This is a genomic window from Microbacterium galbinum (genome assembly GCF_023101185.1).
GTDB lineage: Bacteria > Actinomycetota > Actinomycetes > Actinomycetales > Microbacteriaceae > Microbacterium > Microbacterium galbinum.
Map to the genome: position 1 here is coordinate 1,266,783 of NZ_CP078077.1, position 57,671 is coordinate 1,324,453.

52 protein-coding genes and 1 pseudogene (2 of these 53 cut by a window edge) are annotated in these 57,671 nt (G+C 68.0%); 22 read left to right on the forward strand and 31 right to left on the reverse strand.

All coding sequences use genetic code 11. The annotated features are described in order from the left end of the window. The 3 genes from KV396_RS06315 to KV396_RS06330 all read left to right on the forward strand — a co-directional run. Positions 1-794: the 3' portion of a hypothetical protein gene (locus KV396_RS06315; protein ID WP_247957234.1), read on the forward strand. 247 nt of this gene lie to the left of the window's left edge; the window shows 794 of its 1,041 coding nt (coding positions 248-1,041); the start codon falls outside the window, past its left edge; its stop codon occupies positions 792-794. A 107-nt stretch (positions 795-901) separates the two neighbouring features. Next, positions 902-2,812, forward strand: a complete 1,911-nt coding sequence (locus tag KV396_RS16810) for a chaplin family protein (RefSeq protein ID WP_282185376.1) — start codon at positions 902-904, stop codon at positions 2,810-2,812. A gap of 300 nt (positions 2,813-3,112) precedes the next feature. Then, positions 3,113-3,352 carry a hypothetical protein gene (locus KV396_RS06330; RefSeq protein ID WP_247957235.1) on the forward strand — a complete coding sequence of 80 codons (240 nt, stop codon included), beginning with the start codon at positions 3,113-3,115 and terminating at the stop codon, positions 3,350-3,352. Positions 3,353-3,689: 337 nt separating this feature from the next. Here KV396_RS06330 and rplI read toward each other — a convergent pair whose 3' ends face one another. The 4 genes from rplI to rpsF all read right to left on the reverse strand — a co-directional run bounded on the left by rplI (position 3,690) and on the right by rpsF (position 5,364). Continuing rightward, positions 3,690-4,142 carry a 50S ribosomal protein L9 gene (rplI, locus tag KV396_RS06335; RefSeq protein ID WP_247624087.1) on the reverse strand — a complete coding sequence of 151 codons (453 nt, stop codon included), beginning with the start codon at positions 4,140-4,142 and terminating at the stop codon, positions 3,690-3,692. 11 nt (positions 4,143-4,153) lie between these two features. Further along, on the reverse strand, positions 4,154-4,408 hold the full coding sequence (rpsR, locus tag KV396_RS06340; protein ID WP_017829850.1) for a 30S ribosomal protein S18: 255 nt from the start codon (positions 4,406-4,408) through the stop codon (positions 4,154-4,156). A 75-nt stretch (positions 4,409-4,483) separates the two neighbouring features. Next, positions 4,484-4,990, reverse strand: a complete 507-nt coding sequence (locus tag KV396_RS06345) for a single-stranded DNA-binding protein (protein ID WP_050723584.1) — start codon at positions 4,988-4,990, stop codon at positions 4,484-4,486. Positions 4,991-4,995: 5 nt separating this feature from the next. Continuing rightward, entirely contained in the window at positions 4,996-5,364 is a 369-nt protein-coding gene (rpsF, locus tag KV396_RS06350; RefSeq protein WP_029264265.1) for a 30S ribosomal protein S6, read from the reverse strand. A gap of 202 nt (positions 5,365-5,566) precedes the next feature. On the opposite strand from rpsF, the gene KV396_RS06355 reads away from it, so the two are divergent. Continuing rightward, a complete protein-coding gene (locus KV396_RS06355; protein WP_247957236.1) occupies positions 5,567-6,277 on the forward strand; it encodes a hypothetical protein in 711 nt (236 codons plus the stop codon). 57 nt (positions 6,278-6,334) lie between these two features. Here the strand turns inward: KV396_RS06355 and KV396_RS06360 are convergent, their stop codons facing one another. From KV396_RS06360 to KV396_RS06380, 5 genes are read right to left on the reverse strand one after another with little or no spacing between them, the layout of a single operon-like run. Continuing rightward, positions 6,335-7,174 carry an ABC transporter ATP-binding protein gene (locus KV396_RS06360; RefSeq protein WP_247957237.1) on the reverse strand — a complete coding sequence of 280 codons (840 nt, stop codon included), beginning with the start codon at positions 7,172-7,174 and terminating at the stop codon, positions 6,335-6,337. Then, positions 7,167-7,955: an ABC transporter ATP-binding protein gene (locus tag KV396_RS06365; RefSeq protein WP_247957238.1), complete on the reverse strand. Its 789-nt coding sequence runs from the start codon at positions 7,953-7,955 to the stop codon at positions 7,167-7,169. Before KV396_RS06365 ends, KV396_RS06360 begins: the two co-directional genes overlap by 8 nt. Further along, positions 7,952-8,860, reverse strand: coding sequence for an ABC transporter permease (locus KV396_RS06370; RefSeq protein WP_247957239.1), 909 nt, complete (start codon positions 8,858-8,860; stop codon positions 7,952-7,954). Before KV396_RS06370 ends, KV396_RS06365 begins: the two co-directional genes overlap by 4 nt. Then, a complete protein-coding gene (locus KV396_RS06375) occupies positions 8,857-9,918 on the reverse strand; it encodes an ABC transporter permease (RefSeq protein WP_247624082.1) in 1,062 nt (353 codons plus the stop codon). Before KV396_RS06375 ends, KV396_RS06370 begins: the two co-directional genes overlap by 4 nt. 14 nt (positions 9,919-9,932) lie before the next feature. Further along, entirely contained in the window at positions 9,933-11,516 is a 1,584-nt protein-coding gene (locus KV396_RS06380) for an ABC transporter substrate-binding protein (protein ID WP_247957240.1), read from the reverse strand. Positions 11,517-11,753: 237 nt separating this feature from the next. On the opposite strand from KV396_RS06380, the gene KV396_RS06385 reads away from it, so the two are divergent. Next, on the forward strand, positions 11,754-12,257 hold the full coding sequence (locus KV396_RS06385) for an Lrp/AsnC family transcriptional regulator (protein WP_247633442.1): 504 nt from the start codon (positions 11,754-11,756) through the stop codon (positions 12,255-12,257). Positions 12,258-12,262: 5 nt separating this feature from the next. On the opposite strand, the gene KV396_RS06390 is transcribed toward KV396_RS06385, so the two are convergent. Then, positions 12,263-12,619 carry a hypothetical protein gene (locus KV396_RS06390; protein ID WP_247624080.1) on the reverse strand — a complete coding sequence of 119 codons (357 nt, stop codon included), beginning with the start codon at positions 12,617-12,619 and terminating at the stop codon, positions 12,263-12,265. 47 nt (positions 12,620-12,666) lie between these two features. Between KV396_RS06390 and KV396_RS06395 the strand changes: the two genes are divergently transcribed. The 3 genes from KV396_RS06395 (at position 12,667) to KV396_RS06405 (ending at position 15,713) form a co-directional block, all read left to right on the forward strand. Beyond that, the gene (locus KV396_RS06395) at positions 12,667-13,641 is read left to right on the forward strand and encodes a hypothetical protein (RefSeq protein ID WP_247957241.1); all 975 of its coding nucleotides are present in this window, start codon (positions 12,667-12,669) and stop codon (positions 13,639-13,641) included. Beyond that, on the forward strand, positions 13,638-14,765 hold the full coding sequence (locus tag KV396_RS06400) for a DUF3137 domain-containing protein (RefSeq protein ID WP_247957242.1): 1,128 nt from the start codon (positions 13,638-13,640) through the stop codon (positions 14,763-14,765). The genes KV396_RS06395 and KV396_RS06400 overlap by 4 nt, the downstream gene beginning before the upstream one ends. A gap of 306 nt (positions 14,766-15,071) precedes the next feature. Next, positions 15,072-15,713, forward strand: coding sequence for a Pr6Pr family membrane protein (locus tag KV396_RS06405; protein ID WP_247957243.1), 642 nt, complete (start codon positions 15,072-15,074; stop codon positions 15,711-15,713). Between the two features lie 93 nt (positions 15,714-15,806). On the opposite strand, the gene KV396_RS06410 is transcribed toward KV396_RS06405, so the two are convergent. The 5 genes from KV396_RS06410 to KV396_RS06430 form a co-directional block, all read right to left on the reverse strand. Continuing rightward, entirely contained in the window at positions 15,807-16,196 is a 390-nt protein-coding gene (locus KV396_RS06410) for a DUF779 domain-containing protein (protein ID WP_247633436.1), read from the reverse strand. Next, positions 16,196-17,746 (reverse strand): acetaldehyde dehydrogenase ExaC, encoded by a 1,551-nt coding sequence (gene exaC, locus KV396_RS06415; protein WP_247957244.1) that lies wholly within the window; start codon positions 17,744-17,746, stop codon positions 16,196-16,198. Before exaC ends, KV396_RS06410 begins: the two co-directional genes overlap by 1 nt. 108 nt (positions 17,747-17,854) lie before the next feature. Then, entirely contained in the window at positions 17,855-19,177 is a 1,323-nt protein-coding gene (locus tag KV396_RS06420) for a GAF domain-containing protein (protein WP_247957245.1), read from the reverse strand. A 146-nt stretch (positions 19,178-19,323) separates the two neighbouring features. Beyond that, on the reverse strand, positions 19,324-20,751 hold the full coding sequence (locus KV396_RS06425) for a CCA tRNA nucleotidyltransferase (RefSeq protein WP_247957246.1): 1,428 nt from the start codon (positions 20,749-20,751) through the stop codon (positions 19,324-19,326). Between the two features lie 35 nt (positions 20,752-20,786). After that, a complete protein-coding gene (locus tag KV396_RS06430; RefSeq protein ID WP_247624072.1) occupies positions 20,787-21,080 on the reverse strand; it encodes a hypothetical protein in 294 nt (97 codons plus the stop codon). 73 nt (positions 21,081-21,153) lie between these two features. Here KV396_RS06430 and KV396_RS06435 point away from each other — a divergent pair, with 73 nt between their 5' ends. Beyond that, the gene (locus KV396_RS06435; protein ID WP_247957247.1) at positions 21,154-22,950 is read left to right on the forward strand and encodes an alkaline phosphatase family protein; all 1,797 of its coding nucleotides are present in this window, start codon (positions 21,154-21,156) and stop codon (positions 22,948-22,950) included. A gap of 21 nt (positions 22,951-22,971) precedes the next feature. Then, positions 22,972-23,448: an ASCH domain-containing protein gene (locus KV396_RS06440; protein WP_247957248.1), complete on the forward strand. Its 477-nt coding sequence runs from the start codon at positions 22,972-22,974 to the stop codon at positions 23,446-23,448. A 94-nt stretch (positions 23,449-23,542) separates the two neighbouring features. Here KV396_RS06440 and KV396_RS06445 read toward each other — a convergent pair whose 3' ends face one another. The 4 genes from KV396_RS06445 to KV396_RS06460 all read right to left on the reverse strand — a co-directional run bounded on the left by KV396_RS06445 (position 23,543) and on the right by KV396_RS06460 (position 28,990). Next, positions 23,543-25,555, reverse strand: coding sequence for an MSCRAMM family protein (locus tag KV396_RS06445; protein WP_247957249.1), 2,013 nt, complete (start codon positions 25,553-25,555; stop codon positions 23,543-23,545). Positions 25,556-25,615: 60 nt separating this feature from the next. Further along, positions 25,616-26,266: a dihydrofolate reductase family protein gene (locus KV396_RS06450; RefSeq protein ID WP_247957250.1), complete on the reverse strand. Its 651-nt coding sequence runs from the start codon at positions 26,264-26,266 to the stop codon at positions 25,616-25,618. A gap of 154 nt (positions 26,267-26,420) precedes the next feature. Beyond that, positions 26,421-27,479 (reverse strand): LLM class flavin-dependent oxidoreductase, encoded by a 1,059-nt coding sequence (locus KV396_RS06455; RefSeq protein WP_247624067.1) that lies wholly within the window; start codon positions 27,477-27,479, stop codon positions 26,421-26,423. 29 nt (positions 27,480-27,508) lie between these two features. Further along, positions 27,509-28,990, reverse strand: coding sequence for a DUF7059 domain-containing protein (locus tag KV396_RS06460; protein ID WP_247957565.1), 1,482 nt, complete (start codon positions 28,988-28,990; stop codon positions 27,509-27,511). 123 nt (positions 28,991-29,113) lie between these two features. On the opposite strand from KV396_RS06460, the gene KV396_RS06465 reads away from it, so the two are divergent. The 4 genes from KV396_RS06465 to trxA all read left to right on the forward strand — a co-directional run bounded on the left by KV396_RS06465 (position 29,114) and on the right by trxA (position 34,341). Then, entirely contained in the window at positions 29,114-31,270 is a 2,157-nt protein-coding gene (locus KV396_RS06465) for a DUF6049 family protein (RefSeq protein ID WP_247957251.1), read from the forward strand. After that, positions 31,267-32,883 carry a murein biosynthesis integral membrane protein MurJ gene (gene murJ, locus KV396_RS06470; protein WP_247957252.1) on the forward strand — a complete coding sequence of 539 codons (1,617 nt, stop codon included), beginning with the start codon at positions 31,267-31,269 and terminating at the stop codon, positions 32,881-32,883. The genes KV396_RS06465 and murJ overlap by 4 nt, the downstream gene beginning before the upstream one ends. Before the next feature lie 93 nt (positions 32,884-32,976). Continuing rightward, the gene (trxB, locus tag KV396_RS06475; RefSeq protein WP_247633425.1) at positions 32,977-33,951 is read left to right on the forward strand and encodes a thioredoxin-disulfide reductase; all 975 of its coding nucleotides are present in this window, start codon (positions 32,977-32,979) and stop codon (positions 33,949-33,951) included. Between the two features lie 66 nt (positions 33,952-34,017). Next, on the forward strand, positions 34,018-34,341 hold the full coding sequence (trxA, locus tag KV396_RS06480; RefSeq protein WP_247957253.1) for a thioredoxin: 324 nt from the start codon (positions 34,018-34,020) through the stop codon (positions 34,339-34,341). 332 nt (positions 34,342-34,673) lie between these two features. Here trxA and KV396_RS06485 read toward each other — a convergent pair whose 3' ends face one another. The 12 genes from KV396_RS06485 to rpmH form a co-directional block, all read right to left on the reverse strand. Beyond that, positions 34,674-35,192 carry a GrpB family protein gene (locus tag KV396_RS06485; RefSeq protein ID WP_247957254.1) on the reverse strand — a complete coding sequence of 173 codons (519 nt, stop codon included), beginning with the start codon at positions 35,190-35,192 and terminating at the stop codon, positions 34,674-34,676. Between the two features lie 11 nt (positions 35,193-35,203). Beyond that, entirely contained in the window at positions 35,204-35,539 is a 336-nt protein-coding gene (locus KV396_RS06490) for a tryptophan synthase subunit alpha (RefSeq protein WP_247633423.1), read from the reverse strand. Positions 35,540-35,549: 10 nt separating this feature from the next. Then, positions 35,550-36,998, reverse strand: a complete 1,449-nt coding sequence (locus tag KV396_RS06495) for a sugar porter family MFS transporter (protein ID WP_247957255.1) — start codon at positions 36,996-36,998, stop codon at positions 35,550-35,552. A gap of 146 nt (positions 36,999-37,144) precedes the next feature. Further along, positions 37,145-38,122, reverse strand: a complete 978-nt coding sequence (locus tag KV396_RS06500) for a ParB/RepB/Spo0J family partition protein (protein ID WP_247957256.1) — start codon at positions 38,120-38,122, stop codon at positions 37,145-37,147. Beyond that, the gene (locus tag KV396_RS06505; RefSeq protein WP_247624058.1) at positions 38,122-39,045 is read right to left on the reverse strand and encodes a ParA family protein; all 924 of its coding nucleotides are present in this window, start codon (positions 39,043-39,045) and stop codon (positions 38,122-38,124) included. Before KV396_RS06505 ends, KV396_RS06500 begins: the two co-directional genes overlap by 1 nt. A gap of 2,210 nt (positions 39,046-41,255) precedes the next feature. Continuing rightward, positions 41,256-41,813 (reverse strand): GNAT family N-acetyltransferase, encoded by a 558-nt coding sequence (locus KV396_RS06510; RefSeq protein WP_247957257.1) that lies wholly within the window; start codon positions 41,811-41,813, stop codon positions 41,256-41,258. A 15-nt stretch (positions 41,814-41,828) separates the two neighbouring features. Then, positions 41,829-42,455, reverse strand: coding sequence for a 16S rRNA (guanine(527)-N(7))-methyltransferase RsmG (gene rsmG, locus KV396_RS06515; protein ID WP_247634013.1), 627 nt, complete (start codon positions 42,453-42,455; stop codon positions 41,829-41,831). A gap of 31 nt (positions 42,456-42,486) precedes the next feature. Beyond that, positions 42,487-42,978 (reverse strand): Jag family protein, encoded by a 492-nt coding sequence (locus KV396_RS06520; RefSeq protein ID WP_247633419.1) that lies wholly within the window; start codon positions 42,976-42,978, stop codon positions 42,487-42,489. Further along, on the reverse strand, positions 42,978-44,042 hold the full coding sequence (gene yidC, locus KV396_RS06525) for a membrane protein insertase YidC (protein WP_247624056.1): 1,065 nt from the start codon (positions 44,040-44,042) through the stop codon (positions 42,978-42,980). The genes KV396_RS06520 and yidC overlap by 1 nt, the downstream gene beginning before the upstream one ends. A gap of 3 nt (positions 44,043-44,045) precedes the next feature. After that, entirely contained in the window at positions 44,046-44,396 is a 351-nt protein-coding gene (yidD, locus tag KV396_RS06530) for a membrane protein insertion efficiency factor YidD (RefSeq protein ID WP_247624055.1), read from the reverse strand. Beyond that, positions 44,393-44,740: a ribonuclease P protein component gene (gene rnpA / locus KV396_RS06535; protein ID WP_247957258.1), complete on the reverse strand. Its 348-nt coding sequence runs from the start codon at positions 44,738-44,740 to the stop codon at positions 44,393-44,395. Before rnpA ends, yidD begins: the two co-directional genes overlap by 4 nt. Before the next feature lie 6 nt (positions 44,741-44,746). Further along, complete coding sequence (rpmH, locus tag KV396_RS06540) at positions 44,747-44,884, reverse strand: 50S ribosomal protein L34 (protein ID WP_013584598.1); 138 nt, start codon at positions 44,882-44,884, stop codon at positions 44,747-44,749. Positions 44,885-45,321: 437 nt separating this feature from the next. Between rpmH and dnaA the strand changes: the two are divergent. From dnaA to gyrA, 8 genes and pseudogenes are all read left to right on the forward strand, one after another. Further along, positions 45,322-46,596: pseudogene (dnaA, locus tag KV396_RS06545) on the forward strand (chromosomal replication initiator protein DnaA); the annotation flags it as partial. A gap of 515 nt (positions 46,597-47,111) precedes the next feature. Further along, positions 47,112-48,257, forward strand: coding sequence for a DNA polymerase III subunit beta (gene dnaN / locus KV396_RS06550; protein ID WP_247633416.1), 1,146 nt, complete (start codon positions 47,112-47,114; stop codon positions 48,255-48,257). 160 nt (positions 48,258-48,417) lie between these two features. Further along, the gene (locus KV396_RS06555; protein WP_247957259.1) at positions 48,418-49,188 is read left to right on the forward strand and encodes a cohesin domain-containing protein; all 771 of its coding nucleotides are present in this window, start codon (positions 48,418-48,420) and stop codon (positions 49,186-49,188) included. Positions 49,189-49,238: 50 nt separating this feature from the next. Further along, positions 49,239-51,050 (forward strand): amidase family protein, encoded by a 1,812-nt coding sequence (locus tag KV396_RS06560; protein ID WP_247957260.1) that lies wholly within the window; start codon positions 49,239-49,241, stop codon positions 51,048-51,050. A 90-nt stretch (positions 51,051-51,140) separates the two neighbouring features. Beyond that, positions 51,141-52,316 carry a DNA replication/repair protein RecF gene (gene recF / locus KV396_RS06565; protein WP_247957261.1) on the forward strand — a complete coding sequence of 392 codons (1,176 nt, stop codon included), beginning with the start codon at positions 51,141-51,143 and terminating at the stop codon, positions 52,314-52,316. Then, the gene (locus KV396_RS06570; RefSeq protein WP_247633412.1) at positions 52,313-52,840 is read left to right on the forward strand and encodes a DUF721 domain-containing protein; all 528 of its coding nucleotides are present in this window, start codon (positions 52,313-52,315) and stop codon (positions 52,838-52,840) included. Before recF ends, KV396_RS06570 begins: the two co-directional genes overlap by 4 nt. Positions 52,841-52,958: 118 nt before the next feature. Next, complete coding sequence (gyrB, locus tag KV396_RS06575) at positions 52,959-55,043, forward strand: DNA topoisomerase (ATP-hydrolyzing) subunit B (protein WP_247957262.1); 2,085 nt, start codon at positions 52,959-52,961, stop codon at positions 55,041-55,043. 77 nt (positions 55,044-55,120) lie between these two features. Beyond that, on the forward strand, positions 55,121-57,671 hold the 5' portion of the coding sequence (gyrA, locus tag KV396_RS06580) for a DNA gyrase subunit A (protein ID WP_247633410.1). 8 nt of this gene lie beyond the right edge of the window; only the first 2,551 of its 2,559 coding nucleotides appear in the window; the start codon lies at positions 55,121-55,123; its stop codon lies beyond the right edge, outside the window.

Consider the following 57,671-nt stretch of genomic DNA (forward strand, 5'->3'; position numbering starts at 1 on the left):
AGGTCGTCGCCCCGGTCGTGCACGAGGTGGTCGCTCCGGTTCCCGAGACCGTCCCCGCCGTCGTCGAACACGTCACCGACACGGTCGCCGAGGTGCCCGTCGTGGGAGATGTCGCGACCCCTGTCGTCGAGACCGTCACCGACACCGCACAGGCCGTCGTCACACCGGTGGCCGACCTGCTGCAGGATGCTCCGGTGTCGCAGATCGTCGATCCCGTGCAGGATGCCGTCGCCGCACTGCCGGTGGTCGGCGGGCTGCTCCGCGACCTCGGCGTCACGAAGCTCCTCGACGATGTGACCGGTGTCGTGGACGACACCACGGGCATCGTCGGCGAAGTCGTCGAGAACACCGTGCCCCCGGTGCTGGTCGGGCTCGACCCGACCGAGTCGCTCCCGCCCATCGCGCTTCCGCCGGTGGTGGTCCCGGATCCCGGGTTCGCATCCCTTCCGACCGTGGTGCCGGCGGATGCTGCGGGCGCCAGCACCGTGTCGACGCTCACGCCCGCGCCCCGGCATCCGCTCGACGAGTCTGCGCTCTCCGCGCGCGTCGAGAACGCTGTTCCGGCGACGACTGCGTCCGCGTCCGGCCATGCCTCCGGCCCCGCCACGGCCCCTCTCGGCGGGCCGCTCGCACCGTCTTCCTCCGCCACTTCCGGCGGAGCATCCGCTGTCTCTCCCGCCGGTCTGACCGACGCGGGAGTTCCCGTGCTCCGTGCCGAGGAGCGCACCTCCGGCGCATCCGACGACGTCCTGCCGACGTCGCTGGTCGCCGACACCGACGTCTCCCCCGACTGACGGGTCGTCACGTCGTCCCCTCGAGGACGACAGATGCCGTGCTGCGCGCGCACATCTTCGCGCGCACCCACATCAGACACCCCAGTCCAGTCAAGGAGAAAGTCATCATGCGTACTTACCTCAAGCGGGCCCTGTGGGGAACGCTTCTCGCCGGCGGGATCACCCTGCTCGGCGCAACGGCCGCGAACGCGGCAGACACCTCGGGAGACGACAGCGTCCTCTCGGGCACCCAGGTCGAGGCTCCGGTCTCGGTCCCGGTCACGATCGTCGACAACGCGATCTCCCTGCTCGGAGACTCCTCCGCGCAGCAGGCTCCGGCCCCGGCACCCGCACCTGCGCCTGCCCCGGCACCAGCCCCGGCACCGGCACCGGCGCCGGCGGCGGCGCCGGCGCCGGCGGCCACGACGAACGGCGACTCCGGCACGGCATCCGGATCGCAGGCCGTCGTGAACGTCACCGTTCCGGTGACCGTCACCGACAACTCCGTCAGCCTGCTCGGCGACTCATCGAGCGAGCAGACTGCGGCGCCCGCCGAGGCTCCGGCCCCGGCTCCCGCCGCACCGGCCCCGTCGGTCACCACGACCGGCGTCGACGGTCTGCTCTCGGGCACCCAGGCGCTCGTGCACGTCGACGTGCCGGTCACCGTCTCGGGCAACGCGATCTCCCTTCTCGGAGACAGCGAAACCGCAGGTCAGGATGCCGCGGCACCGGCACCCACGACCGCACCGACGGATGCCGTGGCGCCGAGCACGTCAGGTGACGACGCTATCGCCGGCGGCACCCAGGTGATCGCGCCGATCTCGGTTCCGGTCGACATCTCGGGCAACGCGATCTCCCTTCTCGGAGACAGCGAGGTCGCGGGTGGCGACGCGGCACCGGCGGCACCGGCAGCACCGGCGGCACCGGCAGCACCGGGTGAGTTCACGGCGCTTCCGGCACCGTGGACGAGCACGTCCGGCGATGACGGAGTTCTGAGCGGTACCCAGGTCACCGCCCCGATCACCGCACCCATCGGCGTCACCGGCAACGCCATCTCCCTCACCGGAGACAGCGACGTCAGTGGCACGACCGGCACCGGCACCACCCCGGGCGCCCCGACCACCGGCAGCACCACCACCGGTGACGACGGCATCCTCGGCGGCACCCAGGTCACCGCCCCGATCACCGCACCCATCGGCATCACCGGCAACGCCATCTCCCTCACCGGAGACAGCGACGTCAGCGGCACCGAAGGCACCGGCACCACCCCGGGCGCCCCGACCTCCGGCAGCACCACTACCGGTGACGACGGCATCCTCGGCGGCACCCAGATCACCGCCCCCGTCACCGCACCCATCGACGTCACCGGCAACGCCATCTCCCTCACCGGAGACAGCGACGTCAGTGGCACGACCGGCACCGGCACCGGCACGGGCACCCCCGCCACCGGCAGCACCACCACCGGCGACGACGGCATCCTCGGCGGCACCCAGATCACCGCCCCCGTCACCGCACCCATCGACGTCACCGGCAACGCCATCTCTCTCACCGGAGACAGCGACGTCAGTGGCACCGAAGGCACCGGCACCACCCCGGACGCCCCCGCCACCGGCAGCACCACCACCGGAGACGACGGAATCCTCGGCGGCACCCAGATCGGTCTGCCGATCACGCTGCCGGTGACGATCGGCGACAACGCCATCTCGGTGATCGGTGACAGCACGGTGACGACGCCGACCGGCACGGACCCGGGAACCGATCCTGGGACCGACCCCGGCACGGACCCGGGGACGGACCCCGGCACGGATCCGGGAACCGACCCCGGCACGGATCCGGGAACCGACCCCGGTGTGACGCCGGGTACGGACGCCGGAGTCGGACCGAGCTCGGGCGGCACGATGGCCGCGGGCATGGCGACCTCGTCCGGAGGAGCTGACGCCCTCGCCACCACGGGTGGCGCAGCGTCGCTCGCTCCGGTGTTCGTCGCCGTTCTCCTGCTCCTGACGGGAGCGGGCCTGCTGCGCCGCCGCACGGCGTAACGCGGACCCCGGTGGTCCGGCGCCCTGGAGGGAGGAGGCGCCGTACCACCGGCGCGCCGCGTCGCCGAGAGCGCGACGAGTTGCCCCCGGGTCCCCAGCCCGGCGTCGACCTCTGACGCGGCTGCAAGGGCGGATGCCCCGTGCCCCCAGCGCGGGGCATCCGTCGTGCCCGTTCACAACTCCGGAGATCCGCGCTGCATCCGGTCGAGGAGTCCCCGAATTCACCGATTCCACGTGGATTCTCCGGAGTTGTGCACCGCGCCCGATGAGACCGAACCCGTTCATGGGAGCATGTCCCCTGTGAAATCTCCTGCGATCTACCACATCGTTCTGCTCGAGAACACAACCCTTCTGGTCAAGCGAGAAACGGAGGACTGGCGTGACTTGAATGCCGAGTTCGGCGATCTCAAAGCCAGCCTCGGCCCCTGGACGTTCGAGGACGCGTGCGAGTGGATGGTCGAGGAGTGGGGGTCCCGCGCCTTGAGCAACCCGTGGCTTTCGGCCTTCCCTTCGAGCACCGCAACGATCATCAGTGTCTGATCCCGACGACGCGCTCTCCAGTTCTGAGGAGCGACCTCCGTTCGGGTCGCGCCCGTTCACAACTCCGGAGATCTGCGCTGGATCCGGTCGAGGAGGCCCCGAATCCACCGATTCCACGTGGATTCTCCGGAGTTGTGCACCGCACCCGTGCACTAACTCAGGAAATCCCTCACCGAACTCCCCCGAACCAGCCCGAAACCACCCCCAAACCCGCGCTTTTCCTGAGTTGGTGCACACCCCACCCACGCCCCCACCCGAGAAACGCCGAACGCCCCCTGTCCCGAAGGGCAGAGGGCGTTCGCACTTCGACGGGCTCAGTGACCCAGCGAAGACGGAATTACTTCGCGGCGACGACCTGCAGCGTGATGACTGCGGTCACGTCGTCGTGCAGACGAACCGTGGCCTCGTGGTCACCGGTCGACTTGATCGGCGAGGTGATGTGCACCTTGCGCTTGTCGATCGAGCCGAGGCCCGCAGCGGCGACGGCGTCTGCGACGTGCTCGGTCTTGACCGAGCCGAAGAGACGACCAGCGGCGCCGGCCTTGACGGCCAGACGGACCTTGGTGCCCTCGAGGGCGTTCTTCAGTGCGACAGCGTCGTCACGATCGTGGATCGCGCGTGCCTGACGCGCGGCCTGGATCGATGCGACCTGCTTTTCGCCACCACGGGTCCACGCCGTAGCGAAGCCCTGGGGGATGAGGTAGTTACGGGCGTACCCGTTCTTGACCTCGACCACGTCACCGGCGCTACCCAGCCCGGCGACCTCGTTCGTGAGAATCAGCTTTGCCATCTCGATACCCCTTACCGGCCGGCGCCAGCGTAGGGCAGGAGCGCCATTTCGCGCGCGTTCTTGATCGCCGTGGCGATCAGACGCTGCTCCTGCACCGAGACACCGGTGATACGACGGGCACGGATCTTGCCGCGCTCCGAGACGAACTTGCGAAGGGTGGCGACATCCTTGTAATCGATGACTCCGACCCGGATCGACTTCGCGGGAGCGGTGGGCTTGCCACCCTTCCGCGGCTTGCGGCGGTCGCCGCTCGACTTTCCAGCCATGGTTTTTCCTTAGTTATGAGCGGCCCTTCGACAAGCTCAGGGACCCACACGGGTCATGAGCTCAGGGCCAGAGAATTAGAACGGGGTGTCGTCGCCGAAGCTGCCCGGAGTGCTCCAGGCGTCGGCGCTGGTCGACGAGCCGGGGGTAGACCACGGCTCCTCCGACACCTGCTGCTGCTGTGCGGGGCGAGACTGTCCTCCGCCGCCACCGCCGTTCGAGGCCGCACGGGTGACCTGCGCGGTCGCGTAACGGAGCGAGGGGCCGATCTCGTCGACCTCCAGCTCGATCGCGGTGCGCTGGTTGCCCTCGCGGTCCTGGTAGGAGCGCTGACGCAGACGGCCCTGCGCGATGACGCGCATGCCCTTCGTCAGCGAACCTGCCACGTGCTCGGCGAACTCGCGCCAGACGGATGCGCGGAGGAACAGCGCTTCGCCGTCCTTCCACTCATTCGCGGCACGGTCGAAGTTCCGAGGCGTCGATGCGATGGTGAAGTTCGCCACCGGCAGCCCGTTCTGCGTGTACCGCAGCTCGGGGTCGGCCGTGAGGTTTCCCACAACGGTGATGACGGTTTCGCCGGCCATGGGACTTAGGCCTTCGCAGCCTTGGCGGCCTTGCGAGCAGCCTTCTCTTCGGAGCGCTTGGCTTCCGAAGCGACCATCGCCTGAGCCTCTTCCGAGCGGAGGACCTTGGTGCGCATGATCTGCTCGTTCAGCTTGAGCTGACGGTCGAGCTCCTGCGTGGCCTCGCTGGTAGCGGTGAAGTTGACGACGGCGTAGATGCCCTCGTTCTTCTTCTGGATCTCGTAGGCCAGACGGCGCTTACCCCAGATGTCGACCTTGTCAATCGAGCCACCATCGTTGGTGATGACCTTCAGGAACTTGTCGAGCGTAGGTGCGACCTGGCGCTCGTCGATCTCGGGGGTCAGAATGACCATGAGTTCGTACTGGTGCGTCACTTACCCACCTCCTTCGGACTAGAACGGCTTCCGAGGATTTCTCGAAAGCAGGAGGGTGTGTGAACGTGCCTGCCAGAAGGCAGACAACCTCGACAGTCTAGCGGACGCAACCCTGAGCTTCCACCGCGCGTCACCCTGCCCCTTTGGCATGCTTGTCTGCGGTGGCCGGTGACCGTCATCGGCCACGTGAAGGGGGGACGCCATGCGCGTCAACATGTGGAAGGCCGGGGCCGTCGTCGCCGCCGCGATCCTGCTGGCAGGATGCTCGGCACCGAGCGGAAATGGCAACGAGAGCAAGCCCAGCAGCACGAGCAGCTCCTCGTCGTCGGAGGAGACGTCGACGGCATCCGACTGCCCCGAGCTGAAGGAGGGCGAGACGGTCGACATCGCCGACCTCAGCACCTGCTCGGCTGACCGGATGAAGGAATCCGCCGGTTATGCGGCCACGTCGACCACCATGGGAATGGTCTCGACCGCGCGCTACGACTCGGCCAACGACGCCACCGAGGTCATCTCCGACATGGGCTCGATGATCATCATCGGTGACGACACCTGGGTGAAGAGCCCGACCAGCGAATGGCAGGTCGCCGACCCGAACGCCAGTGACCCCGTGATCGCGGCGCTCAGCACGGCCGCGCAGAACGCCGCGTCGCTCGATCCCGCGACGGCGGCCGCCGCTCTCTCGGGCGAGTTCACCGTGACCGGCACCGGCGAGCGCCTCGGCCAGAAGGTCTACCTCGTCACCGGTACCGCTGAGACGCAGGGAGTCGAGGTCGACGCGACCTTCGAGGTCACCGCGGACTACATCATGCTCGCGACCTCGACGAAGACCGAGGTGCAGGGTCAGGCGATCGAGTCGGTCCTCGAGATCACCGACTGGGACGTGAAGCAGGACATCGTCGCCCCGATCTGATCGGCGACGCGGAAGGGCCCGGCATCCACCACGGATGCCGGGCCCTTCTGCGTCGCGTCAGTTCAGGACGGGCGGGATCTCCGACCACACCTCGCGGTCCTCGGTCGACGGGGCATCGGGGATGCGCCCGGCGCCGTCGGGTTCGGGGATCGCCGCGAGCAGGGCCTGCGTGTACGGATGCTGGGGCGCCGCCCAAAGTTGATCGGTCGGACCCGACTCGAGCACCCGACCGGAGTACATGACGAACGTGCGATCGGCGATGCGCCGCACGACGGCCAGGTCGTGCGAGATGAAGAGCATGCCCGCGCCCGACTCGGCGACGAGGTCGCGCATGAGGCCGGCGACACTGGTCTGAGTCGACGCATCCAATGCCGAGATCGGCTCATCGGCGACGAGCAACGATGGCCGCGCCGCGAGTGCGCGGGCGATCGCGAGGCGTTGCTTCTGGCCGCCCGAGAACTGGTGCGGGAAGCGCGAGGCGACCGAGGTCGGCAGCCCGACGCGCTCGAGCCACTCCTCGACGGTGGAACCGGCGGCACCGCGCGCTCGCGCGGTGGCGATGCCGTCGGAGATCTGGTCGCCCACCCGCCGGCGCGGGTTGAGCGAGGTCGACGGGTCCTGGAACACCATCTGGATGCCGGTGAGCGCGGTCGCCCGGCGACGGATGCCGAGGGGCGAGACCGGCGCGCCGTTGAACAGCACCGTTCCCCCCGCGGTCTTCTCGATCCCGACGACGGCGCGAGCGAAGCTCGACTTGCCGCTGCCGGATTCGCCGACGAGCGCGACGGTCTCGCCGGCGGCGACGGTCATCGAGACGCCGTCGACGGCGATCACGGGCGGATGCCCCGGGTAGCGCACGACCATATCCTGCGCGTCGAGGACGGAGACCTCACTCATCAGCGTCCTCCTCGATGCGGGAACCGGGCAGTGCGGCGAGCAGCATCCGCGTGTACTCGTGCTGCGGATCGCGGAACAGGGTCTCCCTGTCGGCCTTCTCGACGATCAGGCCGTCCTTCATGACGGCGACCTCGTCGGCGATCGCGCTCATCACGCCGAGGTCGTGCGTCACGAGCAGCACGGCGAGCCGGCGCTCGACGGCCAGGTCGCGCAACAGCTGCAGGATGCCGGCCTGCACCGTGACGTCGAGCGCGGTGGTCGGCTCGTCGGCGAGCAGCACCTCGGGGTCGCACGCCAGAGCGCAGGCGATCGCGATGCGCTGACGCTGACCGCCCGAGAACTGGTGAGGGTAGCGCTTCAGGGCCTCGGTCGGGTTCGGAACCTGCACGGTCTCGAGCAGCTCGACGGCGCGCGCCCGGGCGGCGGCGCCGCGCAACCCCAGGTGCACGCGCATGTGATCGGTGAGCTGGCGGCCGACCGGCAGCTGCGGGTGCAGCGACGCCGAGGGGTCCTGGAAGACCATCGCGACGCGCTTTCCGCGCACCCGGTTCATGCCGCGGCGCCCCAGACCGAGGATCTCGTCCCCCGCGAGCGCGATCGATCCGCCGGTCTTCGCCTGGCGCGGCAGCAGGCCGAGCACGGCGAGGGAGGTGAGGGTCTTTCCCGAGCCGGATTCACCGGCGAGGCCATGGATGCGACCGGCTTCGAGGTCGAGCGAGACGCCGCGAACCAGCGGGCGCCCGATCTCGATCGTCAGGTCGCGGATGCTCAGCGCGGTCATGCGGGCACCCCCGCGGCATCCGTCTTCTCGGCCTGCTTCTCGTGCGTGACCTCGGCCGTCGGGTCGAGGATGTCGCGCATCGCGTCACCGAGGAAGTTGAACGCCAGCACGACCGTGAGGATCGCGAGACCCGGGAAGACCCCGAGCCACCAGGCGTCGAAGTTCTGCATGGCCGACGAGATCATCGAACCCCATTCCGCCGTGGGCGGCTGCGCGCCGAGGCCGAGGAACGACAGCCCCGACAGCAGCAGGATGGCGGCACCGATGTCGAGCGTCGCGAGCACCAGCACGGGGCCGGCGATGTTCGGCAGGATGTCGACGAACAGCGTGCGCAGCGGCGAGTGGCCGAGCAGGCGTCCGGCGATGACGTAGTTCTGCCCGCGGAGGCCGAGCACGATGCTGCGGGTCACACGCGAGTACTGCGGCCACGAGACGACGATGGCCGCGATCACCGCGTTGAACAGCGACGGTCCGAGGGATGCCGCGACCACCATCGCGAGGATCACCGTCGGGAACGCCATGAAGAGGTCGGTGATGCGCATGAGCGTCTCGTCGACCCAGCCCCCGAAGTATCCGGCGAGCGCACCGATGAGGGTGCCGATGATCATGGCGGCGACGACGAGCATGAGCGCGAGCGGCAGGCTCACGGTCGCACCCGTCATGAGGCGCGAGAAGATGTCGCGGCCGTTGCCGTCGGTGCCGAGCAGGGTCTCGACCCCGGGCTCCTGCAGGCGCGGGAAGATCTGCGCGTTGGGGCCGTAGGGCACCCACCACTGCGCGGTGAAGGCGACGATCACCCAGGCACCGGCGATGACGGTGCCGATGATGCCGAGGGGCGTGCGCCAGGCGCGCGGCCAGCGGAACCGGAACCGGAAGCGACCGGATGCGGCGTCGATGCGGCTCATGCGATCCTCACTCTCGGGTCGAGGACGCCGTAGAGCATGTCGACGACGAAGTTGATGAGGAGATAGATGAACCCGACCACGAGACCGACGCCCATGATGCCGGGCAGGTCGAGGTTCGCGGCGGAGTTGTAGGCGTAGGTGCCCAGGCCCGGCCACGCGAAGACCGACTCGACGAGCACGGTGCCCGAGAGCAGGGTTCCGAAGGCGACGCCGACGACGGTGAGGATCGGGAGGGATGCGCCTCGCAGCACGTAGTCGAGGATGACGCGCATCGCGGGGAGGCCCTTGGCGCGGGCGGCGCGCACGTAGTCGCTGCCGAGCACCTCGAGCACCGAGGTGCGGATGAAGCGGGTGAGCAGACCGATCGTCACGAGCGACAGCACCATGACCGGCAGGGCGAGGTGGGCGAGGGCGTCGAAGTAGCCGACGGCGTCGCCGTTGAGCAGGTAGTCGACCGTGTAGAGCCCGGTCACGCGCGGCGGCGGGGTGATCGACGGCGAGATGCGGCCCGACCCGGGGGCGATGCGCAGCTCGAGGAAGAAGACGTAGAAGCTGACCAGCGCGAGCCAGAAGGTCGGCACGCTGAGGCCGACGAGCGTGACGACGCGGATGACCTGGTCGGTCACGAGTCCGCGACGGTACGCGGCGAGCGTGCCGAGCACGATGCTGACGACGAGACTCAGGATGATCGCGCCGATGGCGATCTCGATCGTCGCCGGCACGGCGGTGGAGAGGTCGCTGGTGACCGCACGGCCGGTCACCAGCGACGTCCCGAGGTCCCCGCGGAGCAGGTTCCCCATATAGATGAAGTACTGCACGATCAACGGCTGATCGAGTCCGTGCTCCCGGATGAACGCTTCTCGCGTCGCCGGGTTCTGCGATGCGCCCTCACCGAGCGCGGCCGAGACCGGGTCTCCCGGCACCAGGTTGGTGAGCAGGAACGTGACGATCGTCACGCCCACCAACAGGAGCAGGGAGGTGCCGGCCCGCCGCAGCAGGTATCCGATCAGGGGAGACCGACGCCTGCGCGCCTGTCTCTGCACCGCCACCGTTGTCATGCGTCGCTATCCGTTCAGCCGGCCGGGGTGATCTCGGCGATGTCCATCTCCCACACCGAGTTGTACACGGCGCCCGAGACGGCGGATGCCGAGGCGATGTTGCGACCCGGAACGATGAGCGGCACGAACGGACCCTCGGCCTGCATGGCCTCGGCGAACTCGGTGAACAGGGCGGTGCGCTCGTCGGCATCCGTCGCACTGGCCGCGTTCGCGGCGATCTCGGCGATCTCCGGGTTCGCCTCGGCTGCCCAGCCGGCACGGAGGCCGACTTTCAGGCCCGGGCCGAACGGCAGGAAGTTCGCGGAGTCCGCGTAGTCCGGACCCCAGAACCACAGGCCGAAGCCCTCGGTGCCGTTGACGTAGGCGTCGAGCTCGGTGGCGAACGGCGCCGGGGCGAGCTCCACCGCGATGCCGGCATCCTCGAGCTGCGCCTGGATGCGCTCGGCGAGCGGGGTGAACTCCACGCCGCCGACCGGGTAGTCGTTCGGGAACTGCAGCTTCAGGGTCTGGCCCGTGTAGCCGGCCTCGGCGAGAGCGGCCTTCGCCGCGTCGAGGTCCTGCGAGACGCCGCCGTCGAGCGAGCCCTCGAATCCGGGCGGGATGACGCCGGTCGCCTGCACCGCGCCGGCACCGGCCAGCTCGAGCAGTGCGTCGTAGTCGAGCGCGTAGCGGATCGCCTCGGCGATCTTGACGTTCGCGAGGTCGCCTCCCGCCTCGCCCTGGTTGAGCAGCAGGAAGATCGTCTGGCCCGAGGGCACGGAGTCGACCGTGAGGTCGTCGCCGAGGCCCGCGACCTGGTCGCCGTTCAGGTCCATCGCGACCATCGAGTCGCCGCCCTTGAGGTTGGCGAGCTGCGTGGCGCTCTCCGAGACGTTGCGCACGACGACGCGGTCGTAGGCCGACTCCTCGTCGCCGTTGTACTCGTCGTTCTTGGTGAGCACGACCTGCGACGAGAGGTCGAGGGTGTCGAGCACGAACGGACCGGAGCCCGCCGACTCGCCGTCGAGGAAGCTCTGCGCACTGTCGGAACCGTCGGTCGCGCCGCCGTTCTCGATCACGACGTCGGAGTTGACGATGCCGAGCGCCGGGTTCGCGAGGATCGCGGGCAGCTGCAGCAGCGGGGTCTCGGACGTGAAGGTGATCGTCTTGTCGTCGACCTCGGTGATCGTGATGCCGGCGAGCAGGAAGTTGGGCTTGGCGTCCTCCATGCCCTGGATGCGCTGCAGCGAGAAGACGACGTCCTTCGCCTCGATCGGGGTGCCGTCGGAGAAGACGCGGTCGCCCTCGAGCGTGAACGTGAACTCGGTCGCGGCGTCGTTCTGCTCCCAGGAGGCGAGTCCGGGAACCGGGGTCGAGACGTCGGAGCCCTCGAAGTCGACGAGGGTCTCGTAGATCGCCTTGGCGATCATGTTGCCGGTCGGGTCGTAGGTGTGACCCGGGTCGGTCGTCTCGATCGAGAACGCGGTGTCGATGACCAGCGAGCCGGAGCCCGACGAGTCATCGCCGTTGTTGGCGGAGTTTCCTCCCGAGCAACCGGCGAGCGCGAGGAGCGCGACCGCTCCGAACGCGAGCGCAGGCAGAGTGCGGCGTGACGACATGTGAGCCTCCAAGGGCGAGGAGTACATTCGGGTGTCGGCCGCCACTGGTGTGGACGACCGTGGATCAGATTCGCATCATATGCGACGATGTGTCCAGCAAGTGTCCGGGATGACCGACACGGTCTGTCCAGATCATCAACCGTGGGGAGCAATATGTCCAGCAAGGATGCCGAAGCATCGAAGCATTCTGGACGAAGTGCCACCGGGTTGGACGAGATCGCGTACAAGATTCTCGAAGTGCTCCGTGATAACGGTCGCATCTCGATCGCCGCACTCGCCGACAGGGTGGGGATCTCCCGCGCCAGCGCTTATTCGCGAGTCGAATCATTGGTGAGCGACGGCGTGATCACGGGCTTCAGCGCCCGGGTCGATCAGGCCAAGGCGGGTCTCTCCATCGGCGCCCTCGTCTTCGTCACGGTGCTGCCGCAGGCCTGGGCGTCGTTCCGTGATCGCGTGAGCGAGATGCCCGACGTCGAGTGGTGCGCGATCACGACCGGCGAGCACGATGCCATGCTGCTCATCCGTGCCGTCGACGTCAGCGGGGTGCACGAGTTCTCGACCGGGGTGATCGCGCAGCTGCCCGAGGTGCGCACCGTCGTCAGCGTCGTGGTGCTCGACGAGGTCATCCGTCGGCCCTACCTGCTGCCCTCCGACATCCCCGAGCGTCACGCCGAGATCCCCCTCGGCATGACGCGCTGGACGCCGGCATCCCCCGGGCGCGACGCGCTACCGCCCCGCTGATCCGGTCAGGCGGGGATCTCCTCGCACACGCTCAGCTGCGGCAGGCCGTGCATCTCGTAGTGCTCGACGAGGCGGATGAGTCCGTCGTCGGTGAGCTCGAGCTCGCTCTCCCCGTCGCCCGTGACGACCTGGCCGTCGGCCACGAGCACGTGCACGAACGACACCCAGATCGTGTCGGCGGTGCGGGTTCCCACGAACTTGCCGAAGGTCACCGTGTCGCCGGTGTACCCGCCCCAGATCGCACCGTCCTTCTCGAAATACTCGAAGATGCTCGGCGCCTCGGGGTCGACCGCCGAGGTCGTGGACGAGATCATCCGGAAGCGGCGGCCATCGAGCGAGGGAAGGGTTGCAGTCGCAGTCACCCTTCGATTATGGCGGGCGCATCACACCTCCCGGGTACCGTGGTCGCATGGAGTGGATCGCGAACCCGACCGTCGGCGACTGGCTGCGGAAGCGGCTCGACACTCGCGCGGGCACCATGCACGCCGCCGTTCCGCAGGGGTTCGAGGCCTATGCGCGCGTGTTCCATCGGGGCTTCACCCGGTCACTCCCCGGTCGCGCGGTCCCCGCTCCCGAGGAGTGGGAACGGATGCCGAACGCCGAGCGCGAGCGCCTGCAGGGGGAGTTCGTCGACGCCGAGGTCACCTGGGCCGAGACCGCTGCGGCGTTCGGCACGACGATGCATGCGCTCGCGCAGTGGCATCGCCTCGTGCGCACCCCGATGGCCGGCGACTGGCGCACGCGCATCGCCCCGGACGGCCGCGAGTTCGACGCCCCGACCGAGGGCGAGCTCGATCCGTCGCTCCTGCCCGTGGTGGCCGACGTGCTCGCCGCGCACACCTCGACCCCGGATGCCGGGTTCGCAGCGCTCTGGGAGGGATGGGGCAATCTCGTGGGCCACCTCGGCATGCCCGCGAATCCGGGCCTGTTCGGTCCGTCCGGAGGCGACGACCCGCACCACCAGGCGATGCTCGGACGCAGCACGCACGATCCGTTCAACAACGTCTTCCGCAAGCCGACCTGGCAGGAGGGTCTGCTGCCCCGCGAGGTCTCCGAAGGACCGCGGCTGGAGTTGCCCGACCGTGCCCACGTGCTCTTCTCCGCCGGGCCGCGCGCGTTCGCCGACCCGGACTGGGTGCTCGGCGCGCCGTGGCGCGACCGCCCGTCCGAACAGGACGGCTTCCCCGCCTACGCGCAGAGTCCGAATCTGATCTGGCCCGAGGATCGGGCCTGGGTGATGGTCACCGAGATCGACGCCGACTCGACCGTCATCGCCGGGTCCGGCGACCTCATCCGCGCGCTGTGCGCCGACGACCGCATCGAGGCCCTCCCGCTGCGTGAGGGTTCTGCGCTGACCTGGGATTCCGACGAGGTGAATCGATGAGTTCGCCGCAGCATCCGGCATCCGCCTTCGACGCCCGCGCACTGACCGGCCCGGTCGATCCGCGGGCGGTCGGGGCGTTCACGGCCGACCTCAAGGCACGACGCGCTCCGGCCTCCGCCGGCACGATCGCCGGAACGGTGATCGGCGTCATCGCGCTCGGATTCGTCGCTCTCGTGGGCGTCGTCGTGCTCGGCGGAGTCGTCACCAGCACCCTGCGCACGGGAGGATCGACGGGCGCCTCGATCTTCGCCGTGCTCCTCGTGCTCGCCCTCGGCGCCGCCGCCGTGATCACGTTCTTCACGGTGCGCGCCAACCGCATCCGCCGCTATCGGATCGGCATGTTCGCTCAGGCGAACGGTATGAGCTACACCGAGCGCATCGCGAACCCGCCGCTGCCGGGCATGATCTTCAGCCTCGGCTCGGGGCGGCTGGCGACCGACCTGGTGCGCGGAACGCAGCCGCGGTTCGTCGAGTTCGGCAACTACCAGTACACGGTCAAGCACGGCAAGAGCTCGACCACGTACCGCTGGGGCTACATCGCCGTGAAACTCGACGTGCCGCTGCCGAACATCGTGCTCGACGCGCTCGGCAACAACGGTTTCGGCTCGAACCTGCCGGCGTCGTTCCAGCGCGCGCAGCGCCTGTCGCTCGAGGGAGACTTCGACCGGCACTTCACGCTGTACTGCCCCGAGGGGTACGAGCAGGACGCGCTCTACCTCTTCACACCCGACATCATGGCGCGGTTCATCGACCATGCCGCCCAGCTCGATGTCGAGATCGTCGACGACTGGATGTTCCTCTACACGAGGCGCCAGGCGTCGACGCTCGACCCGGCGACGTGGGCCTGGTTGTTCGGCGTCGTCGGTGCGCTGATGACGAAGTTCGACCAGTGGGCGCGCTGGCGCGACGACCGCCTGCGTGCGCAGCATCGGCAGATATCGGATGCCGTCGCGCCGGGTGCCGCGGCATCCGCACCCCTGCCGTTCGCGCCGCCGGCCGGGCTGCTCACTCCCCCACCGGGCGTCGCCCCGCAGGGCCGACGACTGAAGCGCCGGGTGACGTGGATCCCGCTCGTCATCGTGATCCTCATCGGCGTCGCGTACGCGTTCATGTCGATGCGCTGACCCGGTCCGGCGGTGCCGGTATCGAGTGTGGGGGTGGGTGCCGTTCTGGGGACCAGCGCCCACCCCATCCCCCCTCGGGATCAGAAGAAGTTCGACTCTCCCTCTGCAGACGGCCTCTGCCGTCAACGCCTTCGCCTGCTGGGGACAAGCGGTATATCGGCGCTTGTGAAAATGGTATGCCGGGCCACGTTGCATTTCGTTGCACAGTTATTCAGTCTTCACGAACAGTCGGTCGCGTCCGCGCTCCACGCGGTTCCTGAGCGAGCGCAGCGAGACGAAGGGCCCACCCTCACTAGGGTGAACGTCATGCCCGACGCACCCGCACCCGTCCCCTCGCGCGCCGTCGGCCTCACCCGAATCGTCGTCGGGCTCTCCGTCATCACCGTGCTCGTGCACACCTATCTGCTGGGCATCAGCGCCGGGCGCACGAGCCTGATCGACTACTTCGGATACTTCACGAACCTCACGAGCCTGCTCACGAGCGCCCTGCTCCTCGTGTCCGGAGCGATCGCGCTGCGCGGTCGACGGCATCCCCTCTGGTTGTCGTACGGGCGCGGCGTCGCCGTCACCTGCATGCTGCTCGTGGCCGTGATCTACAACCTGATCGTGCCGGGAACCGGGTCGGCGCCGGCGTGGGTGAGCGCGGTGCTGCACGCCGTCTTCCCGCTGCTCGTCGCGCTCGACTGGCCGCTGATCCGCGACCGCCCGCCGCTGGCCTGGCGACACCTGTGGGTCGTTACGGTCTACCCGCTCGTGTGGATCGTCGTCGTGCTCATCCGCGGCGCGACCGACGGCTGGGTGCCGTACGGATTCCTCCTGCCGTCGCACGGCCCGGCCGTGCTCGCGGCGCACGTCGCCGGGCTCCTCGCCGCCCTGCTCGCCCTCGGCGCACTGGTCTGGCTCGCGAGTCGCTACCGTCTCGTCCGTCGCAAGCAACTGGGTCCCTGAGCCCGTCGAAGGCCCTTCGTCTCGCTTCGCTCGCTCAGGAACCGGTTCCTGAGCGAGGAGCGCAGCGACGAGACGAAGGGACGTCCGCGAGCCTCACGCCAACCCGAAGTACTCCAGCTCCTGGTCGTCGAGCATCCGCGACCGGATCAGGAACCGCATGCCCGTCGGCCCCTCGACCGAGAACCCGGCACCGCGCCCCGGGACGACGTCGATGGTGAGGTGCGTGTACTTCCAGTACTCGAACTGCGACTCCGACATGAAGACCTCGACCTCTGCGTCCAGCCCGACGTCGAGACCCCCGAGCTGCACGTCGCCCGGCCCGGTGAGGAACATCCCCACCGGGTAGCACATGGGCGACGAGCCGTCGCAGCATCCGCCCGACTGATGGAACATGAGCGGGCCGTGCTGCGCCGTGAGGTCGCGGATGAGGGATGCCGCAGCATCCGTCACCGCGACCCGCTGGTAGGTGCCGATGTCGACCATCAGAAGAAGCCCATCGGGCCCTCCGCGTACGAGACGAGGAGGTTCTTCGTCTGCTGGTAGTGGTCGAGCATCATCTTGTGGTTCTCGCGACCGACGCCCGACTGCTTGTACCCGCCGAACGCGGCGTGCGCCGGGTACTGGTGGTAGGTGTTGGTCCACACGCGCCCGGCCTCGATCGCCCGGCCCGCGCGGTAGGCGGTGTCGCCGCTGCGGCTCCACACCCCCGCGCCCAGCCCGTAGAGGGTGTCGTTGGCGATGTCGATCGCGTTGTCGAAGTCGTCGAACGAGGTGACCGACAGCACCGGGCCGAAGATCTCCTCCTGAAAGATGCGCATGTCGTTGGTGCCCTCGAACACGGTCGGCGCGACGTAGTAGCCCTCGCTGAGATCGCCGCCGAGGTCGACCCGCTCGCCGCCCGTGAGCAGCCGCGCACCGCCCTGCTTTCCGATGTCGATGTAGCTCAGGATCTTCTCCAGCTGATCGTTGGATGCCTGGGCGCCGATCATCGTCGCGGGATCGAGCGGATTGCCCTGCACGACCTTCCCGACCCTCTCGAGCCCGTCGGCGAGGAATCCGTCGTAGATGGATCGCTGGATGAGCGCCCGCGACGGGCAGGTGCAGACCTCGCCCTGGTTCAGCGCGAACATCGTGAAGCCCTCGAGCGCCTTGTCGTAGAACGGGTCGCTGGTCGAGCGTGCGACGTCTTCGAAGAACACGTTCGGGCTCTTGCCCCCGAGCTCGAGCGTCACCGGGATGAGGTTCTGCGAGGCGTACTGCATGATGAGCCGGCCGGTCGTCGTCTCGCCCGTGAAAGCGACCTTGCGGATGCGCTTGTGTTGCGCGAGCGGGGCGCCGGCCTCGATGCCGAAGCCGCTGACGATGTTCACGACGCCTGCGGGCAGCAGGTCGCCGATGATCTCGAACAGGAACAGGAGGGATGCCGGTGTCTGCTCGGCCGGCTTGATGACGACGCAGTTGCCCGCGGCGAGCGCCGGAGCGAGCTTCCACACGGCCATCAGGATCGGGAAGTTCCACGGGATGATCTGCCCGACCACACCCAGCGGTTCGTGGAAGTGGTACGCGACGGTGTTCTCGTCGAGCTGGCTGATGCCGCCCTCCTGCGCCCGCAGCACACCCGCGAAGTAACGGAAGTGGTCGACCGCGAGGGGGATGTCGGCGGCTAGCGTCTCGCGCACCGGCTTGCCGTTCTCCCACGTCTCGGCGACGGCGATGCGCTCGAGGTTCTGCTCGATGCGGTCGGCGATCCTGTTCAGGACGACCGAGCGCTCGGCGGGACTCGTCTTGCCCCAGGAGGCGAAGGCCTTCCAGGCGACGTCGACCGCGCGGTCGATGTCTTCGCCGGTGCCCCGGGCGACCTCGGTGAATGGCTTGCCGTTGACGGGGCTGACGTTCTCGAAGTACTGGCCCTTCGCGGGCTCGACGAACTCGCCGCCGATGTAATGGCCGTAGCGGGGGCGGTAGTCGGCCAGGGATCCCGGCTGACCCGGGGCGGCGTAGGCAGTGGACACGTCTTCTTCGACGATGGTCATCGTGACTCCTCGGGCTGGGCCGCGCCTCGGTGCGCGGCTGTCCTTCGACGGTAGGTCGCGCGACGTTGCACCCGGGTGCGCAACGTTGCGCCCGGTTGCGGATGCTCCTCAGGCCTGCGCGCGCTCGAGTCGCTCGATCCGGGCGACCAGTCCGGGCCGCTTCGGCGAGCGCGCCGGCAGCATCTCGAGCGCGAGGCGCAGCGCCTCGGCATCCGACTGTCCCTCGGGGATCTCGGCGTACGAGAGCAGCACGTCGAGGCTCGCCTCCGACAGCATCGCCTCCCGCAGCGCAGCTCGCGCCGTGTCACGGAACTCCTCGACTCCGGGCGAGGTCGACTCGGGCAGCACCGGACCCCGGTAGGCGGTGAGCGCGACGCGGTGCGCGCCGCGGTCGAGCAGCGACATCACGTCCTGTGCGTCGGTGTCGAGGGTCACCGGCAAACGGTACGGTCTCGACTCGGGAACCAGCTCCGGCATCCGCTGTTCGAGCACCTTGCGCAGCCGCACCATCTCGGGGCGCAGCGTGTCGGGCGAAACGTCGGCTCCGTAGACGAGCTCGGTGAGGCGCTCGGCCGACAGTCCCTGCCGATGGACGGCGAGCATCAGCAGGATGGCCGCGTGGCGGGCGCTGAGCTCGATGACGGATTCCTCATGATCGGATGCCGTCTCGAGCCGCGCCCTGTCGCGACCGAGCACGTGCAGGGTCGCGCGCGCCGCGGCGCGGGTGCGCGTCGGCGCAGGGTGCACCCGGGGCGCCACCTCGGCCCGGGCGCGCAGGCGGGTGATCAGCAGTTCGGACTCGACGGCACGGGCGGTCGCATCCACGAGCAGTCGTGCCTGCGGGGTCACGACCTCCGGCCCGCCCGTGATGTCGATCACTCCGAGCACGCGCTGCGTCTCGGGGTCGCGCACCGGTGCCGCCGTGCACGACCACGGGTGCACCAGGCGGTTGTAGTGCTCGGCGCCGCGGATCTGCACAGGCTGTCCGAGGGCGAGCGCGGTGCCCGGGGCGGTCGTGCCGACGGCATCCTCCGCCCAGTTCGCACCCGCGACGAAACCCATGTCGTCGGTGAGGCTCTGCAGCTGGCGGTCTCCCTCGATCCACAGCAGTCGACCGGCCTGGTCGCCGATCGCGATCACCACTCCCGCGTCTTCCGGAGTGCCCGGCAGCAGCAGGCCGCGGATCGTGTCCATGACGGCGGCGAGCGGGTGCGCACGCCGATACTCCTCGAGCTCGTCGAGGCCGAGTTCGAGCGCGGGCGGGCTCTCGGGGCCGACGCGTCCGCGCCATGACCGCTCCCATGACGCCCGCACGAGCGGACGCACCTGCTGCAGGCGCTGGTCGTCGAGGTTGCCGGCGAGCAGCTCTTCGTGCGCACGCTCGATGATCAGGCGAGAGGCCTCAGGCGAAGACTGCCACTGCGACGGCACAGGGACTCCGTTCCTCGGGGGTGGAGCGTGCTCCCAGTGTAGAAGCGGAGGTCGCCCGTGGGAACCCTCCCACGGGCGAGCGAGGAGGTTCTGGCGCGAGGCGAAAGATCCGTGCGTCCGCCGTCATCTCCGCCCGCGTCGGTGCCTCAGGCGCGCGCCGCCCACCAGGCGCGCAGACGCTCCTCGGCGACGTCCGTCCCGAGCACGCCCTCGTCGAGGCGCAGGTCGAGCAGGAACTTGTAGGCCTCGCCGACCTCGCGACCAGGACGGATGCCGAGCACCTCCTGGATGCGATTGCCGTCGAGTTCCGGACGCATCGCGTCGAGTTGCTCCTGTTCGGCGAGCGCCGCGATGCGCGACTCGATGTCGTCGTACGCCGACGACAGTCGCGCCGCCTTGCGCTTGTTGCGCGTGGTCACATCCGCACGGGTGAGGATGTGCAGGCGTTCGAGCAGGGGGCCCGCATCGCGCACGTAACGGCGCACCGCGGCATCCGTCCAGGCGCCCTCGGCGTAGCCGAAGAACCTCAGGTGCAGCTCGATAAGGGTGGCGACGGCATCCGTCGTGGCGGTGTCGAACCGCAGGGCCTGCAGGCGCTTGCGCGCCATGCGGGCGCCGACGATGTCGTGGTGGTGGAACGTGACCGCTCCGCCGTCTTCGAGCTTGCGTGTGCGGGGCTTGCCGATGTCATGCAGCAGAGCCGCGATGCGCAGCGCCACGTCGGGCTCGGCACCCGGATGCCGGGAGTGCTCGAGCGAGATCGCCTGGCGCAGCACCGTCAGGGAGTGCTCGTAGACGTCTTTGTGGTGGTGGTGCTCGTCGACCTCGAGCTTGAGGGCGCTCACCTCGGGCAGGAATTCGTCGATCAGTCCGGTCTCGACGAGAGCGCGGATGCCGCGCACCGGGTCGTCGGTCTGCATGAGGCGCACGAGCTCGGACTGGATGCGCTCGGGGCTGACGATCTCGAGCGTCGCCCGCAGCCGCGTGATCGCGTCGGCGGTGTCGTCGTCGATGCGGAAGCCGAGCTGTGCGCTGAACCGGGCGGCCCGCAGCATGCGCAGCGGGTCGTCACCGAACGAGACGTCGGGGTCGGTCGGGGTGCGGAGCAACCCCGCGATGAGGTCTTCGACCCCGCCGGTCGGGTCGACGAGCTTCACCGAGGGCACCTGCAGCGCCATCGCGTTGACCGTGAAGTCGCGACGCACCAGATCGGCGTCGATCGTGTCGCCGAACTCGACGGTGGGCTTGCGCGTCACCCCGTCGTAGCTGTCGGCGCGGTAGGTCGTGATCTCGACCTGCTCCTTCTGCACGCGCGCACCGATCGTGCCGAACGCACGGCCGATGTCCCACTGCGCGGTCGAGATCGGGGTGACGATGCGCAGGATGTCGTCGGGCCGAGCATCGGTCGTGAAGTCGAGGTCGTGGGTCGGACGCCCCAGCAGCGCATCGCGCACGGGACCGCCGACGACGGCCAGGTCGAACCCGGCATCCGCGAACGCCGTGGCGAGGGTGCGCACCACCGGATGCGCGGCGAGCGCGCCGAGACGGTCGAGGCCTTCGGCCATGTTGAGCATGGGTTCCAGCGTAGTCGGGCGGTGTGGTCGTGCCCTCAGAACAGCGGGTTCTCTCCCCGGGCCCTGTCGATCGCCTGCACCCGGCCCTGGATGAGGCGCAGCAGCATCATGCTCAGCACGCCGCCGCCGATCACGGCCACCGCGACGAGGAACCAGATGCCGACCTCGGGGTCGATGAGCTCGAACCCGTAGATGAGCACGGCTCCGAGCAGCAGCACCGGCCCCTCGATCAGCGCGAACGTGATGAAGAGGCGGGTCTGGCGCGAGAGGTAATCCTTCTCGACGGCTCTGACACGTGCATCGACCGAGGAGTCTCCCGCGTGGCTCATGCATCCACGGTACCGATGCGACGGGATGCGTTCCAGCATTCCGCCACCGTGCTCCCCGCCATAGGATCACCCCATGGCCGACGACAGCACCCCTCCCCCGGCATCCGATCCGGCATCCGACCGGAATCCCGACGCTGCCCGCACCCCGTCGCGGCGCGGGTTCCTCAAGATGGGCGGGGCCGCGTTCGCCGGCGCCGTCGTCGGCGGTGCGGCGGGAGCGGCCATCGGCGCATCCGTCGCCGCGCAGAATTCCCGCAACGGCTTCGCGTCCGAACCCGACCCCTTCGCCGCCCTCACCCCGCGCAGCGAGCCCGGGTTCGACCACCTCGTGGTCGTCATGGGCGAGAACCGCTCCTTCGACAACCTGCTCGGCTACCTGTACTCGCCGCAGACGCTGCCAGCCGGCGAGACGTTCGAGGGGCTCGCGTTCGGCAAGCACAGCAACACGGCATCCGATGGCACCATCGTCGACGCCCACGTGTACACCGGCGACACCGATCGCATCATGAGCCTGCCCGATCCCGACCCGGGCGAGGAGTACCCGCACGTCAACACGCAGATCTTCGGCACGGTCGACCCGAAGGGAAACGCCGATCTGTTCGTCGACGAGATGACCGCCCCGTTCAACGCTCCGACGCACGGCGAGAAGGCCACGATGTCGGGGTTCCTCGAGGACTACATCATCAACTTCCGTCGCCTGCGCAAGGGCACGGAGCCGAAGCCCGAAGAGGCCGCGCACATCATGGGCTCGTTCTCGCCCGAGATGCTCCCGGTGCTCTCGACACTCGCGAGCGAGTTCGCGGTCTTCGACCACTGGTACGCCGGCGTGCCCTCGCAGACCTTCTGCAATCGCTCCTTCTTCCACGCGTCGACCTCGCATGGCTTCGTCACCAACCAGGCCGGCGGCGGCTACAAGAAGTGGCTCGACGCTCCCGCCGCCCCGACCGTCTTCAACCGGCTCGAAGAGAAGAAGGTGAGCTGGAAGATCTACATCGACAAGCTGCAGCTCGTCTCGTTCACCGGGATGCTGCACGCCGCCGTGCTCGAGAAGTACTGGCGCACCGACCACTTCGGCACCATGGAGGACTTCTACGCCGACACGAAGAACGGCACCCTCCCCGCCTACGCGTTCATCGAGCCGCGCATGGTCTACGACCACAACGACTTCCACCCGCCGTTCGGCTCGCCCCGCGAGAGCACGGTCGACGGAGAGCCGGTCTACGACAGTGCGATCTCCGACGTGCGCGCCGGCGACCGACTCATCCACGACATCTACGAGGCCGTGCGCACGAGCGCCTCACCGAAGGGGTCGAACGCGGTCAACACCCTGCTGCTCATCACCTTCGACGAGCACGGCGGATGCTACGACCACGTGCCGCCGCCCGCCGCGACCAAGCCGACCGCCGACACCGGTGCCGGCGAGATGGGGTTCACCTTCGACCGCCTCGGATGCCGCGTTCCCGCGATCGCCGTGTCGGCGTACACGAAGCGCGGCACGATCGTGCACGACGAGATGCATCATGGCACCGTCACCGCCACGCTCTCGCGGCTCCACGGATTGAAGCCTCTCAACGACCGCGACGCCTCGGCGAACACGCTGTTCGAGGCCATCAACCTCGATCAGCCGCGGCATCCGTCGGACTGGCCCGTCACGACTCCCGCCTACACGCCGCCGAACCCCGAGGAACTCGAGCCGAAGCCGGGAGACCCCTCCGGCATGAAGCCCCTCACACCGCCCGCGCGGGGACTCCTCGGCCTGCTGCTGTCGCGCTATGGGAAGCCCGGAGAGCCCGACCCCGAGACGTTCGCCGACGCCTACCGCCTGCTGCACGAGCACGGCGAGGAGCTGTTCGGGCCGCCCGCCTCCTGATCGGATGCCTAGGCTGAGGTCATGATCACCGCCGACCCCACCGCCCTCGCCTCGTTCTGGGAAGGGGTGCGGTCGGAGCATCCGGAGCTTCCCGCCGCCGTGCCCCTGGCCTGGGCCTTCGGCGCGACCCCCGCGCACGCGGATGACCTGCTGGCTCTGGTGCTCGACGGCATCAAGACGGGCACCGCCTCATCGGTCTGGGACTACGACGCAGCAAGCGATCCAATCCCCGTCGAGGGCGAGCTGAGCATCATCCTCGACGGCACCGGAGCACCGCGCGCGGTGATCGAGACGACGAGCATCCGCATCGTCCCCTTCGACGAGGTCGAGGCCGCGCACGCCCACGCCGAGGGTGAGGGCGACCGCACGCTCGAGTACTGGCGCGCCGCGCACGAGCGGTACTGGCGCGCGCACTCCGAGAATCCGCGGGGTTTCGCGCCGGATATGCCGATCCTGTGCGAGCTGTTCCGGCTGGTGCACCCGGCCGGGCGTCCCTAATTCCGGAGAAAACTGCTTCAGCACTCCGAACACAATCGAATCCGGCCGTGAACGCCCAGATTCTCAGGAGTTGTGAACGCGAAGAACGGATGCCTCACCCCTCGTCGCGACCACGTGCCCGCCGACGCGACACGATGAGCAGCGTCGCGCCGAGCAGCAGCACGACCGCTCCGCCGGCCGCCCACGCGAAGGTCTCGGGGCCGAGGCCCGTACCGGGGAGCGTTCCGGTGCCCGCACCACCCGTGCCCGGCGCCGGCGGTGCGACGGGCGTCGTCGGCGGGTCAGGATCCGGCGACGGGCTGGGCTCGACCACGACCGCGGCGAGCACGAAGTCCTGGGCGATGACGGTGCCGCCGCCCTGTGGCAGGAAACCGAACGAGCGGCGCGCGAAGTCGACCGCCTGCGTGCCCTCGGGCGGGACGACGGTCAGGACGTAGTCTCCCGGCGCGAGACCGCCCAGGCTGTAGGAGCCGTCTTCCGCCGACACGAGCTGCCGCGTTCCGCCCGGACCCTCGAGCGTGAGGGCGACCCCGGCGACCGGGGCACCCGATGCATCCCGCACAGTTCCCGAGAAGCTCCCCAGCAGGGCGAGCTCGAAGTTCACGTCGGTCAGGGACTCACTGCCGAGCTCGACCGTCGCGCTGGTGGGTCCGAGTGGCGCGTAGCCGCTCGGCGGCGTGATCGTGACCGTGTAGTCGCCCGGCGGAAGGCGCGGGATCGTGTACTCGCCGAGCGGGCGGGTAACGGTCGTCGCGACGATGTTCCCGTCGGGGTCGGTGACGGTCACCACCGCCCCGCTCACGCCGATACCCGTCGCCGGCGATGTGACGACGCCACTCAGATCGGCGTTCGTCAGCAGGACGAAGTCCTCTTCCGGCGGGATCGTGATCGGATCCTCGCTGTCGTCCGGCACCGTGATCGAACGCGTGTCGTCGGCGGTCGAGAAGCCGCCCGGCGGGGTGACGCGCACGAGGTGGTCGCCGACGGGCACGGTGTCGAAGAGGTATCGCCCGTCCGATCCGGTGATGGCGGTGAGCTCGGTGCCGTCGATCGTCACGGTGACCCCGCCGACGCCGTCGCCGTTCTCGTCGACCACCCGTCCGGAGACCGCGACGGGCACGATGTCGCGCACGACGAAGTCGACGCCGACGGCATCCGTCTCACTGAGGTCGACGGGTCGGGTCGAGGGGCCTTCCGCGATCTTTCCCTCGGGTGCGCTCACTCGCACGGTGTACCCGCCGCTGCCTTGGATGCCGGGGAAGGAATAGGTGCCATCGGCGCCGGTCGTCGTCGAGGCGACGACCCGACCGTTCGCATCGGTCAGTATGAGATCCACATCCGCTTGCGGTGCATCGGCGTCGTCGACGACGGTTCCGCTGACGTCGCGCGCGAGCGAGGCGAACCACGTCTGGTACACCGGCAGACCCGAGCGGCGGGTGAAGACGAAGCTCAGGGTCGTGATGGGGGCGGAGGGTTCGAACCAGGCCGCCGCACCCGAGGTGTCGACCGCACCGGCGTTGCCGGTGAGCGTGAGGGTCGTGTCGTCCCAGGTGGGCACATCGGTGGCCGATCCGGTGCAGGACGGCTTGCCGACCACGCCGGGAGCGCAGTAGTTGAAACCGCCGCGGAACCCGAGCTCGTCGGCGGTGAGCGCCTGTCCGTCGGGACCGGTGGCCTGGATGCGCACGGCGTCGGCGTCGATGTCACCGAGCACGAAGGTCCAGCCTGCGGTGGGTGTCGGGTCGAGGAAGGAGTACGTCGTCGTCGACGATCCGGTCGGGGTGTCGGCCTGCGGGCGCAGGTTCAGATAGGGCTGGTCCCGGCTGGATCCGTACTTCGCGCCGACGGGGGTGCCCTGCGAGAGCCAGGTCGATGCGCCCGAGATCACGCCGACCTGGCCGGAGCGCGAGGTGCTGGTCACGATCGCGACCATGGACGGGTCGGGAGTGATCTGCACCGAGGTCGAATACGCACCGCTCGTGCCTGTCAATGGCTGCCAGGTCGCCCACTGCGTCGTGGTCGCGGCCGACGCGGGGCTCGCGACCACCGCGACAGCAGCCACCAGGGCCAGGACTCCGATGACGATGCTGCTTCGCTTCGCGCGCATGGCGCCAGGCTACATCGGTATACCAACGAGGCGGAGAAAAACTTCCGCCCCGGCCGGCCGTCAGTTCGCGCGCGAGAACGTGATGTGCACGACGCCGGACTCGGCCGTCTCCGACGCAACGGAGTATCCGGACTCGAGTCCGCGCAGGTCGTCCCACAAGCGGATGCCGCTGCCGATGAGGATCGGGGTGATGCCGACGTGCAGCTCGTCGACGAGACCCGCGCGCAGGTACTCGCGCACGGTCGTCGCTCCGCCGCCCACCCGCACGTCTGCGCCCTCCGCAGCCTCGACCGCGCGTCGCAACGCCTCTTCGGGCGCCGCGTCGATGAACTCGAACGACGTGCCGTTCGCGAACTCGATGCGCTCGCGCGGGGTGTGCGTGAGCACGAACACCGGCGCGTGGAAGGGCGGCTCGTCGCCCCACCAGCCGCGCCAGTCGGGGTCATCGGGGTTCGCGTGCAGACCGAACATCCCGGCGCCCATGATCTCGGCGCCGATGTTCTCGAAGTAGCGTGCGGCGTACTTCTCGTCGACCCCGGTCGTGCCCGCACCGCTCGTGTCGTGGAACACCCGCTCACGGAACGTGCGCGTCGCGGCATACGCCGCCGTGAGACGACCCCAGTCCTCGCCGAACGGGTTCTCCGGGGTCTGGTCGGTGGTCGTGGCGAAGCCGTCGAGAGAGATGTTGAGATCGACGCGAACGCGGGTCATGGGGTCTCCGATGTCCGAGGAGCGGATGCCGCGGCATCCGACACGGCGAACCCACTGTCGACCATCCCGCGCGCGGTGTCAACGGCCGGCCGGTCCCGGCGAGCGCCCACTCCCGAGACGCCGAGCCGGGAACGGATGCCGCGCCCGACGCGTCTCAGACGACCGGGTCGCCCTGCACCGGCCCCTCGGTGTTCGGCTTCCAGCCGAGCGCCGGCGCGACGTGCTTCGCGAACGACTCGAGCACGTGCAGGTTGTATGCGGGGCCGAGCTGGTTCGGGATCGTGAGCAGCAGCGTGTCGGCGGCCATGACGGCCGAGTCGTTCTTCAGCTGCTCGATGAGCACGTCGGGTTCGGCGGCGTAGGTCTTTCCGAACGTCGAGCGGTAACCGTCGATGATGCCGATCTGGTCGCCGCTGTCCTCGCTGCGCAGACCGAAGTACGCCCGGTCCATGTCGGTGATCAGCGGGAAGACGCTGCGGCTCACCGAGACGCGCGGCGAGCCGGTGTGACCGGCCTCCTTGTAGGCCGCGCGGAACAGCGCGATCTGCTCGCTCTGGAGTTCGTGGAACGGCACGCCCGTGGCCTCGGTGAGCAGCGTCGAGCTCATCATGTTGAGGCCCTTGCGCCCGGTCTCCTCGGCGGTGGCTCGGGATCCCGAGCCCCACCAGATGTGGTCGCGGAGCGTGGGCGACTGCGGCTCGATCTGCAGGTAGCGTCCGGCGCCGACCATCCGCGGGTCGCCGGGGGCGAGGCCCTCGCCGTCGATCGCGCGCAGGAACAGGTCGAACTTCTCACGAGCCATCACGCCGCCGCGCTCGGGATCCTCCTCATCGTGGAAGCCGAACGTCTCGTAGCCGCGCAGAGCCGTCTCGGGTGACCCACGGCTCACGCCGAGCGCGATGCGTCCGTCGGCGATCAGGTCGAGCGCGGCCGCCTCTTCGGCGAACTGGAACGGGTTCTCGTACCGCATGTCGATCACGCCGGTGCCGACCTCGATGCGCTTCGTGCGTGCGGCCATCGCCGACAGCAGCGGCATGGGCGAGGCGGCCTGGCGGGCCCAGTGGTGCACGCGCACGTAGGCGCCGTTCACCCCGATCTCATCGGCGCCCTCGGCGATCTCGATGGTCTGCTTCAGCATGTCGCCCGCGGTGCGGGTCGCCGAACCCTGGACATCGGCGTAGTGACCGAAAGAGAGGAATCCGAAAGCCTTCATGGTGTATTCGAACGCATGAATACCGCGGGTTATTCCGCCGCAAGGAACCCGTCGATCAGCAGCGCCCGGATCCGCGGCTCCAGCTCGGCCCACAGATCGGCGAGCGGCACGTCGAAGAGGTCGGCGAGGGCCGCGGCGATCTGTCCGACCGTCAGCTCGCCGTCGCAGGCGCCCACGAATGCGGCGAGCGCCGGGTCGACGTTCACCGTGCGTCCGAAGCCGCCGCCCTGACGCAGTTCGATCACGCTGGGGTCGTCGTTGCCGGGCAGCAGGTGCCGGGCCTCGGTGACATCGGATGCCGTGACGAGGGTCGCGGGGATCCCGCTCGCGAGCAGGTCGTGCGCCACGAGTCCGCGGCCCAGCGCCTCGCCCACACCCGACACGGCCTGGCCGACGTGCTCGCTGCGACGCAGCACGGGGGCGTCTCCGCGACGGATGAGCACGTACCCGAAGCCGATCGCGGTCACTCCGCGTGCGGCGAAGTCGTCGAGCCAGGCGGTGAGCAGCGGCGTGAACTCCGCATCGCGCGGGGTGGTGCCGCCGTCGCGGATCCACAGCTCGGCGTAGGCGAGGGGCGAGAGCTCCTCGCGCTCGACGACCCAGAGGTCGAGGTCGCCCGGCACCCAGGCGTCCAAACGCGCCAGGCCCTTCACCCCGTCGCGTGACTCCCAGTTGCCGAGCAGCTGGGCGCTTCCGCCCGCGGTGAGGAAGGCGGGTGCGGTGCGCACGAACTGTTCGACGAGCGCGTCTCCGATGAGTCCACCGTCGCGGTACTCGTACTCGGGCACGCCCTCGGTGCGCGGCGTGATGACGAAGGGCGGGTTCGAGACGATCAGGTCGAACGCCTCCCCCGCGACGGGCTCGAACATGCTGCCCAGACGGAACTCGATGTTGCCGATCCCGTTCAGGCGTGCGTTGAGCTCGGCGTAGGCCAGGGCCCGAGAGGAGATGTCGGTCGCGACGACCCGTCCGGCACGGCGCGATACGAGCAGCGCCTGGATGCCGCATCCGGTGCCGAGGTCGAGCGCGCGCTCCACCTCGATCGGCACGACGATCTCGGCGAGGGTGCGCGAGGCGCCGCCGACTCCGAGCACGTGGTCGGCGGGCAGTGCGGTGCCGAGCGCGACCTCATCGAGGTCGCTCGCGATCCACCACTCCCCGACCCCGTCCGCGTCGACGAACGACTGCGGGCGCAGGAGCGCGGTGGGCGTGACGACGGTGTCGGATGCCGTGGCGAGACCGAGAGCCGTCAGCCCGTCGACGCCGAGACGCGGAAGCGCCTCCTCGACGGAGCGTCGCGGCTGCGGCATCCCGAGCACGAAGAAGCGCCCCAGGGTCGCGAGAGTTCCCTCGTCACCCTCGATCGCGCGCAGGATGGGCTCGCGCATGCCGCGGGCCAGGGCGTCGTCGGCCTCTTCGCCCCACAGGCGGCGCAACGGCGCGGAGCGCAGGTCGGCGGCGTCGAGGTCGGCGGCGAGCGAAGCGCATCCGAGCGGGTCGGGAACGGGCATTGCAGAGGCGGACACGGCCGTCACTCTACGCGTCTTCAGGGTTCTCCTCCGGCGCGCCTTCTAGAATCACAAGGTCAGTACTCACGATTCCGCCCTCTTCCCGGGCGTTCGAGGAAGACCTTCATGACCGCGAGCACCCCCGACAGACGCCTCCGTGCGCGTCTTCGGCGACTCACGAGCGCGGCCGCCGCGTTCGCCCTCGCGGCCGGTCTCGGCGCGGTCGCGTCTCCGGCGATGGCGGCCGACGGCGACGACGAGACGACGGATGCCGGCATCGTCGAGCTCTCCGTCGCGATAGGCTCGCACGGCAGGATCACCCCCGGTGCGTCGGCCACGGCATCCCTCTCGCTGCAGAACGACACCGATGCCCGCCTGTCGACCGGCACCGTCACGGTCGAGATCAACCGCACTCCGCTCTCCGACGGCACGGCCGTCTCGACCTGGCTCGACGAGACGTCGGCGCCCGGAGAGTTCGAGACGCTCGGATCGAAGGCGACGGATGCCGTCGAAGCCGGCGGCTCCGATCGCGTCTCGGTCGACATCCCACCGGAGTCCCTCGCCGAGCTCGCCCCCGGTGTCTATCCGATCCGGGCGGAACTGAGCGGAGCGAGCACCGGCACGGTCGGCAGCGATGACTTCGTGTCGCGCAACGTCTCGGCCGACAGCGTGCTCGTCGTGACCGCCGATGCCGTGCAGGTCGGCGTGATCGTGCCCATCACCGCGACTCCTGCCGACGGCGTGCTGCTCACGGCCGACGAGCTCGCCGAGCTCACGGCGGCCGACGGGGCACTCACGGCCGCTCTCGACGGCGTCTCGGGCACGGCGGCCGTGATCGCCATCGACCCCGCGATCGTCGCGGCGATCCGGGTGCTCGGCACCTCGGCGCCGGCGAACGCGACCGATTGGCTCGAGCGCTTCGACGATCTCCCCAACGAGCGCTTCGCCCTGCAGTTCGGCGACGCCGATGCGACGGTGCAGGCGCAGGCGCAGCTGCCGGAGCTGCTGCAGCCCACGACCCTCGCGCCCTTCGTGAACCCCCTGAGCTTCCCGAGCACCCCGGCGACTGCCACGCCGACCCCCGGCACCTCCACGCCATCTCCGACGCCCTCCGCGACCGACGCGCCCGTGCTGCCGGACGACGAGACGCTCACGGCCATCGACGACGCCATCGAGGGAATCGTCTGGCCGCTGGCCGGCGCCCGCTCCGAAGACCTCGCGACGTTCACCTCTTACTTCGGCGGCGAGGTCACGACGATCGTCTCGTCGTCGGCGACGGATGCCGTCGACACCGCGCACGCGACCACCGACGGGCACGACCTGCTCGTCGTCGACGAGGCGATCTCCGCCGCGATCTCCGGTGCCGCGAGCGAATCGGCCTCGGGCGCCCGGCAGCGCTGGCTCGCCGCAGCGAGTGCACAGCTCTACTTCGCCGGACAGGCGGCGCCGCAGGGCCCGCTCCTGGTCGGCCTCGACCGCGACGAGACCCGAGACGCCGCAGCCCTTCGTGAGGCGATCGCCGCGGTCGACTCCCCCGGCTTCGACCTGTCGTCGGTGCGCTCGGCTCCTGCCGCGGGCGTCGCTCTCACCGGCGCCGTCGACGACCTCCGCGTCAGCGCTCTCCAGAACATGCTGGTCGACGAGGGCACACTCGCCACCTTCGCGACGATCCTCGACGACCCGCAGGTGCTGCTCAGCCGAGAGCGCATCCGCGTGCTGCGCGAGATCGCGGTCGGCGTGCCCGAGACGAAGTTCAGCACCAACGTCGCCGTGCACCGTGCGGCGACGAACGACACGCTCCACGCCGTCAGCATCCCCCCGTCGAGCACGATCCAGCTGCTCAGCGCCAATGCCGACCTCCCGTTCAGCGTGCGCAACGACCTGCCGTGGCCGGTCAATCTGCGCCTGACGGTGGCGCCCACCGACCCCCGCCTCGAGGTGCAGGGCAGCAACGACGTCGTCGTGCAGGCCAACTCCAGTGCCCGGGTGAAGGTTCCCGTCTCTGCGCGCGTCGGCAGCGGCGAGCTCGATCTGCGCCTGAACCTCTACAGCCCCACCGGCGCACTGATCGACGGCCCGCAGACGGTACGCGTCGCGGTGCGCGCCGAGTGGGAGACGATCGGTCTCGTCATCTTCGGCGGTCTCGCCGTGCTGCTGATCGTCGGCGGTGTGATCCGCACGGTGCTCCGTCGACGTCGGGAGTCCGCGGTCGAGGGTGGCGAAGCGGATGCCGCGGCGGATGCTGACGCCCTCGACGAATCCGGAGAGAAAGAAACCACGTGAGCAGTCTCGGGCGCGCGAGCGCGATCATCGGCGCCGGCACCCTCGTCTCCCGCATCACGGGGCTGCTCCGCAGCATCGTGCTCGTCGGGGTGCTGGGGTCGGTCGCCTCCGAGGCGGCGGACGCCTTCACCTACGCGAACCAGCTGCCGAACAGCGTCTTCTCCCTGATCTCAGTCGGCATCCTCACCGCGGTGATCGTCCCTCAGATCGTGAAGGCCACCGCGGATGCCGACGGCGGCAACGCCTTCATCTCGAAGCTGTTCACCCTGGGCACCGTCGTGCTCGTGGTCGTGACCGCGATCGCGACCGCGGCCGCGCCCTGGCTCGTGCACCTCGTGGCCGGCAAGGCGAGCGATGATGCGCTGGCGCTGGCCACCGCCCTCGCCTACTGGTGCCTGCCGCAGATCCTGCTCTACGGCCTGTACGCGATGCTGGGCGAGGCGCTCAACGCCCGCAAGATCTTCGGCCCCTTCACGTGGGCCCCCGTCGTCAACAACATCGTCTCAATCGCCGGCTTCCTCGCGCTCGGCGCCCTCTTCGGCCCGGTCTCCACCCGGGCCGCCGACTGGACGCCCGAGATGATCACCGTGCTCGGCGGCACCGCCACGCTCGGCATCGCGCTGCAGGCCCTCGTGCTGCTCGTGTTCTGGCGCCGCACGGGACTCGCCCTCAAGCCCGACTTCCGCTGGCGCGGTGTCGGTCTCGGCAACGTCGGTCGGCTCGCCGGATGGACGTTCCTCATGGCGTTCGCGAGCCTCGCGGCGGGCATGTACCAGGGCTATCTCGTGAGCGAGGTGTCGGGCCTCGGGGCCTCGGCCACCGTGACCGCCAACGCCTGGCTCATCTTCATGCTCCCCTACTCGGTGATCGTGCTCTCGATCGGCACCCCGTACTTCACGCAGATCAGCGCGCACGCGGCGGCCGGACGAGACGACGAGGTGCGCGCGGACATCGCGCAGAGCATCCGCACCCTGCTGTTCTTCATCGTCGCCGCCACCGCCGCCGTCGCCGCGGCCGCGATCCCCGCCTCCCGCGTCTTCACCGACAACGCCGACGACGCCCAGGCGGCCGCCCTCGTGCTGATCGCCTACCTGTTCGGCCTCATCCCGCTCACGATCCTGTTCATCGTGCAGCGCACCTTCTACGCCTACGACGACACCCGCACGCCGTTCTGGTTCACGATCTTCCAGTGCGTGCTCATCGTCGGCACGGCCCTCGGGGCTCTCGGCCTGCGTGAGGCGGGCATCATCCCGCTGACCTCGCTCGCCGCCGCCGTCGCCCTCGGCCAGTCGATCGCGAGCATCGTGCAGACGATCCTCGCCACCTGGCTGCTGCACCGCAAGATCGGCGGCCTGCAGATCCGCTCCTGGATGGCCGCGATCGGCCGCTTCGCCCTCGCCGGCATCCCCGCGGGCTTCGCCGGATGGGGCGCCTTCGTGCTGCTGGGTGGCGTCGACGGCTGGACGATGGCCGACAAGTTCCAGGGCGCCCTCGGTACCGCGATCGTCGGACTCGTCGTCGTGGTCGTCTACCTCGGCATCCTCGCCCTGCTCCGCGCTCCCGAACTGAAGGCCGCCGGAGCCCTCGCCCGGCGCTTCCTGCCCGGTCGCTGAGCGTCTCCCGTCGCGGGAATGCCGCGCGGTTACCATGGGTTGAAGCTGTCGGACATCATTCGATGGCATTGCAGTTCTCACAGGGAGCATTTCATGCGTCAGGTCGTCATCATCGGCTCCGGCCCCGCCGGTTTCACCGCCGCCATCTACGCGGCGCGCGCGAACCTCGAGCCGCTGCTCATCGCGAGCTCGGTCGAGGTCGGCGGTGAGCTGATGAACACCACCGAGGTCGAGAACTACCCCGGCTTCCCCGATGGCATCCAGGGCCCCGAGCTCATGGCCAAGTTCCAGGAACAGGCCGAGAAGTTCGGCACCGAGGTCGTCTACGACGACGTCGCGTCGCTCGAGCTCGACGGACCGGTCAAGAAGGTCACCCTCGGCAGCGGCACGGTGCACGAGACCCAGACCCTCATCTACGCGACGGGCTCGGCGTACCGCAAGCTCGGCATCGAGGGCGAAGAGCGCCTCTCCGGCTACGGCGTCTCGTGGTGCGCCACCTGCGACGGCTTCTTCTTCCGCGAGAAGACGATCGCGGTCGTCGGCGGCGGCGACTCGGCGATGGAAGAGGCCACGTTCCTCACCCGCTTCGCCGACAAGGTCTACGTGATCCACCGCAAGGACACCCTCCGCGCGTCGAAGATCATGCAGGAGCGCGCCTTCGCGAACGAGAAGATCGAGTTCATCTGGAACAGCGAAGTCGCCGAGATCCTCGGCAAGGACTCGGTCGAGGGCGTGCAGCTGCGCTCCACCGAAGACGGCACGCTACGCGACCTGCCCCTCGACGGTCTCTTCGTCGCCATCGGCAACGACCCGCGCACGCACCTCGTGCACGACAAGCTGAAGCTCACCGCCGAGGGCACGATCTGGGTCGACGGCCGCTCCTCGGTCACCTCGGTTCCCGGTGTCTTCGCCGCCGGCGACGTGATCGACCCCACCTACCGTCAGGCCATCACGGCTGCCGGTTCCGGAACGGTCGCCGCCCTCGACGCCGAGCACTTCCTCGCCGACCTCGAAGACGCCTCCGTCGAGTTCCCCGCGGCTGAAGCGGCCGAGATCATCACCGCCTGACCTGCGGGAACACTTTCCCCCGGTCGGCTGTTGTATCCGACGAACCTCGAACAAGGAGAAACTCTGATGAGTGCACAGGCTACGAGCCAGGCGACCTGGGAGCAGGACGTACTGCAGGCCGAAGGTCCCGTTCTCGTGGACTTCTGGGCCGAATGGTGCGGACCGTGTCGTATGGTCGCCCCGGTCCTGGACCAGATCCAGGCCGACAACCCCGACAAGATCACCATCCTCAAGCTCAACGTCGACGAGAACCCCGAGCTGGCGATGAAGTACCAGATCACGTCGATCCCGGCGATGAAGGTGTTCCAGGGCGGTGAGGTCAAGACGACCATCATCGGCGCGAAGCCGAAGCCGGCCCTCGAGAAGGACCTCGCGGCCTTCATCGGCTGAGTCTGAGAACTTTCGGGCCGTCGTCTCCTTCGGGAGGCGGCGGCCTTCTCTGTTCTACGGATGCTTTCGGTGACGGGCTCCGGGATGTTCCCCTCTCTCGCAGAACGGGGACCCTCCCGCTTCGCGGGCCCCTCCCGATGCTCGTTCGGGGAACATCTCTGCGCCCGCGGACACGGACGATGGGGTGTTTCGTAGCTGGTCGCAGCGTCTCGCTTCGCTCGACGGACTGCGCCCGATCAACGCCCCCGGTCCCTGAGCGAGGAGCGCAGCGACGAGACGAAGGGCCCACCACGCAGCAGCTGGGTCCCTGAGCCCGTCGAAGGGCCCGGCGGCTACTTGTCCGACACCTCGACCCGCGGCAACCCCCGGGCCGTGCGCGCGCGATCCACGATCTCCTGGATCACCGGGGTCTTCGCGGCGCTGTAGCTCGACGTGCCACGGGCAGCGGCGGCCACGGCATCGCACTTCGCGTGCCGGTAGCGATCGGCATCCGCGGGGTGCTCGAGCAGCCAGTCCCGCAGGATCCTCTGGTTCACGGCATCCCAGTCCGCCGCGGTGAAGAAGTGCGCGATGTGCGTGCGCACGCCGTCCCTCTCGCGGAGCATCACCGGGTGACTGCGCACCGCGCTCCCCCGCCGCCAGCCCGACCTCTCGAGCGCACTCCGGTGCATCTCGAAGTCCGCGGCATCCGCGACGCGCACCGCGAGGTCGATGATGGGCTTCGAGCGCATACTGGGGATCGCGGTCGAACCGATGTGCTCGATGACCCAGTCCGGGTCGCCGTGCGAACGCAGCTGAGCGGCGGCAGCCGCGAACTGCTCGGGCCATGACGGATCGTAGGCGACGAGCATCCGTGGCATCGTCAGGAGGCGTCCGCGACCGTCGGGTCCCACCGGCGGTAGCGCTGCTTGTCGTCGAGCAGGCCCCACACGGCCGGCGTCAGCTCCGGGTACTCGAGGGCGATCTGCCGCAGCACCCGGTAGTGCCGGGCTTCGTTCGGCCGCACCCCGTCGTTCGCGCTGATGTTGTCGGCGCGCAGCAGGTAGACGACGAGCTCATCGATGCTGGGGAGCTCCTCCATGAACTCCCACGGGTCCTCCCCGCCCAGCAACCGCTCCTGCACGATCACGGCGAGTTCGTCGGATGCCTCGGCACGCAGTACTTCCAGGCTGGCGCGACGGGGGACGGACTCGCTCATGCCTTCCAGCCTACGCGCGTGCGCGACGGGGTCGGCGCTCGACCTTCACATCCTCGCTCATGTCCTCGAGCTCCTTGCCCTTGGTCTCGGCGACCTTGAAGTACACGAAGAAGAACGACAGCAGTGCGAAGAACGCGTAGAAACCGTAGGCGAACGGCAGGCCGATGTTGGCGAACGCGGGGAACGTGGTCGAGATGAAGAAGTTCGCCGCCCACTGCGCCGCCGCCGCGACCGCGAGGGCCCCCGCGCGGATCGAGTTCGGGAACATCTCGCCCAGCAGCACCCACACGAGCGGGCCCCAGGTGGCCCCGAAGAACACGACGAACGCGTTGGCGCAGATCAGCGCCACTGTCGACCAGGGCTCGGGCAGCGTGACGGCACCGGCGGAATCGAGGGTGCCGAACGAGAACGCGAGAGCCATGAGGCCGAGAGAGATCGTCATGCCCACCGATCCGACGAGCAGCATGATGCGCCGGCCGACCTTGTCGACGAGCAGGATAGCGACGATCGTCACCACGATGTTCGTCACGGAGGTGATCACCGTGATCAGCAGCGCCTCGGATTCACCGAAGCCGACCGACTGCCACAGCGTCGTCGAGTAGTAGAAGATGACGTTGATGCCGACGAACTGCTGGAAGACCGAGAGCAGGATGCCGACCCAGACGATCGGCTTGAGGCCGAAGCGGTTGCCGCGCAGGTCGCGCAGGGATTCCTTCTTCTCCGTGTCGATCGTGCCGGTGATCTCGGAGATCTTGGCCTTCACATCGACCGTGCCCGTGACGGTCGTGAGCACCTCGGATGCCTTCTCGATGTCGCCCTTGCGCACGAGATAGCGCGGGGATTCGGGGAGATTCAGCGCCATGATTCCGTAGACGATCGCCGGGATCGCCTCCGCGATGAACATCCATCGCCAGGCGTACAGGCCCCAGAGCGACTCGGCAGCCCCGCCGGCGACCTCGGCGAGCAGGGCGTCCGACAACAGGGCGACGAAGATACCGCTCACGATCGCGAGCTGCTGCAGCGAGCCGAGTCGACCGCGCATGCTGGCGGGAGAGACCTCGGCGATGTACGCCGGCGCGATGACGGATGCCGCGCCGACACCGAGGCCACCGACGATGCGCCAGATGATCAGGTCGACGACGCTGAAGGCCAGACCGGAACCAATCGACGACACCAGGAAGAGGACCGCAGCCGCGACCATGATGGGGATGCGTCCGTACCGGTTCGCCAGCGGACCGGCGAACCACGCGCCGACCGCACAACCGATGAGGGCCGACGAGACGGCGAAGCCCTTGAGGCCGGCGCCGAGGTCGAAGCCCGACTGGTTGCCGGCGAGAGCATCCACCGCGCCGTTGATGACCGCTGTGTCGAATCCGAAGAGGAATCCACCGAGGGCCGCGGCGATGCTGATCGCGATCACCTTCCCCTTGATGCCGGATCCGGATGCTGTCGCTGACATGTTGCCCTCCCATGGGTCGTCCTCAGCGAGTCTAGAACTCCGGAGAATCTCGCGGGGGTGCTTGACATCGAGGGCCGTCAACGAGAAATGCGCCCGACTCCCCGTGATTCAGGGGGTCGGACGCGATTCTCTGCAGTGGATCCGGCTCAGTTGCCGTAGCTCTCCTCGCCGAGCTCACTGAGGATGCGGTTGAGATCCTGGATCGAAGCGAAATCGATCGTGACCTGGCCTTTGCGCGAACCGAGGGAGATCTTGACCCGCGTGTTGAGGCGATCCCCGAGCTTGCCGGCGACCTCATCGAGGTAGGCGCGGCGCGCTCCCGGCGTCGCCTTCGTCGTCTTGGTGCCACTGCTCCACTGCGTCTTCGCGGCCTCCTCGGTCGCACGCACCGAGAGGTCTTCGTTCACGACCTTGTCGGCGAGGCGCTGCATCGATTCGGGCGTCTCGAGGCTGAGGATCGCGCGAGCGTGGCCCGCGGTCAGCACGCCGGCCGCGACACGCTGCTGCACGGGCACCGGCAGCTTGAGCAGACGGATCGTGTTGCTGATCTGAGGACGGGAACGACCGATGCGCGTCGCGAGTTCCTCCTGCGTGATGCCGAAGTCCTCGAGCAGCTGCTGGTAAGCGGACGCCTCTTCCAGAGGGTTGAGCTCGGAACGGTGGAGGTTCTCGAGCAACGCGTCGCGCAGGAGATCCTCATCGGCGGTCTCGCGCACGATCGCGGGGATGGCGGTGAGGCCGGCCTCCCGAGCGGCGCGCGTGCGCCGCTCCCCCATGATCAGCTCGTAGTCGCCCTCGGAGTTGGTGCGCACGACGACCGGCTGCAGCACGCCGAACTCCCGCACGCTGTGCACCAGCTCGGCGAGATCATCGGCATCGAAGTGGGTGCGCGGCTGGCGCGGGTTGGCGACGATCTTGTTCGGGTCGACCTGCACGAGGTGGATTCCCGGCACGACGGTGAGGTCGACGGCATCCGCATCCTCGGCGGATGCCTCGGCCGTGGTCGTCGACTCCGACGGACGGATGCTCGCGCCGGGGAAGAACACGTCGACCGGACGCTCCGTCTGGTCGGCCGTGGGGATGAGTGCGCCGATTCCGCGGCCCAGACCAGTGCGCTTCGCCATCATTTCTCCTTGCTCTGCGCCGCACGCGACGCGATTTCGACAGCGGCCTCACGGTATGCGATCGCGCCGGCGGACTGACCGTCGTAGGCGATCACCGTCTGGCCGAAGCTCGGGGCCTCCGACACGCGCACCGACCGCGGGATCATCGTCTCGAGCACCTGCTCGGGGAAATGACCGCGCACCTCTTCGGCCACCTGCTGCGCCAGGCGGGTACGGCCGTCGTACATCGTCAACAGGATGGTCGAGAGGTGCAGACCCGGGTTCAGGTGCTTCTGGATCATCTGGATGCTGCCGAGCAGTTGGCTCAGACCCTCCAGCGCGTAGTACTCGCACTGAATGGGAATGAACACCTCGGATGCCGCGGTGAACGCGTTGATCGTGAGGAGACCGAGCGACGGCGGGCAGTCTATGATCACGAAGTCCATCGGCGTGCTCTTGAGGTACTCGTCGAGTGCTGTGCGCAGTCGATGCTCGCGCGCCACCTGCGCCACGAGCTCGATCTCGGCGCCGGCGAGGTGAATCGTGCTCGGCGCGCAGAAGAGGTTCTCGTCCTCGGGGCTCTGCTGAACGATCTCAGCGAGGGGCGTTCCCTCGATCAGGACGTCGTAGATGCTCGCGGTCTCCGCATTGTGCGGGACTCCGAGCGCCGTCGACGCATTTCCCTGCGGATCGAGGTCGATCACGAGGACCTTCGCCCCCAGCCCGGCGAGGGCCGAAGCCACGTTCACCGCGGTCGTGGTCTTACCGACCCCGCCCTTCTGGTTGGAGACCGTCATCACCCGCGTCTCTCCGGAGAACTCCACCTTCGTGGACTCCAGAGCACGACGTCGAGCTGACAGGTCGGCGAGCTCCCGCGCGAGCGGTGTATCCATCCCGAATGATTCACTCGGGGATGCCTTTTCGGACTGTTTCACGTGAAACATCCACTCCTTTCGGGGCCGCGTTCCACTCTAATCGCTTGGACCGACGTCGGAACGCCGAGGGTGCGGTTCCTCGGGCTGTCGAGAGCTGTATCTCGGGTTTCCTCGGCACTCTTCGGGGTGTGGGGGTGCAGTACTCCTTGGGGTGTGGAGGTGCAGTAGTCCTTGGAGGTGTGGAGGTGAAGCGCTCCCTTCGTTCGCAGAACGGGGACCCTCCCGCTTCGCGGGCCCCTCCCGATGCTCACTCCCGGGAGTACTTCACCTCCACACGGCTTCTTTGCGTCAGTCAGTCGAGGTTGGTGTCGGCATCTCTACGACGTTTCACGTGAAACACGGCTACTCGACGGGAGGAGCATCGGTCGCCAGGGGTCCGGCGGAACCACCGCAAACTTCGCGATCTACCGGACTGGCGCCTGTCGGAGTGGGTGCCCTCAATCCTGAGTCGCCCTCATCGACATGCACCTCTTGCAGCTGACGTGCCGGACCTCCGCCCCAAGGTGCGGGTGCGCTCCTCTGGGGCCATAGTTGGGACTCGCTTGGCGGACCAGTCGGTTGGTTGCCTACTGCTCGGAGTCGCACAGGCCCAGTTTTCGCCGCCGCGGCTGCATACACGTTTCACGTGAAACACAGGGGGATGAGTGTTTAGCGGGCCCGCGGTGAGAGACACTCACGGTCCCTGAGCGAGCGAAGCGAAACGAAGGGCCGCCAGCGAGGAACAGTCAGCTACGCTCCCCCGCGCAGTACCTCCGTCGTCACTCTCCATCCCCCGTTCCCCACTCCCCTCTCCCCTCTCCCCTCGCCACGCTCCCCGCTTCTCTCGCCACGTGCTCCGCACTCCTCGCCACGTTCCCCGCGCTCCTCGCCAGTCCCCGGCCACCGTCTCGGCGATGAGGACTCCTATGTTTCACGTGAAACAAGTTCAGATGGGCCCAAGCTGCGGCGCTCCGAGCCTTTGATCATCACCGATTGCTTCCGCCGAACGGAAGTGGGGTACTTCCCCAACCGGCAGCGGTAGCCCGCAACGCGGCGCCCGCCCCACCCCGCCCCGCCCCGTCCCGTCCGCCCGTGCCGTACAGCCGCCCCGCCGCCTCCCGCCGTACCCTTCCCCGCGTCCCCCGCGCCCCCCCCCCCCCCCCCCCCCCCGCCCCCCCCCCCCCCCCCCCCCCCCCCCCCCCCCCCCCCCGGCGTCCCCCGCGTCCCGCTTCGCCTCGCTGCGTCTTGCTTTGAGCGATCCCGCTTCGCGTCATCCCGCTTTGCCTCGCTTCGCATCCCCATGCCTCGTTTCGTGCCAGCTTGCCGCGTTTCGTTCCGGTTCACCGAGCTCTCCTACGGGGGGAGGGGCGGAAGGCGCGAAGTGGCGAAGCGCAATGCGAGGGGAAGCAAGGCGAGGGGAGGCAAGGCGAAGGTCTGAAACGAGCGCCACCGGTCCCCACACCTCCCCCACACTCCGTTCACTGTTCGTCGCTATCCCGGCCGCAACACCACATGTTTCACGTGGAACATCGCCCCAAGAGTCCCGACAACGGCGCAGCGCGCAACGACAGGTGATATGGACTGCAGAGGCAACTAGGTGCGCCAGGGCCTAACGTCGCCCGACCCGCGGGGCGGCGGGCCCCCGGCTCTACTGAGCGAGCGGACCACAAGAAACAATAAGAAGCGAACGAAGTCACAAGCGAAGGGAACACTACCGCTGCGCACCAGCTACCTCGAACCCTCTGATCGGGCTCTCTAACCAGATGTTTCACGTGAAACAGAGCCAGCCGACACCAGCAGCCCCTCAACGCACTCGCCCTCCGCGCGCTGCTGCATCAGATTGAGCGAGCTTAGTGCGCTCCCTCACCTGAGCATCGGCACGAACTCGCGAGGTAGTAACGCCTCAGGCGCTCCTCACACGAGCGAGAAGTACTCGAGAGCCGCAACCCAACCGACCAACCCTGCCGCTCCCGACGTCTTCGCACTGGAGATGACGAGCTTCATCGGGAACGATGTTTCACGTGAAACACAGATATGCAGAGGCCGTCACCGCCCGGTCCCCCCTGCTCGCACAGGCCTACAAGCCACTGTGTGGAGGTGGCGTACTCCCGGGAGTGAGGATCGGGAGGGGCCCGCGAAGCGGGAGGGTCCCCGCTCTGCGAACGAAGGGAGTACGCCGCCTCCACACCCACAAGAAACGCACGAAAGCAGTCACCGGTGTTTCACGTGAAACACCAGAACTACGAGGACTCCACTCCCCCACGAACCATGAAGACGTCCACGGCATCCTCACTCTCGAGCCTGAATCCATGACGCTCGTAGAGACGCCGAGCGGCACTCCCCTGCAGTACGTTCAGGCGGAAGGGGAGCCCGGTGCCATGCTTCTCGAGAAGGTGAGTGAGCACCGCAGTCCCCACACCCTTGCCCTGCACGTTCGGGTCCAGATAGAAGTGCTCGATCCATACGGCATCCGGCTCGTCGCGAACGGCAACAGATCCCACGTCGCGCCCATCGAGGACGATGACCCAGGTGTTCTCCGGCACGAAAGCCCTCAGGAAGCGTTCACGCACCCAGGTCGGGTCGTACCTGTCGAGGCGCTCGAGATCCGGACGCATCACCACGGCGCGCAGCTCGGCTATCCAGGCCGCATCACTCGGCGTGCTCGTGCGCAACGTCCAGTCCATGTCCATACCCTCCCGACCGCGAACACTCTGATCTGAAGCGAATCCGGGCAACGTTTCACGTGAAACATCGTCGACCTCGGGCCAGAGCCCTCCCTCGGCGATGTGATGTTTCACGTGAAACATCGCCGCTCAGGCGCGCACGAAGGCCCGGATCACGCGGGTGATCTCCGGGAGAACGCCCTCACCGAGCACCTCGACCCGCACGTCGCTGAGCTTGTACTTCTTGATCTGCTTCTGCGCGGCGTCGATCTCGTTCGCCGCGTTCATCCCCTTGAGGAGAGTCACCTCTCCACCATCGCGCGCGAGCGGCGCGGTGAGAGGAAGCAGTGTGCGCAGAGCGCTGACGGCACGCGCGGTGACCACGTCGAAGGCGCCGGGTCGGCCCACATCCTCGGCACGAGCGCGCAGGATCTCGACGTTCTCGAGGCCGAGCGCGTCGACCTGCTCGGTCAACCACGTCACGCGTCGTTCCATGGGCTCGATGAGGGTCCAGTGCACATCCGGTCGGGCGATCGCCAGCACCAGCCCCGGAAGTCCCGCTCCAGAGCCGATGTCGGCAACACGGCCGTGGAAGAGAGGTGCCGCGATCGCACTGTTCAGAATGTGACGCGTCCACAGTCGCGGCAGTTCCAATGGGCCGATCAGACCACGCTGCTCTCCCTCACGGGCGAGCGCATCGGTGAAGGCACGCGCGGTGTCGATCCGATCACCGAAGAGCGTGGCCGCAACGGCCGGTTCCGCCTCGAGCCCACTCATGCCGAGTACATCCGACATCGATCGTTCGATGTCAGCGACGGCGCAGAACCGTGTGACGGTCCGCGCCCTCACCGTACGACTCGGAAACGAGTCCGCGTTCCGCCGCGATGTCGTGCACGAGCTTCCGCTCGTAGCTGGACATCGAGGGCAGCGACGCCTGAGACGCACCCTCATCGAGCTTCGCTGCAGCGGCATCCACCAGCGTCTCGAGCTGACGACGACGCGTGTCGCGCGAACCGCCGATGTCGAGGATCAGGCGGGAGAACGAGCCGGTCTTGCTCTGCACGGCGAGGCGCGTGAGCTCCTGCAGCGCCTGAACCGTATCGGGAGCCGACAGGAGGCTGAGCCCGTCGCCCTCCGCCTCGACCGAGACGTACGCACGTCCCTGACGAACATCGAGATTCAGGTCGCCGTCGATGTCGGCGATGTCGAGCAACTCTTCGAGGTAGTCCGCGGCGATGTCGCCCTCGTTCTCGAGCTCGGCCACCGTGGGCTCGACGTTCTCGGTCACGCTCTCGCTCATCAGGAGCCCTTCTTCTTCGCGCGCTTCTTGCCCACCGGCTGCTGACGCTTCGGTGCTTCGGCCTTCGCCTTCTCCGCCTCGTCGAACAGACGCTTCTGCTCGGCCTCGTACGCGGCCATCGGAACGACCTTGCCCGAGGAGTCGATCGCCTTGCCCTTGCGAGCGAGGCGCTCCTCGCGGGCCTTGGCTGCTTCGGATCCGGGGGTCGGCATCTCGCGGATGACGAGGAACTGCTGCCCCATCGTCCACAGGTTCGAGATGAACCAGTACACGACGACGCCGAGCGGGAAGAAGATACCCGAGAAGATGAAGCCCAGCGGCAGAACGTAGAGCATGATCTTCTGCATCTGGTACGCCTGGCCGGTCTTGGCCTCGGGCGACAGGTTCTTCGAGATGATCTGCAGCTGGGTGAAGAACTGCGAACCGATCATCAGCACGACGAGCGTGACCAGGATGATGATCGCCGTGGTGTTGCCGGCGTCGACCGCGTTGCCGAGCGTCTCGTGCAGCGAGGCGACACCGAAGAGCTTCGCGTCGTAGAACTGCTCGGTGAGCTCGGCGTTGAGGAGGCCCACACCGCCGATGCCGGCCGCGTGGTGCTTGGTGACATCGCTGAGCACGCTGAAGAGCGAGAAGAAGACCGGCATCTGCACGAGGAGCGGGAGACAGCTCGACATCGGCGTCGTGCCGTGCTTCTTGTAGAGGGCCATCGTCTCGCGACTCATGGCCTCACGGCTGAGCTGGTCGCGCTTGCCCTTGTACTTCTCCTGGACTTTCCGCAGTTCAGGAGCGATTTCCATCATCTTTCGCTGGCTCTTGATCTGCTTCACGAAGAGCGGGATCAGAGCAGCACGCACCACGATGACGAGACCGACGATCGACAGGACCCAGGTGATGCCCGACGCTGCCGGCAGGCCGACGGCGGTCAGCAGCCAGTGCCAGGCGACGAGCACCAGCTCGACCAGCCACTTGAGCGGCCAGAGGATGGTTCCGATCAGATCGAAACCTCCGGAGGAGGGAGCCGGCGACGGTGAGACGCTGGCGAGCAGAAGGTCGAGACCCACCGGTCAGTCCTTTCGAGCGGGAACGACGAAACCATGGGCGGTCAGGTCGTGGCGGAAGTGTTCGTGCGGTTTCACGTCGTCGACGCCCCCGCGGGTCCAGGGATTGCAACGGAGGATGCGCCATGCCGAGAGCAGTGTTCCCCGCACGGCACCGTGCTGTTGCACCGCACCTACAGCGTAAGCCGAACAGGACGGGTAGTACGCACAGACATCTCCATACATCGGGGAGATCACCTTGCGGTACCCGGTGAGGAACCCGAGCACGAGATTGCGCGGGATCAACGGGATGCTGCGCATCAGATCACCCGTGTGCAGGTGTCCCGTCCCGATGGAGGATGCCGGCAGCGCGGTCATCGCGCGTCCGTCGGTGCGAGTCGGGAGAAGCAGCGCTCGACATCGGCCTGGAGCTCGGCATAGGTCGCGGTCGCGGACGAAGGAAGGGCACGGATGACGACATCCGTGCCCTGGGGTACGCGAGACAGCGCTTCGGCGCACACAGCTTTCAGTCGACGCCGGATGGTGTTTCGAACCACCGCCCCGCCGACCTGCTTGCTGATGATGAAGCCGAAACGCGCGGCCCTGCTCTCATCCGTCGTCATCATCGAGGTGATGACGCGCGCCCCGCCACAGCGTGAACCGCGACGAACGACCAACCGGTAGTCGCTCCCGCGGGTCAGCCGATAGGCGCGGGCGAGCACAGCGGATTACGCGGAGAGCTCGGTGCGGCCCTTCGCACGACGCGCGGCGAGGATGCCACGACCCGCACGGGTACGCATACGGGCGCGGAAGCCGTGCTTCTTGGCGCGACGACGGTTGTTGGGCTGGAAGGTGCGCTTGCTCATAAGATCACTCCGGGAATGCTGCCACCGGATTCACTGCGACCGGAGACAATTTTGGGAACTGCCGAAAAGGCATAAGTCAACCGACTAAGGGTACGTCGCGGCGGCGCACAGAGCAAATCTGCGCGCTTCGCCGCGGTGGATCGGTGAGTACCGCACAGCCATTATCCACAACCTCGAACGCCGGGCGTGGCACAACACGCGCGTTGATTTTCCAGGGCAGGTTGCCGTTCCCGGCTGCGATGACTACCGTTGGCATCCGTAGTTATCCACAGGGGCGACCCGCGTCTCGCAGCCCCTCACCGATCCCCGCCCGGAGCGTCATGTCCTCACCTGCCCAGCCCGACGTCCCGATCTGGACCACGGTGCAGGAGTTGCTTGTCGATGACGATCGGGTCACGCCGCAGCTGCAGGGCTTCCTGAGTCTCGCCGTCCCGGCAGGGGTCATGTCGGCCACCCTCTATCTCGAGGTGCCCAACGACCTCACCGCGGCACAGATCAACAAGCGTCTGCGGCTGCCGATCATGGAGGCCCTCACCCATATCGGTGAAGAGGTCACCTCTTTCCGCGTCGTGGTCAACCACGAGCTCGCCGAGCAGCCCACCGCCCCCATCGCCGTCGCCGACTTCGGGCGACAGGAGAACGTTCGGGTCGAGTCGCCGATGGAGCAGCCCACCCCGCTGCGCCACGAGTCGCGCCTCAACCCCAAGTACACGTTCGACAATTTCGTCATCGGTCAGTCCAACCGTTTCGCGCACGCGGCGGCGGTCGCCGTGGCCGAGGCGCCGGCCAAGGCGTACAACCCCCTCTTCATCTACGGCGACTCGGGGCTGGGCAAGACCCACCTCCTCCACGCGATCGGCGACTACGCACAGTCCCTCTATGCGGGGGTCAAGGTGCGCTACGTCTCGAGCGAGGAGTTCACGAACGACTTCATCAACTCGATCGCGAACAACCGCGGCGCCGCGTTCCAGGCGCGCTACCGCGAGGTCGACATCCTGCTCATCGACGACATCCAGTTCCTGCAGGGTCGCGCCGAGACGCAGGAAGCGTTCTTCCACACCTTCAACACCCTCCACGACCACAACAAGCAGGTCGTGATCACGAGCGATGTCGCACCGAAGCACCTCACCGGCTTCGAGGACCGCATGCGCAGCCGCTTCGAGTGGGGTCTGATCACCGACGTGCAGGCGCCCGACCTCGAGACGCGTATCGCCATCCTGCGCAAGAAGGCGCAGAGCGAGGCCCTCCACATCCCCGACGAGGTGCTCGAGTACATCGCGACCGTGGTGTCGTCGAACATCCGCGAACTCGAGGGCGCACTCATCCGTGTCTCGGCCTTCGCGAGCCTGAACCGCTCGGCGCTCGACATCTCCCTCGCCCAGACAGTGCTGCGAGACATCGTCGACACGGCGGAGGACAACATCATCTCGCCGACCGACATCATCACGGCGACCGCTCAGTACTTCAAGCTCACGGTCGACGACCTCTACGGATCGAGCCGCTCGCAGCAGATCGCGACCGCGCGTCAGATCGCCATGTACCTCTGCCGGGAGCGCACGAGTCTCTCGCTGCCGAAGATCGGTCAACTGTTCGGCAACCGCGACCACACCACGGTGATGTACGCGTACAAGAAGATCAGCGACCTCATGAAAGAGCGTCGCTCCATCTACAACCAGGTGACCGAGATCACCACACAGCTCGGTCGACGCTGACCGCTCGAACCGCAGTCAGCGCCTCGACACGGGGGACACGGCATCCGTTCACGGGTCGTGTCCCCCTTTTTTCGGACTTGACGACGATCCGCGGCATCCGATAAATGCCTCTATGCACATGTGGATAACTTGTGGATGGTTGTGAATCACATCGGGATGAATGAGGTCCGAAGACCCAAACCTGTGGATAACTTGGGGGGACCGATCGGACGGTCGGATGCCTCGAACCCGCGGTTTCCTCAGGGATTCCACAACTGACAAGCGTGTAGTTCCCTACTCGCGACTACTATCCACCGAGTTATCCACAGTATCCACAGCTGTTAACACCGTTAAGGAGTTAACCCGGTTAAGGCGCGATCCGATCACCAGACGGTGGGGAGAACCACCCCGAACGACAGATTCCCGTCGGCGTAGGGATCCGAAGGACTGTGGGGCTAGCATGGGAAGCCCTGCGGTGGGCTCACCTCGCAGCAGTACCGACGACACCGTCCTAGATCGACGACAAGGGAGCACCCGTGAGGTTTCAGGTCAACCGCGATGTCTTCAGCGAGGCAGTGTCGTTCGTCGTCAAGCTGCTGCCGCAGCGCAACCCGCAGCCGATCCTCGCCGGAGTGCTGATCGAGGCGGACGGTTCAGGTCTGACCCTCTCGGCCTTCGACTACGAGGCATCCGCCCGCACCACGATCGAGGCCACCGTCGACACCCCCGGCACGATCCTCGTGCACGGCCGTCTGCTCTCCGACATCGCCAGCCGTCTGCCGAACGCTCCGATCGAGATCGCGGTCGAGGAAGACGGCGGCATCACGGTCACCTGCGGATCCGCCCGATTCACCCTCGCGGCCATGCCCGTCGAGGAGTACCCGTCGATCCCCGAGGTCGCCGGCTCCTCCGGTGTCGTCCCGGCCGACGACTTCGGCACGGCGATCGCCCAGGTCGGCTTCGCCGCTTCGCGTGACGACGTCACCCCGGTTCTCACGGGTGTGCAGCTCGAGGTATCGGGCCAGAGTCTGAGTCTCGTCGCGACCGACCGCTACCGCGTATCGCTCCGAGACGTGCCGTGGGACGGCGAATCCGCTGCGGATCAGACCGCACTCGTCCCCGCCCGCACGCTCGTCGAGGTTGGAAAGACCTTCGGTCACGCCGGAACCATCCAGATCGCGTTCTCGGGTGCCGGCGATCGCGAGATCATCGCGTTCACCGCGGGGAACAAGACCGTGACCTCGTTGCTGATCAAGGGCAACTTCCCGCCCGTGCGCCGCCTGTTCCCCGAGCAGACCGACCACTACGCGGTCGTCAACACCGCCGACCTCATCGAGGCCGTGCGTCGTGTCGCCCTCGTGCTCGATCGCGCGGCTCCGCTGCGGTTCACGTTCTCCAGCGACAGCGTGACGATGGATGCCTCGGGCAGCGAGCACGCTCGCGCCTCCGAGTCGGTCGACGCGATCCTCTCCGGTGGCGAAGAGGTCGTGCTCGGCCTCAACCCCCAGTACCTGATCGAGGCGCTCGGTGCCGTGAAGAGCGAGTTCGTGCGCGTCACGTTCACCTCGAGCGACAACGCCAACAAGCTCAGCCCCGTGCTGATCACGAGCCAGACCTCGGTCGACCAGGCGGGTCTCGACTCGTTCAAGTACCTCCTGCAGCCGAACCTCCTGCTGCGCTGAGCCCCCTGCGCTGAGCCCCGGATCCGGCCGTTACGCGCCGGAAACCGCAGCGCTCAGAATGCGAAACACCCGACTGCGAGAGTCAGCCGTACCCCCTGAGCACGGCTGCTCCGCGTAGCCGTGCAGCCGAGCTCGTCTCTCCAGACGAAAGACGCTCCGCATGCCCGAGATCCCCCCTGCCCGATTCCGCCGGTTGCGAGCGCTCGCATCCGGCGTCGCATTCACGGCCGCGACTCTGCTCGCGTTCGGTGCGACATCACCCGCCTCGGCCGTGGTCGTGCCCGACTCGTACGAAACCGCCACCTTGACCGCCGCTCCGACGTCGGTGTCCGTCGGTGACACGATCACCGTCAGCGCGGTGTTCACCGGTCTGGTCGACGCCTACGCGTACGAGCTCGACATCGCCTACGACCCCGACCTGCTCGCGTTCGTCGCGGACAGCGAGATCCTCCCGACCGGCGGCTTCGGATCGGCGACCGACTCGGGCAGTGAGATCGCGGTCGCCGCGACCCGGCTCGGCACCTCCCCCGGTCTGACCGGCACGCAGACCCTGGTCACACTCACCTTCACCGCACTCGAGGCGGGCGACGCCTCGCTCGACATCGCGAACGGACGCATCGTCGACTCGAGCACCGCATCGTCGACGGTCGATTCCGATGCGCCGGGCACGTCGACGACGGTGGAGATCACCGCCGATGAGGACACCGAGCCGGGGCCCGGTGACGGAGGCTCCGATGGTGGCTCCGATGGCGGCGATCCCGACACCGGATCGGGTTCGGATTCGGGCTCGGGTTCCGGATCGGGCACGACGACGGACGGCTCGCTCGCCGTCACGGGCGCGGATGCCGCACCCTGGCTGATCCTCGGTGCGGGAGCCATCGCCGCCATCGCGGCGGGCACCGTCATCGCCGTTCGACGGAGGACCCGATGACCGCGCACGACACCCGAGCAGAGAAGCCGAGAACCAGGAGAGACACCACTGTGAAGAAGACCACACTGCGGATCGTCGCCGCCGTCTCGGTCGTGGGTTCCACGATCGTCGCGGCGGGGATGGCGAGCGGAGCAGCGACGGCGGCGGCACCGGCCACCGTCAGCCTCCCCCCGTACTACAGCGAGCTCGACGTGACCGGTGACGAGATGGTGACGGCCGCGGATCTGTCCGTCGCCGCCGAATCCCTCGGTCTCACGGAGTCGTCGCCGGACTGGTCCCGAGTTGCCGTTTTCGATACCGATGCCGACGGCGAGCTCACGATCCTCGATCTCGCCGATCTCTCGCAGCGGATCATCTACGACGACGGTCCCTTCGAGCTCGTCGAAGCATCCGTGATCGACATGCAGGCCGCGATGAATGCGGGAGTCGCGACCTCCCAGAGCATCACCCAGGAATACCTCGACCGGATCGCCGCGTACGACCGCACGGTCGTGCCCGGCGGAAGCCGTCCGCTCAACTCGATCATCACGGTGAACCAGAAGGCCCTCGCGGATGCGGCTGCGGCCGACGAGATCCGTGCATCCGACGGCATGACGAGCATGCTGCTGGGCGTGCCGATCGCGCTGAAGGACAACTACGACACGGTCGACATGGTCACCACCGGTGGATGCGCCTGCTGGAACGAGAACCAGACCGCGACCGACGCGTCGATGGTCAGCGGACTCCGCAGCGACGGCGCCGTGATCCTCGCGAAGGCCAGCCTCGACGAGTTCGCCTACGGATTCGTCTCGGAGTTCTCCTCGTTCCAGGAGCCGGGAGCGACGTCACTCGTGGCGAGCCCGTACGACACCACCCGGACGGCCGGCGGATCCAGCGGTGGCACGGGAGCCGCGATCTCCGCGAACCTCGCGGGCATCGGCTTCGGCACCGACACGGGCGGGTCGATCCGTGTCCCGTCGTCGTACAACCAGCTCGTGGGTGTCCGCCCCACGGTGGGTCTGGCCAGCCGCGACGGCATCATCCCGCTGGCCCTCTCGCAGGACACCGGTGGGCCGATGGCTCGTTCCGTCATCGATGCCGCCGTCGCTCTCGACGCGGTGGTGGGAGTCGATGACGCCGATCCCGTCACCGCACGACAGGAGGGCCTCGTGCCCGAGTCGTACACCTCGTTCCTCGACGCGGATGCGCTCCAGGGCGCGCGGATCGGCTATGTCTCGTCGATGGTGGGAACCAACGCCGGCACCGTGCGGCTCTTCTCCGAGGCGACCGCAGCGCTGACCGCGCAGGGCGCGACCGTGGTGCCGATCACTCCTCCGTCCGGGTTCTCCGCCGTTCTGAACGAGGGCTCCGGGTCGACGAACGAGTTCGTCCACGATCTCGATGAGTACATCGCCACGCATCTCGGCCCCGATGTCGAGGCGCGCACTCTCACCGACATCCTCGCGACGAACAGCTTCGTCACCTCCCGGCGGTCGATCTACGTGGCGCGCAATGCGGTCACGGACGCGACCTACGAGGGCTGGGCGGGCGAGACCGGTACGCACACCGTGCAGCTCGCGGCCGGCAAGACGCTCGTGACGCAGATGATGGAGGATCTCGACCTCGACGCGATCGTCTATCCGAGCACGAACGCCTACGGGACCCAGGGGACCAACATGCGGCTGAGCCCGAACACCGGGATGCCGTCGGTCACCGTGCCGATGGGGCAGACGATCGCGGGTGAGACGCTGCCCGGCAGCGGCGTGAACCTCGAGTTCCTCGGACGCGACTTCGACGAGGGAACCCTCCTCGGTCTGGCGTACGCGTTCGAGCAGGCGACGGATGCCCGCACGGCGCCGTCGCTCTACGGCCCGCTGCCGTGATCCACGACCGGCGACTGCTCTAACAGCTCGGGCAGTCGCCGGTTCGGCTCCGCCGGGGAAGATGTCGGACCCCGAAGGTAGGCTGACTCCGTGATCGTGGAGCATCTGAGTCTGGTGGATTTCCGCAATTACGCGACCGCCGAACTCGCTCTGCACCGCGGACCGAACGTCCTGGTCGGCCGGAACGGGCAGGGAAAGACGAATCTCGCCGAAGCCGTGGTCTTCCTCGCCACCCTGGGCTCGCACCGGGTCTCGTCCGACGCCCCCATGGTGCGCGACGGACAGGAGTTCGCGATCATCCGCGCGCGACTCTCGCACGGGGAGCGCAAGGTGCTCGCCGAAGTCCAGGTGAATCGACAGGGCTCGAACAAGGCGCGCATCAACGGCTCCCCGTCGAAGACCAACGAGCTGCCGCGTTACGCGCACGTCGTGCTCTTCGCCCCGGAGGATCTTCAGATCGTGCGTGGCGACCCGTCGTCGCGCCGCCGTTTCGTCGACCAGTTGCTCATCCAGCGCACGCCTCGCCTCGCCGCCGTGCTCGCGGACTACGACCGTGTGCTCAAGCAGCGCAACGCGCTGCTGAAGTCGGCCCGGGCCCGCGGCATCCGGGGTGAGGGACTGAGCACTCTCGACGTCTGGGACGACAAGCTGGTCGCACTCGGCTCCGAGATCATCGTCGCGCGCCAGCGCCTGGCCAACGACCTGCAGCAGCCGGTCGCCGATGCGTACGCCGCGATCGCGGGTGCCGATCATCGACCCCAGCTCGAGTGGGCGCTGTCGATCCGCGGCGGGGACCCCGAAGAAGACGAAGACACAGCCACCGCGCCCGAGGATGCCGTGACGCCGGCAGCCGTCGCCGAGCAGTTCCGCGCGTCGCTCGCGTCGAAGCGCTCGAACGAGCTCGATCGGGGTCTGACGCTGACGGGTCCGCATCGAGACGATCTGGTGCTGCGCGTCCGCTCGCTCCCGGTGAAGGGCTACGCCTCGCACGGCGAATCCTGGTCCGTCGCGCTCGCGCTGCGTCTCGCCTCGGCCGAGCTCCTGCGCAGCGAATCCCCGGCCGGCGACCCGGTGCTGATCCTCGACGACGTCTTCGCCGAGCTCGACGCCGATCGTCGTCAGCGGCTCGCTGCGCTCACCGCGGGCTACGAGCAGGTGGTGGTGACCGCGGCCGTGGAGGAGGATATCCCCGAGGTGCTGCATGCGCACGTCGTGCGGATCACCGCGGGAACCATCAGCGACGAGCGGTCGGGGGGCGACGAATGAACGACATCGTGAATCCGGCATCCGTTCCGGCATCCGAGACCTCCGCCCCCGAAGCGCCCGAGACGGTGGCGACCTATCTGCGTCTGCGGGGACTCAAGCCCAGCGCCAAGAACTGGCGCAAGAAGAAGCGCGTCTCGATCGACGACGAGAACGCCCCGTTCGCTCCCGGCCGCGACCCCGGTGCCCTCGGTGCCGTGCTCGACAAGCTCAGCCGCGACTCCGGTTGGCAGATCACGCTCGCCCGGGAGGACCTCGTGCGTCAGTGGGCCGATCTCGCCGGCGCCGACACCGCGAAGCACTCGGAACCGGTCTCGCTCGAACGCGGGCTGCTAACGGTGAAGTGCGATTCCACCGCGTGGGCGAAGAACCTGCAGTACATGCGGGCGACCATCCTCACCGAGATCGGACGACGGTATCCGGATGCCGGCGTCGAGAACCTCCGCTTCATCGGACCGGACGTCCCCTCCTGGAAATGGGGTCCCAGAGTCGTTCCAGGGCGGGGCCCGCGCGATACCTACGGGTAGGGCACCATGCAAGGGGGTAAAACCTCTCAGAGGCCCACACGCGGCCGTTGAGCGATATTTCGAGAGAAAACCCGGCTAGACTGGGAGTTCGCAATATCGATGTGGAGAATGTCTTCTGATGACGCCTGAATCCCCCGCCGACGAGTCCGAATCGACCACCGGGGGAACCCCCGACCCTTCGACGGGTGCGACCGGAGGAACATCGAACGCACCCGCGGGCGACCTCCCCGAATACGGGGCCGACTCGATCCAGATCCTCGAGGGCCTCGAGGCCGTGCGCAAGCGCCCCGGCATGTACATCGGGTCCACCGGTCCGCGCGGTCTGCACCACCTGGTCTACGAGATCGTCGACAACTCGGTCGATGAGGCGCTGGCCGGCTACGCCGACACGATCCTGGTGACCCTCCTCGCCGACGGCGGCGTGCGCGTGGTCGACAACGGCCGCGGCATTCCCGTCGATCCGCACTCCTCCGACCCGACCAAGTCGACCGTCGAGGTCGTGCTCACGATCCTGCACGCCGGTGGCAAGTTCGGCGGCGGCGCCTACGCCGTCTCGGGCGGTCTGCACGGCGTCGGCTCCTCGGTCGTGAACGCGCTGTCGACGCGCTTCGAGGTCGAGGTCAAGCAGAAGGGCTTCGTCTGGCGGCACAGCTTCGCCGACGGCGGTGCCCCGCAGCAGCAGCTCGAGAAGGGTGAGGCGACCGACGAGACCGGAACCGCGATCACCTTCTGGGCCGACGGATCGATCTTCACCGAGACGACCGAGTACGACTACGACACCCTGCGCACGCGCTTCCAGCAGATGGCGTTCCTCAACAAGGGACTCCGCATCGAGCTGAGCGACGAGCGTCCGTCCTCGACCTACGAGATCGAGGAGAACGGGCAGACGATCGAGAAGCAGCCCGGCGACGTCTTCTTCTACGAGCGCGGACTCGTCGACTACGTCGAGTACCTCAACAAGGTGCGTCACGCCGAGGTCGTCACCGAGGAGATCATCGCGTTCGAGTCCGAGGACACCGAGCGCAAGATCTCGCTCGAGGTCGCGATGCAGTGGACCACCTCGTACACCGAGAACGTCTTCACCTACGCGAACACCATCAACACGCACGAGGGTGGAACGCACGAAGAGGGCTTCCGCGCCGCACTGACCACCCTGGTCAACAAGTACGCGCGCGCGAACAACCTGCTCAAGGAGAAGGACGACAACCTCTCGGGCGACGACGTGCGCGAGGGGCTCACCGCCGTCATCTCGATCAAGCTCGGCGAGCCGCAGTTCGAGGGACAGACCAAGACCAAGCTCGGCAACACCGAGGCGAAGGCGTTCGTGCAGAAGGTCGTCGGCGATCAGCTCGGCGACTGGTTCGAGCGCAACCCGAGCCAGGCGAAGAACGTCATCCGCAAGGCGATCGATGCGGCGACCGCGCGCCTGGCGGCTCGAAAGGCGCGGGAGACCGCGCGTCGCAAGAGCGTCTTCGAGTCGGCCGCGATGCCCGACAAGCTCAAGGACTGCACGAGCAAGGACCCGTCGATCAGCGAGATCTTCCTCGTCGAGGGTGACTCGGCCGGCGGTTCCGCGGTGCAGGGTCGCGACCCGCACACGCAGGCGATCCTGGCGCTCCGCGGCAAGATCCTGAACGTCGAGCGCGCGCGCCTCGACAAGGCCCTCGGCAACAAAGAGGTCCAGGCGATGATCCAGGCCTTCGGCACGGGCATCGGCGAGGACTTCGACATCGAGAAGGCCCGCTATCACAAGATCGTCCTGATGGCGGATGCCGACGTCGATGGCCAGCACATCACGACGCTGCTGCTCACCCTGCTGTTCCGCTACATGCGCGGACTCATCGAGGCCGGCTTCGTGTACCTCGCGATGCCGCCGCTGTACCGCCTGAAGTGGTCGAACTCGCCGCACGAGTACGTGTTCAGCGATGACGAGCGCGACGCGCTGCTCAAGTACGGCCTCGACAACGGCAAGCGCATCCCGAAGGATGCAGGCATCCAGCGCTACAAGGGTCTCGGCGAGATGAACGCCAAGGAGCTGTGGGAGACCACGATGGATCACTCCACCCGCACCCTCCGTCAGGTGACGATCGAGGATGCCGCGGCCGCCGATGAGATCTTCAGCGTGCTGATGGGTGAGGACGTCGAATCGCGCCGTACCTTCATCCAGCGCAACGCCAAGGACGTCCGCTTCCTCGACATCTGACGCCACCCTGGGTCCCTGAGCTTGTCGAAGGGTCCCGGATGCTTCGACAAGACTGAACGACCGGAATCGAAAACCACATGACTGACGAAGAACGCCCCGTCCCCGAGCACGACCACGGCCGGATCGACCAGGTCGACCTGCAGTCGGAGATGCAGCGCAGCTACCTCGACTACGCGATGGCCGTGATCGTCGGCCGCGCGCTGCCGGATGTGCGCGACGGCCTCAAGCCGGTGCACCGCCGCGTGATCTACGGCATGTACGACGGCGGGTTCCGCCCCGACAAGTCGTTCTCGAAGTGCGCCCGTGTCGTCGGCGAGGTCATGGGTCAGTACCACCCGCACGGCGACTCGGCGATCTACGACGCCCTCGTCCGTCTCGTGCAGCCGTGGTCGCTGCGGTACCCGCTGGCACTCGGCCAGGGCAACTTCGGGTCGCCCGGCAACATGGGAGCCGCCGCCCCTCGATACACCGAGACCAAGATGGCCCCACTCGCGCTCGAGATGGTGCGCGACATCGAAGAGGACACGGTCGACTTCACCGACAACTACGACGGTCAGACCCAGGAGCCGACGGTCCTCCCGGCCCGGTTCCCGAACCTCCTCGTCAACGGCTCGGTCGGTATCGCGGTCGGTATGGCGACGAACATCCCGCCGCACAACCTGCGCGAGGTGTCGGAGGCCGCGCTCTGGGCCCTCGACAACCCCGACATCACCCGCGAAGAACTGCTCGACGGCCTGATCCAGCGCGTTCCCGGCCCGGACTTCCCGACCGGCGCGCAGATCCTCGGCACCAAGGGCATCCACGAGGCGTACCGCACCGGCCGCGGATCGATCACGATGCGCGCCGTCGTCAACGTCGAGGAGATCCAGGGTCGTACGTGCCTGGTCATCACCGAGCTGCCGTATCAGGTGAACCCCGACAACGTCGCGGTCAAGATCGGCGACCTCGCCCGCGACGGCAAGATCACGGGCATCGCCGACATCCGCGACGAGTCCTCCGACCGCACGGGTCAGCGACTGGTCGTCGTGCTCAAGCGCGATGCCGTCGCCAAGGTCGTGCTCAACAACCTGTACAAGCACACGCAGCTGCAGGAGAACTTCGGCGCGAACATGCTCGCGATCGTCGACGGTGTGCCCCGCACCCTCGCGATCGACGGGTTCATCAGCCACTGGATCGCGCACCAGATCGAAGTGATCGTGCGTCGCACGCAGTTCCGCCTCAACGAGGCCGAGAAGCGGATGCACATCCTGCGCGGATATCTGAAGGCGCTCGACGCTCTCGACGAGGTCATCGCGCTCATCCGCCGGTCGCAGACCACGCAGGAGGCGAACGAGGGACTCCAGAAGCTCCTCGACATCGACGAGATCCAGGCCGAGGCGATCCTGCAGATGCAGCTCCGTCGCCTCGCCGCCCTCGAGCGTCAGAAGATCATCGATCAGGCGAACGAGCTCGAAGCGCTCATCACCGACTACAAGGCGATCCTCGCCGACGAGGGCCGCCAGCGCACGATCATCCGCGAAGAGCTCACCGGCATCGTCGACAAGTTCGGTGACGAGCGCCGCACGCACATCCTGCACGGCTACGACGGCGACGTCTCGATGGAAGACCTCATCGCCGAGGAGGAGATGGTCGTCACCGTCACGCGCGACGGCTACATCAAGCGCACGCGCAGCGACAACTACCGCTCCCAGCACCGCGGCGGCAAGGGCATCAAGGGTGCCCAGCTGCGAGCGGATGACATCGTCGAGCACTTCTTCGTCACGACGACGCACCACTGGCTGCTGTTCTTCACGGACAAGGGTCGCGTGTACCGCGCCAAGACCTACGAGGTGCCCGAGGCCGGCCGCGACGCGAAGGGCACGCACGTCGCGAACCTGCTGGCGATGCAGCCCGACGAGAGCATCGCTCAGATCCTCGACATCCGCGACTACGCGGTCGCCGAGTATCTGGTGCTCGCCACGCACAACGGTCTCGTCAAGAAGACCCGCCTCGAGGCGTACGACACCAACCGTCAGGGCGGCGTCATCGCGATCCGCCTGAACGACGACGATGCACTGGTCGGCGCTCTGCTGGTCGATGCCGAGGACGACATCCTCCTCATCAGCCGCAAGGGCATGTCGGTGCGCTTCCAGGCCACCGATGAGGCACTGCGTCCCATGGGTCGAGCGACCGCGGGTGTGAAGGGCATGAAGTTCCGCGAGGGTGACAGTCTGCTCTCGGCATCCGTCGCCGCCCCCGGCCGATTCGTGTTCGTCGTCACCGACGGCGGGTACGCGAAGCGCACGGCCGTCGAGGAATACCGCGTCCAGGGACGCGGCGGATTCGGCATCAAGGTGGCCAAGCTGCACGACGATCGGGGCACTCTCGCGGGTGGTCTGATCGTCTCCGCAGACGACGAGGTCCTTGTGGTTCTGTCCAGCGGCAAGGTGGTACGCTCTGCCGTGGCCGAGGTGCCCGCCAAGGGCCGAGACACCATGGGAGTGGTGTTCGCCCGGACGACGGAAGCCGACCGGATCCTCGCGATCGCCCGCAACGGCGAACGTGGCCTCTCCGACGAAGACGACACGGATGAGGCGGATGCCGCAGCAGACGTCACCGAGACGACAGAGACCCCCGAGGAGAGCACGG

Bases quoted from the DNA above. Each gene is read 5' to 3' on its own strand.
- KV396_RS06490 (WP_247633423.1), bottom strand. From the start codon at position 35,539: ATGAGCGAGTCCGTCCCCCGTCGCGCCAGCCTGGAAGTACTGCGTGCC.
- KV396_RS06465 (WP_247957251.1), top strand. From the start codon at position 29,114: ATGACCGCGAGCACCCCCGACAGACGCCTCCGTGCGCGTCTTCGGCGA.
- KV396_RS06380 (WP_247957240.1), bottom strand. From the start codon at position 11,516: ATGTCGTCACGCCGCACTCTGCCTGCGCTCGCGTTCGGAGCGGTCGCG.
- KV396_RS06430 (WP_247624072.1), bottom strand. From the start codon at position 21,080: ATGAGCCACGCGGGAGACTCCTCGGTCGATGCACGTGTCAGAGCCGTC.
- KV396_RS06440 (WP_247957248.1), top strand. From the start codon at position 22,972: ATGATCACCGCCGACCCCACCGCCCTCGCCTCGTTCTGGGAAGGGGTG.
- rpsR (WP_017829850.1), bottom strand. From the start codon at position 4,408: ATGGCTGGAAAGTCGAGCGGCGACCGCCGCAAGCCGCGGAAGGGTGGC.
- rplI (WP_247624087.1), bottom strand. From the start codon at position 4,142: ATGGCAAAGCTGATTCTCACGAACGAGGTCGCCGGGCTGGGTAGCGCC.
- rpmH (WP_013584598.1), bottom strand. From the start codon at position 44,884: ATGAGCAAGCGCACCTTCCAGCCCAACAACCGTCGTCGCGCCAAGAAG.
- KV396_RS06355 (WP_247957236.1), top strand. From the start codon at position 5,567: ATGCGCGTCAACATGTGGAAGGCCGGGGCCGTCGTCGCCGCCGCGATC.
- KV396_RS06505 (WP_247624058.1), bottom strand. From the start codon at position 39,045: ATGTTTCACGTGAAACAGTCCGAAAAGGCATCCCCGAGTGAATCATTC.
- KV396_RS06405 (WP_247957243.1), top strand. From the start codon at position 15,072: ATGCCCGACGCACCCGCACCCGTCCCCTCGCGCGCCGTCGGCCTCACC.
- trxB (WP_247633425.1), top strand. From the start codon at position 32,977: ATGCGTCAGGTCGTCATCATCGGCTCCGGCCCCGCCGGTTTCACCGCC.
- KV396_RS16810 (WP_282185376.1), top strand. From the start codon at position 902: ATGCGTACTTACCTCAAGCGGGCCCTGTGGGGAACGCTTCTCGCCGGC.
- KV396_RS06495 (WP_247957255.1), bottom strand. From the start codon at position 36,998: ATGTCAGCGACAGCATCCGGATCCGGCATCAAGGGGAAGGTGATCGCG.
- KV396_RS06570 (WP_247633412.1), top strand. From the start codon at position 52,313: ATGAACGACATCGTGAATCCGGCATCCGTTCCGGCATCCGAGACCTCC.
- KV396_RS06375 (WP_247624082.1), bottom strand. From the start codon at position 9,918: ATGACAACGGTGGCGGTGCAGAGACAGGCGCGCAGGCGTCGGTCTCCC.
- rsmG (WP_247634013.1), bottom strand. From the start codon at position 42,455: ATGAGTGGGCTCGAGGCGGAACCGGCCGTTGCGGCCACGCTCTTCGGT.
- KV396_RS06425 (WP_247957246.1), bottom strand. From the start codon at position 20,751: ATGCTCAACATGGCCGAAGGCCTCGACCGTCTCGGCGCGCTCGCCGCG.
- KV396_RS06485 (WP_247957254.1), bottom strand. From the start codon at position 35,192: ATGCTCGTCGCCTACGATCCGTCATGGCCCGAGCAGTTCGCGGCTGCC.
- KV396_RS06360 (WP_247957237.1), bottom strand. From the start codon at position 7,174: ATGAGTGAGGTCTCCGTCCTCGACGCGCAGGATATGGTCGTGCGCTAC.
- KV396_RS06410 (WP_247633436.1), bottom strand. From the start codon at position 16,196: ATGGTCGACATCGGCACCTACCAGCGGGTCGCGGTGACGGATGCTGCG.
- KV396_RS06445 (WP_247957249.1), bottom strand. From the start codon at position 25,555: ATGCGCGCGAAGCGAAGCAGCATCGTCATCGGAGTCCTGGCCCTGGTG.
- KV396_RS06520 (WP_247633419.1), bottom strand. From the start codon at position 42,978: ATGAGCGAGAGCGTGACCGAGAACGTCGAGCCCACGGTGGCCGAGCTC.
- KV396_RS06450 (WP_247957250.1), bottom strand. From the start codon at position 26,266: ATGACCCGCGTTCGCGTCGATCTCAACATCTCTCTCGACGGCTTCGCC.
- KV396_RS06500 (WP_247957256.1), bottom strand. From the start codon at position 38,122: ATGGCGAAGCGCACTGGTCTGGGCCGCGGAATCGGCGCACTCATCCCC.
- KV396_RS06370 (WP_247957239.1), bottom strand. From the start codon at position 8,860: ATGAGCCGCATCGACGCCGCATCCGGTCGCTTCCGGTTCCGGTTCCGC.
- KV396_RS06435 (WP_247957247.1), top strand. From the start codon at position 21,154: ATGGCCGACGACAGCACCCCTCCCCCGGCATCCGATCCGGCATCCGAC.
- KV396_RS06460 (WP_247957565.1), bottom strand. From the start codon at position 28,990: ATGCCCGTTCCCGACCCGCTCGGATGCGCTTCGCTCGCCGCCGACCTC.
- exaC (WP_247957244.1), bottom strand. From the start codon at position 17,746: ATGACCATCGTCGAAGAAGACGTGTCCACTGCCTACGCCGCCCCGGGT.
- KV396_RS06555 (WP_247957259.1), top strand. From the start codon at position 48,418: ATGCCCGAGATCCCCCCTGCCCGATTCCGCCGGTTGCGAGCGCTCGCA.
- gyrB (WP_247957262.1), top strand. From the start codon at position 52,959: ATGACGCCTGAATCCCCCGCCGACGAGTCCGAATCGACCACCGGGGGA.
- KV396_RS06455 (WP_247624067.1), bottom strand. From the start codon at position 27,479: ATGAAGGCTTTCGGATTCCTCTCTTTCGGTCACTACGCCGATGTCCAG.
- trxA (WP_247957253.1), top strand. From the start codon at position 34,018: ATGAGTGCACAGGCTACGAGCCAGGCGACCTGGGAGCAGGACGTACTG.
- KV396_RS06365 (WP_247957238.1), bottom strand. From the start codon at position 7,955: ATGACCGCGCTGAGCATCCGCGACCTGACGATCGAGATCGGGCGCCCG.
- KV396_RS06345 (WP_050723584.1), bottom strand. From the start codon at position 4,990: ATGGCCGGCGAAACCGTCATCACCGTTGTGGGAAACCTCACGGCCGAC.
- KV396_RS06395 (WP_247957241.1), top strand. From the start codon at position 12,667: ATGGAGTGGATCGCGAACCCGACCGTCGGCGACTGGCTGCGGAAGCGG.
- KV396_RS06400 (WP_247957242.1), top strand. From the start codon at position 13,638: ATGAGTTCGCCGCAGCATCCGGCATCCGCCTTCGACGCCCGCGCACTG.
- yidD (WP_247624055.1), bottom strand. From the start codon at position 44,396: ATGACCGCGCTGCCGGCATCCTCCATCGGGACGGGACACCTGCACACG.